Origin of the sequence: Paramesorhizobium leguminum (assembly GCF_003217235.1) — a bacterium.
GTDB classification, from domain to species: domain Bacteria; phylum Pseudomonadota; class Alphaproteobacteria; order Rhizobiales; family Rhizobiaceae; genus Paramesorhizobium; species Paramesorhizobium leguminum.
On record NZ_QJTF01000019.1, the window covers coordinates 1 to 55,072 of the forward strand.

The following is a 55,072-nucleotide window of genomic DNA, read 5'->3' on the forward strand; positions in this document are numbered from 1 at the left end:
ACCAAGGACGAAGGTGGCCGTCATACGCCGTTCTTCACCAACTACCGTCCGCAGTTCTACTTCCGCACGACCGACGTGACGGGCGTGGTGACGCTCCCGGAAGGCACGGAAATGGTCATGCCCGGCGACAACGTGGCGATGGACGTGACGCTGATCGTGCCGATCGCAATGGAAGAGAAGCTGCGCTTCGCTATCCGTGAAGGCGGCCGCACCGTCGGCGCCGGCATTGTCTCGCAGATCGTCGAATAATAAAGATTGTGCAGGGGCGCCTGCTTCGGGGAACGGTTTTTGAAAAAGATCGTGATCAAGAAGACAGCAGGCGTCCCGCGTAACAAGGAACAGATGAAATGAACGGTCAAAACATCCGCATTCGCCTCAAGGCGTTTGATCATCGGATCCTTGACGCTTCGACGCGGGAAATCGTGTCGACTGCCAAGCGTACCGGTGCCAATGTGCGCGGACCGATCCCGCTTCCGACCCGGATCGAGAAGTTCACGGTCAACCGCTCGCCGCACATCGACAAGAAGAGCCGCGAACAGTTCGAGATGCGCACGCACAAGCGTCTTCTCGATATCGTAGACCCGACCCCGCAGACTGTCGATGCGCTGATGAAGCTCGACCTCTCCGCTGGTGTCGATGTCGAGATCAAGCTGTAAAGCTTGAGGACGGAAGGAACGAACCCGATGCGTTCAGGTGTTATTGCACAGAAGCTGGGCATGACTCGCGTCTATAACGACGCCGGCGAGCATGTGCCGGTGACGGTTCTCCGCATGGAGAACTGCCACGTGGTGGCTCAGCGTACAGTTGAAAAGAACGGCTACACGGCTGTCCAGCTTGGTGTTGGACTTGCCAAGGTAAAGAACACGTCCAAGGCACTGCGCGGTCATTTCGCGAAGGCCGAGGTGGAGCCCAAGGCGAAAGTCGCCGAATTCCGCGTCTCGCCGGACAATCTTCTCGATGTCGGCGCCGAGATCACGGCGGAACATTTTGTTCCCGGCCAGAAGGTCGACGTGACCGGAACCTCGATCGGTAAAGGCTTTGCCGGTTCGATGAAGCGCCACAACTTCGGTGGTCACCGCGCCTCGCATGGTAACTCGGTTACCCACCGCGCGCACGGTTCGACCGGCCAGCGCCAGGACCCCGGCAAGGTGTTCAAGGGCAAGAAGATGGCCGGTCACATGGGCCAGACCCGCGTGACGACGCAGAACATTGAAGTCGTGTCGACCGATACCGACCGCGGCCTCATTCTGGTTCGCGGCGCCGTCCCGGGCTCGAAGGGCGCCTGGATATTGGTACGCGACGCCGTGAAGATTTCGCTGCCCGCGAATGCGCCGAAGCCGGCCGCGCTCCGTCAGGCCGCACAGTCAGCAGCAGTGTCGTCGGAGCCGGAAACGGCCGCAGCGACTGAGGGAGCCGAATAATGGATCTCACGATTACAACTCTTGAAGGCGAAGATGCCGGCAAGGTGAAGCTCTCCGACGAGATCTTCGGTCTTGATCCGCGCGACGATATCCTTCAGCGCGTCATCCGCTGGCAGCTTGCGCGCCGCCAGCAGGGCACGCACAAGGCCAAGGGCCGCTCGGAAATCGCCCGCACCGGCGCGAAGATGTACAAGCAGAAGGGTACGGGCCGCGCTCGTCACCATTCCGCTCGCGCTCCGCAGTTCCGCGGCGGCGGCAAGGCTCACGGTCCGGTTGTCCGCAGCCATGAGCATGAGCTGCCGAAGAAGGTTCGCGCTCTCGGCCTGCGTCATGCGCTTTCGGCCAAGCTGAAGTCTTCGGACCTGATCGTCATCGACGATCTGGCCTCGAAGGAAGCCAAGACCAAGCAGCTTACGGCGCAGTTCGCCAAGCTCGGCCTCTCGAATGCGCTGCTTATCGGCGGCGCCGAGATCGATGCGAACTTCCGCCTCGCAGCTTCGAACATTCCGAATATCGATGTTCTGCCGGTGCAGGGCATCAACGTCTACGACATTCTTCGTCGCGGCAAGCTCGTGCTTTCCAAGGCGGCTGTCGAGGCACTCGAGGAGCGTTTCAAATGACTGATCTTCGCCACTACGACGTGATCGTCAGCCCTGTCATCACCGAGAAGTCCACCATGGTTTCCGAACATAACCAGGTGGTGTTCAACGTGGCCCGCAAGGCGACGAAACCGGAAATCAAGGCTGCGGTCGAAGCGCTGTTCGGCGTCAAGGTAACCGCTGTCAACACGGCAGTGCGCAAGGGCAAGGTGAAGCGCTTCAAGGGCATCATCGGACGCCAGAGCGATGTCAAGAAAGCGGTCGTGACGATTGCCGAAGGCCAATCCATCGACGTTTCGACTGGTCTTTGAGAGGCCGTGGAGTAAAAGACAATGGCACTCAAGCATTTTAATCCCACCACGCCAGGCCAGCGCCAGCTGGTTCTCGTGGATCGTTCCGAGCTCTACAAGGGCAAGCCGGTCAAGTCCCTGACCGAAGGCCTGCACTCGAAGGGCGGACGTAACAACACCGGTCGTATCACCGCCCGCTATCAGGGCGGCGGTCACAAGCGCACCTATCGCTTCGTCGATTTCAAGCGCCGCAAGCACGATGTTGCCGCGACTGTCGAGCGTCTGGAATACGATCCAAACCGCACGGCTTTCATCGCGCTCATCCGTTATGCGGATGGCGAGCTGAGCTACATCCTGGCGCCGCAGCGTCTCGCCGTCGGCGATACGGTCATTGCCGGCGCGTCGGTTGACGTGAAGCCCGGCAATGCGATGCCGCTTTCCGCGATGCCGGTCGGCACCATCATCCACAATGTGGAGATGAAGCCGGGCAAGGGCGGTCAGATCGCCCGCTCCGCCGGTACCTATGCGCAGCTCGTGGGCCGCGACCAGGGCATGGCGATCCTTCGCCTGAACTCCGGCGAGCAGCGTCTGGTTCACGGCTCCTGCCTTGCAACGGTCGGCGCCGTCTCCAATCCGGATCATGGCAACATCAGCCTGGGCAAGGCCGGTCGCCGTATCTGGCTCGGCAAGCGTCCGAGCGTTCGCGGCGTCGCGATGAACCCTGTCGACCATCCGCACGGCGGCGGTGAAGGCCGTACCTCCGGTGGCCGCCATCCTGTTTCTCCGTGGGGCAAGCCCACGAAGGGCAAGAAGACGCGCTCCAACAAGGCGACGGACAAGTTCATCATGCGTTCGCGTCATCAGCGCAAGAAGTAAGAGAGGAAGTCTGAAATGGCTCGTTCAGTTTGGAAAGGCCCGTTCATCGACGGCTATCTTCTCAAGAAGGCTGAGAAGGTACGTGACGGCGGTCGCAATGAGGTCATCAAGATCTGGAGCCGTCGCTCCACGATCCTGCCGCAGTTCGTCGGCCTGACCTTCGGCGTTTATAACGGCAACAAGCATGTGCCGGTTTCCGTGTCCGAGGAAATGGTCGGACACAAGTTCGGTGAATTCTCTCCGACCCGGACCTATTACGGTCACGGCGCGGACAAGAAGGCGAAGAGGAAATAACGATGGGCAAGGCTAAGGCTCCGCGCCAGCTTAAGGATAACGAGGCGAAAGCCGTCGCCCGCACGATCCGTGTCAGCCCGCAGAAGCTCAATCTGGTGGCGAGCTTGATCCGCGGCAAGAAGGTGAGTGCGGCTCTGGCCGATCTGACGTTCTCGCGCAAGCGGATCGCCGGAACGGTGAAGAAGACGCTCGAATCGGCGATCGCCAACGCTGAAAACAATCACGATCTCGATGTCGATGCTCTGGTCGTCGCGGAAGCCTATGTCGGCAAGTCGATCGTCATGAAGCGCTTCCATGTCCGTGGTCGCGGCCGTGCGAGCCGGATCGAGAAGCCATTCTCGCATCTCACCATCGTCGTCCGCGAAGCCGCGGAAAAAGGGGAGGCCGCATAATGGGCCAGAAGATTAATCCGATCGGCTTGCGCCTCGGCATCAATCGCACCTGGGATTCGCGTTGGTACGCGAATACCGGCGAATACGGCAAGCTGCTGCATGAGGATCTGAAAATCCGTCAGTATCTGATGGAAGAACTCAAGCAGGCCGCGATCTCCAAGGTCGTCATCGAGCGCCCGCATAAGAAGTGCCGCGTCACGATCCACTCGGCTCGCCCGGGTCTGATCATCGGCAAGAAGGGCGCGGACATCGAAAAGCTGCGCAAGAAGCTTTCCGAGATGACGAATTCCGATGCGGCGCTCAACATCGTTGAAGTGCGCAAGCCGGAAATCGACGCCACGCTGATCGCCCAGTCGATCACGCAGCAGCTCGAACGCCGTGTGGCATTCCGTCGCGCCATGAAGCGCGCCGTGCAGTCCGCGATGCGCCTGGGTGCCGAAGGCATCCGCATCAACTGCTCGGGCCGTCTCGGCGGCGCTGAAATCGCCCGTATGGAATGGTACCGCGAAGGCCGCGTTCCATTGCACACGCTGCGCGCCGATATCGACTACGGCACGGCCGAGGCGAAGACCGCTTACGGCATCTGCGGCGTCAAGGTCTGGGTGTTCAAGGGCGAAATCCTCGAGCACGATCCGATGGCTTCCGAACGTCGCCAGATCGAGGGCGATGCCCAGGGACCTTCGGGCGGTCGCCGTCGCGAAAACGCCTGATCCGGTCGGTTGCGGGCAAGAATTTTGGAGTAGAGAACAATGTTGCAGCCTAAGCGCACAAAGTTCCGAAAGCAGTTCAAGGGCCGTATTCACGGCGCGTCGAAGGGCGGTACGGAGCTCAATTTCGGTGCTTTCGGATTGAAGGCCATGGAGCCGGATCGCGTTACCGCGCGTCAGATCGAAGCGGCCCGCCGCGCGATCACGCGTCAGATGAAGCGTCAGGGCCGGGTCTGGATCCGTATTTTCCCGGATCTGCCGGTTACCTCGAAGCCGACTGAAGTCCGCATGGGTAAGGGCAAGGGCGGCGTGGACTACTGGGCGGCGCGTGTTGCCCCCGGTCGTATCATGTTCGAGCTTGACGGAGTACCGGAAGACGTGGCACGGGAGGCGCTCCGACTCGGAGCCGCGAAGCTTCCGATCAAGACGCGCTTCATTCAGCGCATCGCAGAATAAGAGAGGCAGCCATGAAAGCCGCGGAAGTTCGGGGGAAAACCCCTGACCAGATGAATGATGAGTTGGCAAAGCTGAAGAAGGAGCAGTTCAACCTGCGCTTCCAGAAGGCGACCGGCCAACTCGAAAAGACCGCGCGAGTCAAAGAGATTCGCCGGGATATCGCACGTATCAAGACTATCGCCCGCCAGAAAGCGGCCGAAAGCAAGGCATAAGGAAAGAATATCATGCCTAAGCGCGTTCTGCAGGGCGTTGTCGTCAGCGACAAGAACGACAAGACCATTGTCGTGAAGGTCGAGCGGCGCTATTCGCACCCGCTCCTCCAGAAGACCGTGCGCCAGTCCAAGAAGTACAAGGCGCATGACGAGAATAACCAGTTCAAGGTCGGTGACCTCGTTTCCATTGAGGAATCGAAGCCGATTTCGAAAGACAAGTGCTGGATCGTCGTTACCGACGCTCCTGCGGCCTAATAAACAATAGAGTCTGAGGGCAGGGCGGAACGTCCGGTCCGGCTGAAAGAAAAGAAGGCGGCCAGTCATGATTCAGATGCAAACAAACCTCGACGTCGCGGATAATTCCGGCGCCCGTCGTGTCATGTGCATCAAGGTGCTGGGCGGCTCGAAGCGGAAATATGCTTCGGTCGGCGACATCATCGTCGTTTCGATCAAGGAAGCGATTCCGCGGGGCCGCGTGAAGAAAGGTGACGTGATGAAGGCGGTTGTCGTGCGCACCGCCAAGGATATCCGTCGCGCCGATGGCAGCGTTATCCGGTTTGATAAGAACGCCGCCGTTTTGATCGATAACAAGAAAGAGCCTATCGGCACCCGTATCTTCGGACCGGTTCCGCGCGAGCTTCGCGCCAAGAACCATATGAAGATCATCTCGCTGGCTCCGGAAGTTCTGTAAGGGAACGAGACGATGCAGAAGATTCGCAAAGGCGACAAAGTCGTCGTTTTGGCCGGCAAGGACAAGGGACGCACGGGCGAGGTGCTTAGCGTCGCTCCGAAGGAAGAAAAGGCCGTCGTGCGCGGCATCAACATGGTGAAGCGCCATCAGCGCCAGACCCAGACGCAGGAAGCGGGCATCATCTCCAAGGAAGCCCCCATCCAGTTGTCTAATCTGGCCGTTGCCGATCCCAAGGATGGGAAGCCTACTCGCGTCGGTTTCCGCATCGAGCAGGATGGCAAGAAGGTGCGCGTGGCAAAACGTTCTGGAGAGCTGATCGATGGCTGAGGTAAAAATCGAACCGCGCTTGAGGAAGCATTACCAGGACGTAGTCCGCAAGGCGCTTCTCGAGCAGTTCAAATATGAAAACGAGATGCAGATTCCGCGCGTCGACAAGGTCGTGCTGAATATGGGTGTCGGTGAAGCAACGGCTGACTCGAAGAAGCCTGCGGTTGCCGCCGGTGATCTCGCCCAGATCGCCGGCCAGAAGCCGGTAATCACGCATGCGCGCAATTCCATCGCGACCTTCAAGGTTCGCGAGAATATGCCGATCGGCGCCAAGGTTACGCTCCGCAAGGATCGTATGTACGAGTTCCTGGACCGTCTGATCACCATCGCGCTTCCGCGCGTTCGTGACTTTCGCGGCCTGAACCCGAAAAGCTTTGACGGTCGTGGCAATTTTGCCATGGGTGTCAAGGAGCACATCGTGTTCCCGGAGATCAACTACGACAAGGTTGATCAGATCTGGGGCATGGACATCATCGTTTGCACGACCGCCAAGACGGATGATGAGGCGCGCGCTCTGCTGCGTGCTTTCAACTTCCCTTTCCGGCAGTAACGGCAAGCGTAGCGAGGTAATTGAAATGGCCAAGACTAGCGCAGTCGAAAAGAACAAGCGCCGCGAGCAGTTGGTTAAGCGTTACGCAACAAAGCGTGCACGGTTGAAGGCAGTGGTTATGAACCAGAGCCTTCCCATGGACGAGCGGTTCCGCGCAACCATTCAGCTTGCTGAAATGCCGCGTAACTCTGCAAGGGTCCGTATCCGCAATCGTTGCGAAGTTACGGGCCGTCCGCGCGGTTTCTACCGCAAGCTCAAAATGTCGCGTATCGCGCTCCGCCAGCTGGGTTCGCTCGGCCAGGTTCCGGGCGTGGTCAAGTCGAGCTGGTAAGGGAGAAGCCCCATGTCTATGTCAGATCCTCTCGGCGATATGCTGACCCGCATCCGCAACGCGATCGGCCGCAAAAAGAGCAAGGTTTCAACGCCTGCTTCCAAGCTTCGCGCCCGCGTCCTTGATGTGCTTCAGTCCGAAGGTTATATTCGCGGCTACAGCCAGACCGAATTCGAAAACGGCAAGGCCGAGATCGAAATCGAGCTGAAGTATTATGAAGGCGCACCGGTGATCCGCGAGATCACCCGCGTTTCGAAGCCTGGCCGTCGCGTTTATGTGTCGGTCAAGTCCATTCCGCAGGTCGCAAACGGTCTTGGTATCTCGATCCTGTCGACGCCGAAGGGCGTTATGGCGGATCACGAGGCTCGCGAACAGAACGTTGGTGGTGAGCTGCTCTGCCGCATCTTCTGATGCGGTTGAGTAGCACCGCATAACCCCAGAAAGTTGCAGACTTTTTGGATAAGGCCTATGCGGAAATCAAGATAAACGGACAGGTATAAAAATGTCTCGTATCGGTAAAAAACCCGTGCCGGTCCCGGCGGGCGTAACCGCCACCGTCGATGGTAAGACCATCAAGGCCAAGGGCGCGAAGGGCGAACTGTCGTTCGTCGTTAACGATGAAGTGCTGGTGAAGCTGGAAGACGGCGCGATTCAGGTCGATCCGCGCGACCAGTCGAAGGATGCGCGCTCGAAGTGGGGCATGTCCCGCACGATGATCGCCAACATCCTCTCCGGCGTGAAGGATGGCGTCGAGAAGAAGCTCGAGATCACAGGCGTCGGTTACCGCGCGGCGATGCAGGGCAAGAACCTGCAGCTTTCGCTGGGCTTCAGCCACGAAGTCATCTACGAGGTTCCGGCTGGAATCACCGTTGCCGTTCCGAAGCCGACGGAAATCGTCGTCACCGGCATCGACAAGCAGCAGGTCGGCCAGGTCGCTGCGGAGATCCGCGAATATCGTGGTCCTGAGCCCTACAAGGGCAAGGGCGTTAGATATGCTGGCGAAAAGATCGTCCGCAAAGAAGGTAAGAAGAAGTAAGGAACCCGCGTCATGGCATCGCCGAAAGAAACTATTCAGCGTCGCGCATCGCGCGTTCGCCGTCAGCTCAAGGCGGTCTCCGGCGACCGTCTGCGGCTTAGCGTGCATCGCTCTTCGAAGAACATCTACGCTCAGATCATCGACGACAAGCGCGGCGTCACGCTCGCTGCCGCCTCGACCCTCGATGGCGAGTTGAAGGGCAAGCTCAAGACCGGCGCGGATCAGGACGCCGCCGCCGCCGTCGGCAAGCTTGTTGCCGAACGCGCTGTCAAGGCTGGGGTCAAGGAAGTCGTGTTCGACCGTGGGTCGTTCATTTTCCACGGCCGTGTCAAGGCCTTGGCCGAAGCTGCCCGTGAAGCGGGCCTGAGCTTCTAGTTTAGCCGCATAGTCCCGCCACAGGGGCTATGCTTTTTTTAATTGTGCTTCCGGAAAAGAAAAAGGAACTAGGAAATGGCACAGAGAGAACGTAACCGCGAAGGCGGTCGTGAGGAGCGCGACAGCGAATTCGTTGACAAGCTCGTCCACATCAACCGCGTCGCCAAAGTCGTCAAGGGTGGCCGGCGCTTCGGTTTCGCCGCGCTCGTCGTGGTTGGTGACCAGAAGGGCCGCGTAGGCTTCGGCCATGGCAAGGCGCGCGAAGTGCCGGAGGCGATCCGCAAGGCGACTGAATCCGCCAAGCGTGATCTGATCTTCGTTCCGCTGCGCTCGGGCCGTACCCTTCATCACGATGTCGAAGGCCGTCATGGCGCCGGCAAGGTGCTTCTTCGTGCAGCTGCTCCCGGTACCGGCATCATCGCCGGCGGCCCGATGCGCGCTGTCTTCGAGACGCTCGGCATGCAGGACGTCGTTGCCAAGTCGCTCGGTTCGTCCAACCCGTACAACATGGTTCGCGCCACCTTCGATGCGCTCAAGCACCAGATGCATCCGAAGGATGTGGCTGCGCAGCGCGGCATCAAGTACTCGACCCTCCAGGCTCGCCGCCTGCATGTGGTCGGTGGCGAAGAATAAGTCTGCCTTGCGGGATAAGGAATATAAGTGATGGCTGAGAAGAAGAAGGGCGCGACGGTTACGGTCGAACAGACTGGCAGCCCCATCCGTCGTCCGGCCGAGCAGCGTGCGACGCTGATTGGTCTGGGTCTTAACAAAATGCACCGCCGCCGTACGCTGGAGGATACTCCGGCCGTGCGCGGCATGATCGCCAAGGTTCAGCATCTCGTCCGCGTCGTGGACGAGGTCTGATAACGCGGGAGATTGGAAAAAATGAAACTCAACGATCTGCGTGATAAGCCTGGTGCAACCAAGGCTCGCAAGCGTGTCGCCCGTGGTATTGGTTCCGGCACCGGCAAGACTGGCGGCCGTGGCGTGAAGGGGCAGAAGTCCCGTTCGGGCGTCGCGATCAACGGCTTCGAGGGCGGCCAGATGCCGATCTATCGGCGCCTGCCGAAGCGCGGCTTTACCAACATCTTTGCCAAAAGCTTCAATACCGTTTCCGTCGGCCGCGTTCAGCAGGCGATTGATGCCGGTAAGCTCGACGTGAAGGAGACGGTGACCGCCGAGACTCTCAAGGCCGCCGGTATCATCCGCCGCACGAAGGATGGTGTACGCCTGCTCGCCGATGGCGAAATCACCGCCAAGGTGAACTTTGACCTTGCGGGCGCCTCGAAGGCTGCGATCGAGAAGATCGAAAAATCGGGCGGCTCGGTGAAATTGCCGGAAGTCGCTGCCGCTGCCGAATAAAACATAAAGTTGTATAGCGGTGGTTGCGTACCACCGCTTGCACCTTTGTGCTATTGCACATATCTGGGATAGGACCGCCCTCCGTTGGCGGGGGACAAACCGGAGATCTTCCATGGCATCGGCTGCAGAACAGCTTGCATCCAACTTAAATTTTTCCGCTTTTTCGAAGGCCGAAGAGCTGAAAAGGCGAATCTGGTTCACGCTGGGTGCGCTGCTTGTCTACCGGTTCGGCACGTATATTCCGCTTCCCGGAATCAACCCTGAGGCGCTGGCGCAGGCATTCCAGCAGCATAGCCAGGGCGTGCTTGGGCTTTTCAACATGTTTGCCGGCGGCGCGGTTGGCCGTATGGCCATTTTTGCGCTGGGCATCATGCCCTACATCTCCGCTTCAATTATCGTGCAGCTCATGACTTCGGTCGTGCCGGCGCTTGAGAATTTGAAGAAGGAAGGGGAGCAGGGCCGCAAGGTCATCAATCAATATACGCGCTACGGTACGGTGCTGCTCGCGACCGTTCAGGCTTACGCTATCGCCGCTGGTCTTGAATCTGGCAATGGCATCGTTCTGGATCCCGGCCTGTTCTTCCGCGTGTCCACGGTCATCACGCTCCTGGGCGGCACGATGTTCCTGATGTGGCTGGGTGAGCAGATCACCGCGCGCGGCATCGGCAACGGCATTTCGCTGATCATTTTCGCAGGCATTGTCGCGAACCTGCCGCACGCCATTTCAGGCACGCTGGAACTTGGCCGCACGGGCGCGCTTTCCACTGCATTGATCCTGGGCGTCATTGTTCTTGCCGTCGTGCTCATCGCCGTCATCGTCTTTGTCGAGCGGGCGCAGCGCCGGCTTCTGATCCAGTATCCGAAGCGCCAGGTCGGCAACCGCATGTTCCAGGGCGATACCTCGCACCTGCCGTTGAAGCTCAACACGGCCGGCGTCATCCCGCCGATCTTCGCTTCGTCGCTTCTCTTGCTGCCGGCAACCGCCGCGGGCTTTGCCAACACGCAGACCATGCCCGGCTGGGCGACATCGGTTCTTGCTGCTCTCGGCCACGGACAGCCGATCTATATGGCGCTTTACGCGGCGCTGATGGCATTCTTCTGCTTCTTTTATACCGCGATCGTCTTCAATCCGAAGGATACGGCCGATCAGCTCAAGAAGCATTCCGGCTTCATTCCGGGCATCCGCCCAGGCGAGCGGACGGCGGAGTATATCGATTACGTGCTGACGCGTATTACGGTTGTCGGCGCCATCTATATCGTACTGGTCTGCCTTCTGCCTGAGTTTCTGATTTCGGCTACTGGCGTTCCTTTCTACCTTGGCGGCACTTCATTGCTCATCGTGGTCAGCGTGACGCTCGATACGGTTGCGCAGATCCAGGGACATTTGATTGCCCATCAGTATGAAGGGCTCATCAAGAAATCAAAGCTCCGGGGAGGGAAGCGCAACAAATGAGACTGATTTTTCTTGGTCCTCCGGGAGCGGGCAAGGGGACACAGGCCAAGTATCTAGCTGAAAAATACGCCATCCCTCAGCTTTCCACCGGCGACATGCTTCGCACGGCGGTGGCTAACGAAACGGAGATTGGCAAGCGCGCCAAGGCGGTGATGGATGCCGGACAACTGGTTTCCGACGAGATCGTCAATCAGATCGTTTCGGAGCGGATCGACGCGGACGATTGCGCAAGAGGCTTCATTCTGGATGGCTATCCTCGCACCGTTCCGCAGGCCAGGGCGCTTGCCCGGATGCTGGAGGAGAAGGGTCAGCGACTCGACGCAGTGATCGAACTGAAAGTCGATGAGGACGCCCTGATCCGCCGCATGGAGAACCGGGTCGCGGAAACGACTGCCGCCGGCGGCAGCGTACGCTCCGATGATAATCCGGAAGCGTTCCGCAAGCGTCTGGTGGAATATCGCGAGAAGACCGCGCCCTTGTCAGCCTATTATGCCGGGACGGGCGAGTTGAAAGTGGTCAACGGCATGGCCGATGTTGGCGACGTGACCGCCGAGATAGAAAAAATACTGATACCCGCCTGATCTATTGACAGGGTATTTCAAAAAGAATTCCCGGGGAGTTGACTTTTCCCGGCGATTCCGCCAATGACTGCACCAATTCATCTCGTTTTGAATGGTCGGTGTGGGCGAAAATAACAAAAGCCTATACCGGGCATTTTATGCTGCCCGGTTTGGAGTAAATCCAGGAAAAGTGTGAAGCGGTTTTCCGTCCGGATTTGCGGCGAAACGAAGATACCGAGTAGTCCGGACAGGACGGCAACATTTAAGGAGAACAGGCGTGGCTCGTATTGCTGGCGTCAACATCCCGACGAACAAGCGCGTGGTTATCGCGCTTCAGTATATCCACGGGATTGGACAGAAATTTGCTCAGGAAATCGTCGAGAAAGTCGGCATTCCCGCGGAGCGTCGCGTTCATCAGCTCACCGATGCTGAAGTGCTTCAGATCCGTGAGGCCATCGACCGCGATTATCAGGTCGAGGGCGATCTGCGTCGCGAAGTTTCGATGAACATCAAGCGTTTGATGGATCTTGGCTGCTATCGCGGCCTGCGTCATCGCCGCTCGCTCCCGGTCCGCGGTCAGCGCACGCATACCAATGCGCGCACCCGCAAGGGCCCTGCCAAGGCGATTGCCGGCAAGAAGAAGTAATGGGTAGGGCAGTAGGGCAGTAGGGCAATAAGGCAGTAGGTGAGAAGTTGCACCTAACATACTGCCTTATTCCCTTACTGCCCTACTGCCCTTGCTCGGTGTAGTCGCTGGTATTACGGCGGCGTTGAGATCAACGGAAGGACTATCATGGCCAAGGAAGCCACACGCGTTCGCCGTCGCGAACGTAAAAACATTTCGTCGGGTGTTGCTCACGTCAATTCGACGTTCAACAACACGATGATCACCATCACGGATGCGCAGGGCAATGCGATTGCCTGGTCCTCCGCCGGTGCGCAGGGCTTCAAGGGTTCGCGTAAGTCGACCCCGTTCGCCGCGCAGATGGCCGCTGAGGATTGCGCCAAGAAGGCGCAGGAGCATGGTATGCGCTCGCTCGAAGTTGAGGTTTGCGGTCCGGGTTCCGGCCGCGAGTCGGCGCTTCGCGCCTTGCAGGCTGCCGGCTTCACGATCACCTCGATCCGCGATGTGACGCCGATCCCGCACAATGGCTGCCGCCCGCGCAAGAAGCGCCGCGTCTAAACCTATCTGCGATTTTAACCGTATGAGCCCTCTGGGCTCCTCTGCGGTTCCACGCTCTGTCACCACGATTGGATGGTGGTGAAGGCAAGGACAAGGAAAAGCAAATGATCCAGAAAAACTGGCAGGAACTGATCAAGCCGAACAAGGTTGAGTTCCAGACCACGGGTTCGAAGACGAAGGCGACCGTCATTGCCGAGCCGCTTGAGCGCGGCTATGGCCTGACGCTTGGCAATGCGCTGCGTCGCGTGCTGCTTTCATCGCTGCGCGGCGCTGCCGTCACCGCGGTGCAGATTGATGGCGTTTTGCATGAGTTCTCCTCCATCGCCGGCGTGCGTGAGGATGTGACCGATATCGTGCTCAACATCAAGGAAATCGCCATCAAGATGGAAGGCGATGGTCCCAAGCGCATGGTCGTCCGCAAGGAAGGTCCGGGCGTGGTGACGGCCGGCGATATCCAGACGGTCGGTGATGTCGAGATTCTCAATCCGGACCACGTGATCTGCACGCTCGATGAGGGCGCGGAAATTCGCATGGAATTCACCGTCAACACCGGCAAGGGCTACGTCCCGGCAGATCGTAACCGCGCCGAGGATGCACCGATTGGGCTCATTCCCGTCGATAGTCTTTATTCGCCGGTGCGCAAGGTGTCCTATAAGGTCGAGAACACCCGTGAGGGCCAGGTTCTCGACTATGACAAGCTTACGCTGAATATTGAGACGGACGGCTCGATATCAGGCGAGGATGCAGTCGCCTATGCCGCGCGCATCCTGCAGGACCAGCTTGCGATCTTCGTCAACTTCGACGAGCCGCAGAAGGAAATGCCGCAGGAGCAGGTGGCGGAACTCGCCTTCAACCCGGCGCTCCTAAAGAAGGTGGACGAGCTGGAACTGTCGGTACGTTCGGCCAACTGCCTGAAGAACGACAACATCGTCTATATCGGCGACCTGATCCAGAAGACGGAAGCCGAGATGCTGCGGACACCGAACTTTGGCCGCAAGTCGCTGAACGAGATCAAGGAAGTTCTGGCATCCATGGGCCTCCATCTGGGTATGGAAATCCCGTCCTGGCCGCCGGAGAATATCGAAGATCTCGCCAAGCGCTACGAAGACCAATATTGAGAATTGCCGGCAGAACGCCGCAGAGAAAATTGAAGGAGAAGGCTCATGCGCCACGGTAATTCAGGCCGCAAGCTGAACCGGACTGCCAGCCACCGCAAGGCGATGTTTGCCAATATGGCCGCTTCGCTGATCGAGCATGAGCAGATCGTAACGACGCTTCCCAAGGCCAAGGAAATTCGCCCGATCGTGGAGAAGCTGGTAACGCTCGGCAAGCGTGGCGATCTGCACGCTCGCCGTCAGGCGATTTCAGCGATCCGCGATGCCAAGCTCGTTGCCAAGCTGTTCGACACGCTGGCTACCCGCTACGCGACGCGCAACGGCGGCTACATCCGCATCATGAAGGCCGGCTTCCGCGCCGGCGACAACGCGCCTCTGGCGGTTGTCGAGTTCGTTGAGCGCGATGTCGACGCCAAGGGCGCCAAGGACCACGCCCGCACCGAGGCGGAAGCCTCCGAGGCCGAAGCGGCTTAATCGCTTTTGCATTGAGAATGAACGAGGGGCCGCGAGGCCCCTTTTTCTTTAGACTGTTTCTCATTTGGCAAAGCGAACCGCTGGAGCGATGATGGATATCGATGTCACCCGCACACTCTCCTTCGCAACAACGGCCGACTTCGCGGAGTGGCTCGCCCTCCATCATGCGCGGGAAAGTGAAATCTGGGTGAAATTATACAAGAAATCATCAGGCACCCCATCGGTGAGTTGGAGCGAGGCCGTCATCGAAGCCATAGCGTGGGGTTGGATCGATGGTATCAAGAAGTCCAATGACGAGACGTCCTGGTTTCAGCGCTTTACACCCAGAAGAGCAAAATCCGGTTGGTCGAAGATCAATCGGGACCATGCGGAAAGGCTTGTCGCGGAAGGCAGGATGCGGGAACCCGGCTTGAAAGAGGTAGCCGCCGCCAAAGCCGATGGACGGTGGGACGCGGCCTATGCCGGAAGTGCCGCGATGGAATTTCCCGAAATCTTTTTGGCTGCGCTCGCGGCAAATACCGCGGCCAAGACGACGTTTGACAGCCTCAAGCGCAGTCAACTCTATTCCATGTACCACCGGCTTCACACCGCGAAGAAGGAGGAGACGCGCCGAAATCTCATGGCAAAGATGATCGAAATGCTGTCGCGTGGCGAAGTGTTTCGTTGAGCGGGATGCCTAACGCAAAGGTCGCCAAGGGCGAAGCGGCGTAATCGTTTTTGCATTGGTTAATGAACGAGTGGCCTCACGACGCGACCGCATTGATTAAAGACGACCCATCTCGTATACGCGAACATGATCCGGCTATGGGGAGCACCTATGCAGGCCTTGCGCACCATGTATCCTGAAGTCGAGCCTTATGAGAGCGGTACGCTCGATGTCGGCGATGGCCACACGATTTATTTTGAAAGAGTAGGGCGCCCCGGCGGTAAACCCGCCGTTTTTCTGCATGGCGGTCCCGGCGGCGGGATAAATCCTGATTATCGGCGGCTTTTCGATCCGGATCGTTATGATGTGATGCTTTTCGATCAACGAGGATGCGGTCAGTCCACACCTTATGCATCTTTGGAAGCCAACACGACATGGCATCTCGTGGCCGACATGGAACGGCTGCGCGAAATGGCCGGTGTCGATAAATGGCTGGTACTGGGCGGTTCATGGGGCTCGACCCTCGCGCTGGCTTATGCCCAAACCTATCCCCATCACGTGAGTGAACTTATCCTGCGAGGCGTCTACACGCTCACCAAGGCGGAACTGAATTGGTATTATCAGTTTGGCGTCTCGGAAATGTTTCCCGAGAAATGGGAAAAATTTCAGGCTCCCATTCCGGAGGAGGAGCGCGGCGATATGATTGCCGCCTATCGCAAACGTCTCACTTCCGCCGAACCCGAAGTGCGGATCGAGGCGGCGAAGGCTTGGACCCTTTGGGAAGGAGAAACCATTACGCTCCTGCCCAACCCCTTATTCTCGCAAACCTATGCCGACGGACACTTTGCGCTCGCTTTTGCCCGGCTGGAAAATCACTATTTTACTCATGATTGCTGGATGGAAGACGGCCAGCTTCTCCGTAATGCTCATCGTCTGGCAGGCATCCCCGGCACGATCGTCCATGGCCGTTATGATATGCCTTGTCCGGTCAAGAACGCTTATCTTCTTCACAAGGCATGGCCCGGATCGGAGTTCCATCTGGTGGAAGGCGCCGGCCACGCCACCACGGAACCGGGCATTCTTGATCAACTCATCAGGGCAACGGACCGATACGCAGGGAAATCTCCGGTCTAGAGACTTCATGGCATATGGCTTGGCCCGTGCGAATCTGCTTCCTACTTATGCGCTTCCTACTTATGCGCTTGACATCGATTTAGGAGTTCGCTGATGCCTTTCCGTTCCTCCAGGATTGCCGGCCTGCTGGCGGTGGCGATGACGGTTGCCGTTCTTTCGCTCCCCATGAACCCGTCTTTCGCGCAGGAGAAGAGCACAGGCGGGGCGCTCACTGATACGATCAAGGGTTTTCTCGGTGGAGATGATCCCAATACGGATAAGGCAGCGCTGTCTGCTTCGGCGCCGGCCGTGAAGACCGTTCCAGCGAGCCGCGCGGAGATCCAGTGGTCCTTCTCGCCGCTCGTCAAGAAGACCGCGCCCGCTGTCGTGAATGTCTATGCCGCGCGCGTTTCCACCCGGTCGCCCCTGGCCGGCGATCCGTTCTTCGAGCAGTTTTTTAACCGCCAACCCGGCCGCCGCCCGCGTGTCGAGGCTTCGCTGGGCTCCGGCGTGATCGTCGATCCTAGCGGCATCGTGGTGACCAACTATCACGTGATCAAGGGTGCGAATGACATCAAGGTGGCGCTTGCCGATGGGCGTGAGTTCGCAAGCCATATTTTGCTGATGGACGAAGAGACCGATCTGGCGATCCTGAAGCTCGATTCGAAGGAGGTTTTTCCGACCATTCCGCTCGCCAATTCGGACAATGTGGAGGTCGGCGATCTGGTGTTGGCGATCGGCAATCCCTTCGGTGTCGGGCAGACGGTAACGAGTGGCATCGTCTCGGCGCAGGCGCGCACACGGGTTGGCATTTCGGATCTCGACTTCTTCATCCAGACCGATGCGGCCATCAATCCGGGCAATTCCGGCGGCGCGCTCATCGGCATGGCGGGTGAGTTGATCGGCATCAACTCCGCGATCTTTTCGCGTTCCGGTGGCTCGGTCGGTATCGGCTTCGCCATCCCGTCGAACATGGTGCGCGCCGTTGTCGAAGCGGCGAAAAAGGGCGACAAGAGCTTCGCGCGCCCTTTCATAGGCGCGACGTTTCAGGCGGTTACGCCTGACGTTGCTGAAAGCCTAGGTCTTTCGCAACCCTATGGCGCGTTGGTCACGGCGCTTGACAAGGATGGGCCGTCGGAAAAGGCGGGGCTGAAGATAGGCGATCTTATCTTGTCAGCCAACGGCGCGCGCGTCGAAGACCCGGATTCCCTGCTTTATCGCACATTGACGGCGGGTGTCGGCAGCACGCTTACGCTGAATGTGCTGAGGGGGGCTGCGCAGCGCGAAGTGCCGGTGGTACTGGAAGTGCCGCCCAAGCCCGTCGCTGTCAATGCGCAACTGCTCGAAGAAAGCCCGCTCGCCGGCGCGGAGGTGGCCGACCTGACGCCGGCCATCGCCCGGCAGTTCCGCTTGCCCCACACGGCGCATGGCGTGGTGATCACCGGCCTGTACCAGGGCTCTCCGGCAACGCGGCTTAATTTGCACCAGGGCGATATCGTACGCCGCGTTAATGGCGTGGAGATCGGCTCGTTGGGAGAACTGACAAATGTTCTCGCCGCGGGAACAAGCCTCCTGTGGCGCTTCGAATTCGAGCGCAACGGCGCCATCATTCGACAATACATCCGCTAGTTCCTAGATATAGCATGGTCCCGAAAAGTTGCAGACTTTTCGGATAAGATTATGCGGCTTAACAGAGGCTCAAAGAGCCATGACAGACCTTTTCTCAGCCAGTGCCGATCCTCAGGCCGACCGCAACAGGCCGCTTGCCGACCGTATGCGCCCCCGCCACCTCTCAGAGGTGACGGGACAGGGGCATCTGACCGGTCCGGAGGGCACGCTCACCCGCATGATCGCATCGGGCGCCCTCGGCTCGATGATCTTTTGGGGGCCTCCCGGCACCGGCAAGACGACCGTTGCGCGGCTGCTCGCCGGCGAGACCAATCTCGCCTTCGAGCAGATATCGGCCATCTTTTCCGGCGTCGCCGATTTGAAAAAGGTCTTCGAGGCCGCCCGTATGCGCCGCATGTCCGGTCGCCAGACGTTGCTTTTCGTGGATGAAATCCATCGCTTCAACCGCGCGCAGCAGGATAGTTTCCTGCCCGTCATGGAGGACGGCACGGTTATCTTGATCGGCGCCACGACGGAAAATCCCTCCTTCGAGCTCAACGCCGCGCTGCTCTCCCGCGCCCGTGTGCTGACGTTTCACCCGCATGATGCGGAGAGCATCGCGACGCTTCTTGACCGCGCCGAGGAGAGCGAAGGGCGCAAGCTGCCGCTCGACGAGGAGGGCAGGGCGAGCCTTATCCGCATGGCGGATGGCGATGGCCGCGCGGCGCTGACGCTTGCCGAGGAGGTCTGGCGCGCCGCGCGCGAGGGCGAAACCTTCAATGCCGTTGAGTTGCAGGAGGTCGTGCAGCGCCGCGCGCCCGTCTATGACAAGAGCCAGGACGGCCATTACAATCTGATTTCCGCTTTGCACAAATCGGTGCGCGGCTCGGACCCGGACGCCGCGCTCTATTATCTTTGCCGCATGTTCGATGCGGGCGAAGATCCGCTCTTTCTTGGCCGGCGGCTGGTGCGTATGGCGTCCGAGGATATCGGCCTTGCCGATCCCCAGGCCCTCGTCATCGCCAACGCCGCCAAGGACGCCTATGATTATCTGGGCTCGCCCGAGGGCGAACTGGCGCTGGCGGAGGCCTGCGTCTATCTCGCGACCGCGCCGAAATCGAACGGTGTCTACACGGCCTACAAAGCCGCGATGCGCGCGGCGAAGGAAAACGGCTCGCTCGTACCGCCCAAGCACATCCTCAACGCGCCGACCAAGCTGATGAAAGGCGAGGGCTACGGCGCGGGCTACGCCTACGACCATGACCAGCCCGACGCCTTTTCCGGCCAGGACTATTTCCCCGAAGCCATGGGCCGGCGGACCTTTTACGATCCGCCGGAGCGCGGCTTCGAGCGGGAAATCCGCAAGCGGCTGGATTACTGGACCAAGCTGCGGCGGGAGCGGCAGGAAAGAGAGTAGACCGCGCCAGCGTGGTTTCACAAAAGGAATAAATATTGACAAGCCGGCATTTCCATCCTCTCGTAGACGATCAATAGTTTGTGAAAAGGGGAAAGAGATGAGATTCGGCAAGAAAATGCGCCGGTTTTCGATTGGCGCCGTCCTTGGTTCTCTGGTGTTGGCAGCGGGGTTCGCCGTGGCCCAGACACCGGCCTTCTTCCGCATCGGAACCGGCGGCACCGCCGGAACCTACTATCCAATCGGCGGTTTGATCGCCAATGCCATTTCCGGTCAGGGTGATAAGGGAGTACCGGGTCTGGTCGCCACCGCTGTGTCCTCCAACGGGTCGGTTGCCAATATCAATGCGATCAAGAGCGGCTCACTGGAATCCGGCTTCACCCAGTCGGACGTTGCCTTTTGGGCTTATACCGGGACCGGTCTTTACGAGGGGAAGGGTAAGGTCGAGGATTTGCGTCTGATCGCGACGCTCTATCCCGAAACCATCCATATCGTTGCCCGCAAGGATGCGGGAATCAAATCGGTGGCTGATCTCAAGGGCAAGCGCGTCTCGATCGATGAGCCGGGTTCCGGCACCATCGTCGATGCCCGGATCGTGCTGGAAGCCTATGGCCTGACGGAAAAGGATATCAAGGCGGAGCATCTGAAACCCGGACCGTCAGGCGAACGCTTGCAGGACGGCGCACTGGATGCCTATTTCTTCGTTGGTGGCTACCCGACCGGCGCCATCTCGGAACTCGCCACCTCGAAAGGCATCTCCCTGGTGCCGATTTCCGGTCCCGAAGCCGACAAGCTTCTCGAAAAATACAAGTTCTTTTCCAGGGATGTCGTCCCGGCTGATACTTATAAGGGCGTAGGGGAGACGAAGACCCTCTCCGTCGCCGCCCAATGGGTGACGAGCGCCAAGCAGCCGGACGATCTCATCTACAACATCACCAAGGTGATGTGGGATAACGCGACCCGTTCCGCGCTCGATGCCGGTCACGCCAAAGGCAAGATGATCACGCTCCAGAATGCCGTCACTAGCCTTGGCATTCCGCTGCATCCGGGTGCGGAGCGTTTTTACAAGGAAGCGGGCGTTCTGAAGTAAGATCACCGGCAGCATGGTCAGGAAGGCCCGGAATGATTGCCGGGCCTTCACCTTTTCAAACAATGATAAAACAACAATGAGGGCGAACGGAGCATACCTAAATGGCGACACATCAGACACCCTTGCCATCTCCCATGGAACTGGACGAAGCCAAAGCGCGGGAGCTTGAGGAAAAGTTCGATTCCGAGATCCGTTTCCGCCCGCTGGCGCCTGCTGCCGCCCGCCTGGTCGGCACCCTTCTCGTCGCGCTGTCCATCTTCCATTATTACACCGCCGGCTTTGGTCTTCTGCCCGAAATGATCCATCGCGGCATCCATCTGTCATTCGTGCTCGGCCTCGTCTTTCTGGTTTTCCCCTTTACCCGCAAAGGCTACGACCGGCCTGCCGCCGCCAGCCTGCTGAGGCCGCTCGGCATATCCATCATCGACTGGCTGCTGGCCATCGGCGCGGTTGTGGCGGTATTGCACGTGCCGCTCATTCCGCTGGACGATCTCGCCTTCCGCGTCGGCAATCCAACCACCTCGGATGTCATTCTGGGCGGTCTGCTGATCCTTCTTCTGCTCGAGGCGACACGCCGTTCGGTCGGCTGGCCGCTGCCGATCATCGCGCTGATTTTCATGGCGTATGCGATCTATGGACCGTCCATGCCCGGCATATTGGTCCATCCCGGCGCGACCGTTCCACAGCTCATCGACCATCTTTACCTGACGACGCAAGGCATCTATGGCATCGCGCTCGGTGTCGTCGCGACTTACGTCTTCCATTTCGTGCTGTTCGGCGTTTTTGCCACGCGCATCGGATTGGGCCAGCTCTTCCTCGATTGCGCCGCCTGGGTCGCCGGCCGCTTTGCCGGCGGTCCGGCAAAGGTCTCGATCTTCGGATCGGCGCTGTTCGGCATGATTTCCGGCTCCTCCGTCGCCAATACCGTCACCGTCGGCTCGCTGACGATCCCGGCCATGAAGCGGCTCGGCTACAAACCGCATTTCGCCGCAGCGGTCGAGGCGGCATCCTCGACCGGGGGACAGATCATGCCTCCGATCATGGGAGCGGCCGCCTTCCTGATGGTCGAATTTCTCAACCTGCCTTATACGACCATCGTCCTCGCCGCGATCGTTCCGGCCTTCATGCATTTCTTCGGCGTGCTGATCCAGGTGCATTTCGAGGCCAAACGCACGGGACTGCGGGGCATGACGCCGGAGGAAATGCCCGACCTCAAGGCTGCCTTCAAGCGCGACTGGCCGACGGTCATCCCGCTGGTGGTGCTGCTCACCGTTCTCCTGTCCGGCTATACGCCCTATCTGGCGGCATTCTGGGGTATCACGCTGTGCGTTGCGGTGGGACTTCTCAATCCGCGCAGGCGCATGTCGATTGTCGAGGTTTTCGAAGGCTTGCGCGATGGCGCAAAATACGCGCTGGCGGTGGGCGCGGCTGCGGCGACCGTCGGCATCATCGTCGGCGTGGTGACGCTAACGGGCGTCGGGTTCAAGATTTCCTATATCGTCACGACGACCGCGGCGCAGCTGGCGGGCTGGTTCGATACTTTTATCCCGGCTGCCATGGCAAGCCCGCACGCACTGACATTGCTGTTCACGCTGATCATGACCGGCCTCGTCTGCATCCTGATGGGCTGCGGCATTCCCACCACGGCCAATTACATCATCATGGCGACGATCGCAGCCCCGGCGCTCGGCCTGCTTGGCGTCGAGCCGATCGTGGCGCATTTCTTCGTCTTCTATTATGGCGTGCTCGCCGACATCACACCGCCGGTGGCGCTGGCGGCTTACGCCGCGGCCGGTATGGCGGGGGCGGATCCGTTCAGGACCGGCAATACCGCCTTCCGCTTGGGGTTGGGCAAGGTATTGGTGCCCTTCGTCTTCGTGTTCTCGCCGTCGCTGCTGCTGGTGACGTCGGATTTCACATGGCCGGCATTTTTCACTGCCCTGATAGGCTGCATAATCGGCATCACCTGCCTTGGCGCCGCCCTTTCCGGCTTCCTGCTGGTGCGGACGAAAATCTGGGAACGGTTCCTGCTGATTCTGGCGTCCGTTCTGCTTATCGCTCCCGAAATCTATTCATCGCTTTTGGGGGTGGTGCTGATCGTCCCGGTGCTCATCAGGCACATCGTAAGCGCGCGGCACTCCCCGGTGCCCGCATGATGCCCGAACCTAGGGTCTGTCAGGACTCCACTGAAACGCTGATAAGGAAGGCGCATAGTCCTGCCGTCATTCTCGGGCTTGTCCCGAGAATCTGCCATAAAGAAAAAGATAAGCGATTACCGTCCTGACAGATTAGGCCACGGTAGATTCTCGGGACAAGCCCGAGAATGACGGCGAGAGGGGCGCTGTTTCAAGCTAGTTCTGACAGACTCTAGAGCATTTCACTTTTGGATGGAACGATACTTTTTTGTCGGGTGCGGCAACTTCACCGTTGAGGCATGGATTCCTGTGACAAGCACAGGAATTGTCTGTTTGTTTCATGCTTAATTGGCGCTGAGGCTGGATGTGGATCGCCTGTCGGTCGCGCGCGCAGCGACATGGCCATGAAGATCGAGATACGCCGCGTGTTCGAAGCGAACTTCCGGGTCTATGGCGTGCGCAAGGTCTGGCGGCAATTGAAGCGGGAGGGCTTCGAAATTGCCCGGTGCACCGTCTCTCGGCTCATGAGAACGATGGGGCTTCAGGGTGTCATTCGTGGCAAGTCGGTCCGCACCACCGTCAGCGACAAGGCGGCGCCATGCCCGCTCGACCATGTAAACCGCCAGTTCAAAGCTCCCGCGCCCAACAGGCTCTGGATTTCTGATTTTACGTATGTGGCCATCTGGCAGGGCTGTTACGCCGCGATCGGCGCACCAGCTAAATCGCTGGCCGCGCGGACATAAGCTTTGCGGTTATTGGGATTGCGGATATGCGCGGTAAAGAATTCAAGGAAACGCACACGCAGGTTCGCCGGCCGCCGATAAGCGCCGGCCTAACGTATTCAGATGGAAGCGGGGGAAGCTGGCTCACAGGGCAGCCCGAAGCCGCACACGCTCAGCAGTGGAAAGTCGCTGCGCGACGGCGATCAGCAGATCACCGATCGTGCGATCATCCAGTGCCGAGTCATCAGCGCTGCGACTCTGATAATAGTCGTTGGTAACGTTGATCCGAAAAGCGGAACTGGGAGGCTTGCCGTACTGGCCGAGGAAAGCCGTCAAAGCTTCACTCAGCTCTTCATAGAGTTCGTCATCTTCGGGCACTTGGGTGAACCAGGACTGAAGCTGCTTTTCGGTCCGCCGACCGTTGCGGGGCTCGTCGTTGACGTATTCTGCAGCGGTCATGTCCTTATAGCCGCAAAATTTGGACGGGCCGAAAAGCCACGATCCGGTATTATCCAGATAGGCGTACCACGCGCGCGCGAAGGCAAGACGGCGTTGAAGTTCGGTGCTTGTGTCCAACTCCGCCTTAAAGTTCTCGATGTTGCGAATAGCTTGGGTCAGAGTGGGGACGATGGTCGACATGAGAATATCCTTCTTGCAAAACGTGAACTTCATGTTGTTCGTGCATTATATGTATTTGTTTATGGAAACTATGTCAACATCTTCACGAATAAAATGTACAAGATTCCGATGCCGCGCTCCTGATCTGATAAAGGCCACTACACTACGTTGTAGTGGCCATCAAAGACATGCCGCTCTTTCGGGCCTCCGGCAAAGCCGGCGCGGTTCACCCTCCTCTTCCGTCATTCCTGTGCTTGTCACAGGAATCCATGCCTCAACCTATCCATTCACGACAACGGCGCAAAAGGACACCAAGCGATTCCATCAAAAGAGGAAGCTCTCTAAGGACCCGTCCGCAAATAACTGAGCGAACCGGATAAGTCATTACGAGCCTAAAGGGAAACCAGCCAGGCGAAAAATCAAACGCCCTATGATTCAGCTATTTGCGGACGGGCCCTAAGATCAGTTACCTGTGATAAAAACAAAAAACCCGGCGGAGGAATATTCGCCGGGTTTTTGAATTTTTAATGGGGGTGACGTTACGCCGCCGCGCCCTTCACCGGGAACGGCATCACATTGCTTGTTTCCTTCTCCGCCGTGTCCTCTGCAAGCAGACCGCCGGCGCGCAGCAGGGCGGCAAAGCGGCCGTTCTGGGCGGCGAGTTCGTCGAACTTGCCGGCTTCCACCAGACGGCCCTTGTCAAGGAACAGCACGAGGTCGGCATTGCGCACGGTCGACAGGCGGTGAGCGATGATGAACGTCGTACGGTTGCTGGAGAGATCGTCGATCGCGTTCTTCACCTGCGCCTCGGTTTCGACGTCGAGCGCGCTCGTCGCCTCATCGAGAACCAGGATTGGCGCGTTTTTCAGCACAGCGCGGGCAATCGCCAGGCGCTGCCTCTCGCCGCCCGAAAGCTGAGAACCACGCTCGCCGACAACCGTGTCGTAACCGGCACTCTTGGAGAGAATGAAATCATGCGCCGCCGCCGCTCGCGCCGCGGCGTGGACGTCCTCGTTGGAAGCGTCGGTGCGGCCAATGCGGATATTATCCTCGATCGAGCGGTTGAACATGCCCGCATCCTGGAAAACCGTGGCGATGGCATGGCGCAGCGAATGGCGGCTGATTTCGCGGGTATCCACGCCATCGATCAGGATACGCCCATGCTGCGGATCGTAAACGCGCTGCAGGAGATTGATCAGCGTCGTCTTGCCGGCACCCGTAGGCCCGACGATGGCGATGGTCTGCCCCGCCTTCGCCTCGAAGGATACGTCATAGACGCCTTGGCCGGAATTGGCGAACTCGAAGTTCACATTGTCAAAGACGATATTGCCCTCGATGTGATCGATCTGACGGGCGGACGCCGGCTCTTCGCGGTCGGCTGTCGCCTCTTCCATCTCGAAAAATTCTTCCAGCTTCGCGCGGGCCGTCACCGTCTGGTTGACGAAATTGCTGACCTGGTCGAGACGGCCGATCATCAACTGGGCAAAGCCGATGAATGCAACGACTTCACCGACGCGCAGCTCCCCCTTGGTGACGAGATAGGCGCCAAGAAGCAGCACGATAATCATCGAAATGGTGGACGCCATCCGGTTGAGGCCGCTGGCCAGCGCCCACCAGTTGAGAACCGGATTCTGCGTCTGCAACAGGCGGGTCGCATATTGCTGGAGCGAACGGGCCTCTTCGGTGATACGGTTATAGCTTTGCAGCACGGCGACATTGCTGATCGAGTCGCTGACATGCTCGAACACCTTGTGATGGTGGCGCTCCACAGCGGCCTGTCCATCCTTGGTCTTGCGCATGACCAGCTGGCCGATCATCACATAAATGACGCCGAGAACGACGAGAACAAGCGACAGGCGCAAATCCATAGTCATCGCGGTCGGCACGAGAATGCCCAGCGCCACGATGGTGCTCAGATGGTTGCGCAGGAACTCCAGCCACAGGCTGGAGAGCGAATCCGTGGCGCGGATCAGCGTATGCAGCGCATTCGAAGTGCCGCGCTGGTGATGCCAGCCGAGCGGCATGGTGATGAGGCGCTCGAAAGAATCCGAGAGAACGCTCAGGCGGCGCTTGTGCGCCAGCCTGTCAGCGCCGAGCGATACCAGCACGAAGGCAACGACATTGAACACGCCGAGACCGGCCCACATCGCCAGCGTCGGAAGGATCGCAGTCTTGTCGGAAATGGAATCGATCACCCGGCCAAACAGGATCGGCTCAGCCACCGTTATCAGCGCCAGCACCATGTTGGCGGCGCATATCAGGATGGTTGTCCGCTTTTCAGCGCCCAGATACCGCAGCGATCGCCAGTAAACGCTTAGCAAGGACAATTTGCCACTCCAACGGTTCGAGGATATTCCCGGCGCGCGAAAGCGTCGCAATACTCCATCGAAATAGGTAGTGAGGGTTTCGCTATTAGTGAAACCATAATTTGCAACGTCCTGTAACTGGCCGTGATCAAAGGATTTTTCCTGTCCGGCTGATTCATCGCATTAACTCCGTTACATCGGCAGGAGAGCTCCTGCCAAGCTTGGCGATTGCGCCTGTGGGTGATAGACGGGGCGGTGCAATAACAGGTTTGGAAAATATGGCAGGCGTAGAGCAAAAGACGGTGGATGCGGACGAGACGGGAATGCGGCTCGACCGCTGGTTCAAGGTGCATTATCCCGGCTTGGGTTTCGGACATCTGCAAAAGCTGCTGCGTTCGGGCCAGATCCGCGTCGATGGCGGCCGCGCCAAGGCCGATACAAGGGTCCAGCCCGGACAGTCCATCCGTGTTCCGCCGCTGGGTGTGGATGAAAAGGCCCCGGGCCCGCTGACAGGCCGCACCATACGCGGACAGGAAGACGGCGATGTGCTGGCGCAGATGCTGCTTTTTGAAAACGAGAAGGTCTATGTCTTCAACAAGCCCGCCGGCCTTGCCGTGCAGGGCGGATCCGGCGTTGTGCGCCATGTCGATGACATGCTGGAAGCCTGGCGCAACAAAAAAGGGGAAAAGCCCCGGCTGGTGCACCGGCTCGACCGGGATACATCGGGTGTTTTGGTGGTGGCCAAAACCCGCGGCGCCGCGCAGGCGCTCACCAAGGCCTTCCGCGAGCGCGATACCAAGAAGACCTATTGGGCCCTGGTGAGAGGGGTTCCGCGCAAACGCGAGGACAAGATTTCCACTTGGCTGGTCAGGGAAGCAACGCCCGACGGCGACCGGATGCGGATATGCGAGCATGGCGAGCCGGATGCCGACCACGCCGTTTCCTATTACCGCGTCATCGAGGCTGCTGGCCGCGCGCTGACCTGGCTTGAGATGGAGCCCTATACCGGGCGGACGCACCAGTTGCGCGTTCATGCCGCCCATATCGGCAATCCGATCATCGGCGACCCCAAATATTTCGAGGCCGACCAGAACTGGGATTTTCCCGGCGGTCTCCAGAACCGCCTGCATCTCCATGCGCGGCGCATCCGTATTCCCAACCCCGGCGGAGGCATCATAGACGTGACCGCGCCCCTGCCGCCGCATATGGTACAGAGCTGGAACCTGCTCGGATTCAGCGAAACGCTGGCGGATATGGAATAATGCGGCTCGTCCTGTTCGATTGCGACGGAACGCTGGTCGATAGCGCGGGCGTCATTCATCGCTGCATGGCGCGAACCTTTGCCGAGGCCGGCATAGCTGAGCTCGATGAGGCGGCGACGCGCTCGGTCATCGGCCTTTCGCTCGATCATGCAATTGCCCGGCTTCTGAAGTGTGATATCGATGCGTCGGTTCTGGCGTTGGCGCAGCGATACAAGGATCATTTCGTCGCCATGCGTGGCGAGCCGGACTTTGCCGAACCGGCGTTCCCCGGCGTTCCGGAGCTGATCGCCGAATTGGCGCGCCGCGATGATATCGTCATCGGCATGGTCACCGGCAAATCGCGGCGGGGCGTACGCAAGGTTCTGGAAATGCATGGGCTGACCGAGCATTTCATGGTGGTGCGGACAGCGGACGATTGCCCATCGAAGCCGCATCCGGCGATGGTGCTGGAAAGCTGCGTGGAAGCAGGCTTCAACCCATCCGCCGCTCTCGTCATAGGCGACGCCATCTACGATATGGAGATGGCGCGCGCGGCAGGGGCACTCGCGGTAGGCGTTTCGTGGGGCTATCATACGCCGGAAGCGCTGCGTGCAACCGGCGCGCACCATGTGCTCGATGTGCCGGCCGATTTGCTGGCGGTGCTTGAAAACCAACAAAGGCTGCTCGATGCGTGACATTCTGAACGATCTCGAAAACGGCGAAGGGCCCGATCCCATGCGCCGCGCGCAGGAAGCGATGCGGACGCCGCTGCCGAAGAAATTCTATACGGCCGTCACCGTGGCTGAAGCCGATGGCGGCTATGGCGTCTATCTCGACGGCAAGCCGGTCCGCACACCGGGACGCCGCGCGCTCATCCTGCCGACGTCAGCCGCGGCGCAGATCGTCGCCGACGAGTTCGCCCTCCAGCAAAAAATCATCGATCCCGCCCAAATGCCCGCAACCCGTCTCGCCAATACGGCGATCGATGGCGTGGCGGACGATCCTCAAGCGGTGGTGGAAGATCTCTTGCGCTTTGTCGCCTCCGACATGCTGTTTTACCGGGCCGATGCGCCGGAAGAGCTGGTCAAGCGGCAGGCGGAAGGCTGGGACCCGCTCATCGATTGGGCTTCGTCCGCCTTGAACGCGCATTTCATTCTTGCGGAAGGGGTGATGCATGTCGCCCAGCCGCGCGAGGCGCTGGCGGCCTTCGGAGTGCATATAAAAGCTTTTTCCGATCCGATCGCCCTTGCCGCGCTTCATACCATGACGACACTGACGGGATCGGCCATCCTGGCGCTTGCCATCGCCAGAGGCGAAATCGGGGTCAGGGAGGGCTGGAAGCTCGCGCATCTCGATGAGGACTGGACCGTCGAGCACTGGGGCGAGGACGCTGAGGCGCAAGCGCGGCGCGCCGCGCGCGAGGAGGAGATGATGGCGGCAGCCGCGATGCTTGCCGCAACCTCTTCATCTTGATGTCTATAATACGCCTCGTTTCGCTGCTGATATCCCTAGAGCGCCGCGCATCCGATTGGATGCGCAAAGGACGCTCTAGCACTTTGAAATGCTGCATAATTTTATCCTTAAATCGAATCCGATTTAAGGAATTATGCAGAGGCAAGGCTCGAACAGAGGAGTTGTCCGATGTCCCGTCCTTATATGTGCCTGGCGCTGACTTTCATCGCTGTGCTGGTTTCGTCACTCCATCCCTACGACACTCCGCAGGACACGGAGACGATGCCCGCGACACCGGAAGAGCACGCAAAGCCCTCTATCTCTCGCGGCAAAAAATAGGTTCCTCCCAAGGCTAGAACCCGCCCAAACAAAAACCCCGGCATCCATGATGCCGGGGTTTTTTGTGGCTAAACAAAAGCTTGGAGCAGAATGCCAATTGCATCCCGCTACAAAGCCGATGATCAGACCGAGTAGTACATGTCGTATTCGACCGGATGCGGCGTCGTCTCGTAACGCATCGTCTCCGCCATCTTCAGCTCGATGAAGGCGTCGATCTGGTCGTCGTCGAACACGCCGCCGGCCTTCAGGAAGCCGCGATCCTTGTCGAGGCTCTGCAGCGCTTCACGCAAGGAACCGCAGACAGTCGGGATCTTCTTGAGTTCCTTCGCCGGCAGGTCGTAGAGATCCTTGTCCATGGGCTGGCCCGGATGGATCTTGTTCTTGATGCCGTCGAGACCGGCCATCAGAAGGGCCGCAAAGCCGAGATAGGGATTCGCCGCCGGATCGGGGAAGCGGACTTCCACGCGCTTTGACTTCGGCGACGAGCCGAACGGAATGCGGCAGGAAGCGGAACGGTTGCGCGCCGAATAGGCGAGCAGCACCGGCGCCTCATAGCCCGGAACCAGACGCTTGTAGGAGTTGGTCGACGGGTTGGTAAAGGCGTTGATTGCCTTGGCGTGCTTGATGACGCCGCCGATGAAGAACAGGCAGTTCTCGGAAAGGCCCGCATATTCATTGCCGGCGAAGGTCGGCTTGCCATCCTTCCAGATCGACATGTGGACGTGCATGCCCGAACCGTTGTCGCCGAAGATCGGCTTCGGCATGAAGGTCGCCGTCTTGCCGTAGGCATTGGCTACCTGGTGCACGACATACTTGTAGATCTGCATCTTGTCGGCGTTGCGGACCAGCGTGTCGAACTTGAGGCCGAGTTCGTGCTGCGCTGCAGCCACTTCGTGGTGATGCTTCTCGACCGTCACGCCCATTTCGGTGAGAACGGTGAGCATTTCGGAGCGCATGTCCTGCGCGCTATCGACAGGCGGAACCGGGAAATAGCCGCCCTTGACGCGCGGACGGTGGCCGAGATTGCCCGTCTCGTAATCGGTGTCGTCATTCGACGGCAGTTCAGTCGAGTCGAGCTTGAAGCCGGTGTTGTACGGATCGACCTTGTACTTGACGTCGTCGAAGACGAAGAATTCGGCTTCCGGGCCGACGAAGATGGTGTCGCCGATGCCGAGCGACTTGAGGTATGCTTCCGCCTTCTTGGCGGTGGTGCGCGGGTCGCGGTTATAGGCCTCGCCGGAGACCGGATCGAGAATGTCGCAGATCACGACCATCGTGGACTGGGCGAAGAACGGATCGATATGCGCGGTCTCGACATCGGGCATCAGCACCATGTCGGACTCGTTGATGGCCTTCCAGCCGGCGATCGAGGAACCGTCGAACATCACGCCGTCGGTGAACATTTCCTCGTCGACCATGCCGACGTCCATCGTCACATGCTGCAGCTTGCCCTTCGGGTCCGTGAAGCGGAGATCAACGAACTTTACGTCGTTGTCCTTGATCTGTTTTAGAATGTCATTTGCAGTCGTCATTTCTTTTTTTCCTCATTAGAGCACGATCCAGAACCGAAGGCCGGTGCAAGATGCTGGCATGTTTTCGGATAAGATCATGCGGATAAACAAGCACTTAAGATGCAGGATGTTCTATTCACTTAAATGCATCCTGCTCCAACACGACGATGGATGATGGGCGTTAGCATGATCCCGAAAAGTTGCAGACTTCCAGGTAAGATCATGCGGCTAAACAAAAACTCAGACCGCGTCGATGCCGGACTCGCCGGTGCGGATGCGGATGACTTCCTCGATGTTGGAAACAAAGATCTTCCCGTCGCCGATCCGGCCGGTCTGCGCCGCCTTGCGGATCGCCTCGATCGCTGCTTCCACGGATTCGTCGCCCAGAACGACTTCCACCTTCACCTTCGGCAGGAAGTCCACGACATATTCAGCCCCGCGGTAGAGTTCCGTATGGCCTTTCTGGCGTCCGAAACCTTTGGCCTCGGTGACCGTGATGCCTTGAAGACCGACTTCCTGAAGGGCTTCCTTCACTTCGTCGAGCTTGAATGGTTTGATGATGGCTTCGATCTTTTTCATCAGCGGACTCCGCTTTCCCTTAGAGAGAAACGGACCTTGCGCCCGTTTCGCCCTAAAGCAAGCAGGAACCATGCCAAAATGATGACGGTTTGCCCGGTTTCGCGATTTATCTGCGGCAGCGCTGAAAAACAGGTGGAAATGTTTCAGGACTCCCGGTGAATGTGTAAGCGACGCTGTTGATAGCGCGCATATGCGGCGCCAAACTGGGCAGAAGATGGGCATTTTGCATAAGAAATAGTCACGAGAGCATGATCCCGAACCAAGGTCAGCTGCAGGTCGTCATTCTCGGGCTTGTCCCCGAGAATCTGCCATAAGAAAAAAGAAAAACAATTTCCGTTCTGACAATCAGACCTCAGTAGATTCTCGGGACAAGCCCGAGAATGACGGCCAGAGGAACGCTGTTTCAAGCTAACCCTGACAAACTCTAAAGGATGCGCCCCATGCCTGAGCCGACATGCTTCGAGAACACACCGGAACTCTGGCGGGCGAGTTGGCCCAGGCTGGCGGTCGATACGCATAAATACCGGCGCGGGCACGTCGCCGTATTTTCCGGCGGCCTTGCCTCGACGGGCGCGGCAAGGCTCGCCGCGCGGGCGTCGGCGCGCATCGGGGCAGGGGCGGTGACCGTGCTGTCACCACCGGATGCGATACTTGTCCATGCCGTGCATCTGACCAGCATCATGCTGCGCAAGACGGAGACGGTCGCCGATGCCTGCGCTTTCATCAGGGACCGTAAGGTTCGCGCCGCCGTCTTGGGACCGGGCTTTGGGGATGACCCCAAAATTTACGCTCTGGTTCCGGCGCTGCTCGACCGGCGGCGCTCGGGAGAAGAGTTCCATGGGCTGGTGCTCGACGCCGACGGGTTGACCGCGTTCGAGGATAATCCGGACGCTCTGTTTCAGGCTGCTGAGAAGAAAGGCGCGAATGCGCTGGTGTTGACGCCGCACGAGGGAGAATTCCATCGCCTGTTTCCCGCGATTGCCGAGGATACGGGGTTGTCGAAGCTCGATAAGGTAAGGGCGGCGGCAAGAAGCGCCAATGCGATCGTGGTCTACAAGGGACCGGACACGGTGATCGCCGCGCCGGATGGCCGGGTCGCGATCAACATGAACGGCACACCGCTGCTGGCAACCGCTGGATCAGGCGATGTGCTGGCAGGCATGGCGGCCGGCCTCATCGCGCAAGGCATGCCAGCCTTCGAAGGCGCCGCAGCCGCCGTATGGCTGCATGCCGATGCTGCAAGGCGGTTCGGTCAGGGGCTGATCGCGGAAGACCTGCCGGGAATGCTGCCTGAGGTGCTGCGGGCACTGGCGAAAGAATAGAAAAGCACCGCCTCATATAAAACAAGGATTTAACACCATTCTCTGAATCAATCAGAAAGAGACTTCTCGCGCCACTTCAACCCGCGGCTTCGATCCGCTCCATGAATGCCCGCGCAGCGTTGGGCGCGCGAACCTTGCCCTCGTGGATGAAATACACAAACACGTCGCGCGGCTTTTGCGATACTCCGTGCTGCGCGTCCGCATAGGTCAGATCATCAGGCGCTCCGCCCTCGGCCCAAAGCTGCGCCCGCTCGGCCCAGCCTCCAAGCGCCGCCGGCGCATAAGCCGTGGGAATATCGTCATCGCCCTTCTGCAATCGCGCATAGACGAAATCGGCGGTGATGTCGGCGATTTCAGGATAGTCGAAATGCTCCGCATAGGTGATCGCCACGCCATATTTGCGGGCGAGCGACACGAATTCCGGCACCGCGAATGAGGGATGGCGGACCTCGACCGTATGGCGCAACCTCAAGCCGCCCTGCTTTTCAGGCAGGAGCGCGAGGAAGGCACCGAAATCGACCTCATCGAATTTCTTCGTCGGCGCGAATTGCCAGAGGATTGGTCCAAGATGCGACCCCAACTCCGTGATGCCCTGCGTAAGAAACCGCTCGATCGATTCACCCGCTTCCGCCAGCACGCGCCGATTGGTGATGAACCGGTTTCCCTTCAATGAGAAGACAAACCCATCCGGCACCTCGCTCGCCCATTTGGCGAAGGTTTCCGGCTTCTGCGAGCCGTAATAAGTGCCGTTGACCTCGATGGTCGGCATCTGCCGGCTGGCATATTCGAGCTGACGCCTCTTGGGCAGATCGTCCGGATAGAACGTCCCCTCCCAAGGCGCGAAGGTCCAGCCGCCGATGCCTGCCCGTATCGTGCCCTTATTTGCCACGGCCTTTTCTCCTGTTCAGAGGGATTCTAAGAGAGGTCGGCGGGACAGTACCCCCTCTGTCCTGCCGGACATCTCCCCCTCAAGGGGGGAGATTGGCCTTCATTGATGGCGGCGCTTCATCTTGCAACGCCTACGGTTAGCGAAATCTCCCCCTTGGGGGGGGTGCCCGGTAGGGCAGAGGGGGGGCCTCGCGGCACACTCAATTACTCCGCCGCTTCCGCCTTGCCCCTCGGACGCCGCTCGAGCAGCTCCTTGAGGTACCGTCCCGTATAGGAGCGTGGCTGCTTCACGATATCCTCCGGCCGACCCACCGCGACGATCTCTCCGCCGCCATCGCCGCCCTCAGGGCCAAGGTCAATCACCCAGTCGGCGGTCTTGATGACCTCCAGATTGTGCTCGATCACCACCACCGTGTTGCCCTGGTCGACGAGCTCATGCAGCATTTCCAGGAGTTTCGCCACATCGTGGAAGTGCAGGCCGGTCGTCGGCTCGTCGAGGATATAAAGTGTGCGCCCTGTGGAGCGCTTCGAAAGCTCTTTGGCGAGCTTGACGCGCTGCGCCTCGCCGCCTGAAAGCGTCGTCGCCTGCTGGCCCACTTTGATATAGCCAAGCCCGACATCGAACAGCGCCTGCAGCTTGTCGCGCACGCCGGGCACGGCGGAGAAAAACTCCGTGCCTTCCTCCACAGTCATGTCGAGCACATCGGCGATGGATTTGCCCTTGAAGGTGACGTCCAGCGTCTCGCGATTGTAGCGCTTGCCGTGGCAGACATCGCAGGTGACATACACATCCGGCAGGAAGTGCATCTCGATCTTGATGACGCCGTCGCCCTGACAGGCCTCGCAGCGGCCGCCCTTGACGTTGAAGGAGAAGCGCCCCGGCTGGTAGCCGCGCGCCTTCGCCTCCGGCAGGCCGGCGAACCAATCGCGGATCGGCGTGAACGCGCCGGTATAGGTGGCGGGGTTGGAGCGCGGCGTCCGGCCAATCGGCGATTGGTCGATGTCGATCACCTTGTCCAGATGTTCCAGCCCGTCGATCCGGTCATGCTCCGCCGGATGCTCACGCGATCCCATGATGCGGCGCGAGGCCGCCTTGAACAGCGTCTCGATCAGGAATGTCGATTTGCCGCCGCCCGAAACGCCGGTCACGCAAGTAAACGTGCCGAGTGGAATTTCGGCGGAGACACTCTTCAAATTATTGCCGCGCGCACCCACCACCTTGATGCGCTTGGTTTTCGAAACCGGGCGGCGCTCGCCGGGAACCGCCACCTCCCTGGTACCCGATAAATATTGCCCGGTCAGCGATTTCGGGTTCGCCATGATTTCGTCCGGCGTGCCTTCGGCGATCACCTCGCCGCCATGGATTCCGGCCGCTGGCCCCATATCCACCACATAATCGGCCGTCAGGATCGCATCTTCGTCATGCTCGACCACGATGACCGTGTTGCCCAGATCGCGCAAATGCCGCAGCGTGTCGAGAAGCCGTGCATTGTCGCGCTGGTGCAGGCCGATCGACGGCTCGTCCAGCACATAGAGCACACCGGTCAGGCCCGAACCGATCTGCGAGGCAAGCCGGATGCGCTGGCTTTCGCCGCCCGAAAGCGTGCCGGAATTGCGCGAAAGCGTCAGGTAATCGAGGCCGACATCATTGAGAAAGCGCAGGCGTTCGCGAATTTCCTTGAGGATGCGCGCGGCAATCTCATGCTGCTTTTCGTTGAATGTCGCGTCGATATCGCGGAACCAGGCATCCGCCTTGCGGATCGACATTTCCGTGATCTGGCCGACATGCAGCCCGCCGATCTTGACGGCGAGCGCCTCCGGTTTCAGGCGATAGCCATTGCAGGCGGGGCAGGGCGTCGATGACATGAAGCGCTCGATCTCCTCGCGCGACCATGCCGAATCCGTCTCCTTCCACCGCCGCTCCAGATTGGGGATAACACCTTCGAAGGTCTTGGTGGTCTTGTAGGCGCGCAGGCCGTCATCATAGGAAAAGGTGATTTCCTTGGTGCCGGTGCCATAAAGGATGGCTTTTTGCGCCTCCTCGGAAAGATCGCGCCAGCGCGCGCCAGGCTTGAAGCCATAGGCCTCGCCCAGCGCTTCCAGCGTCTGGTTGTAATAGGGCGAAGAAGACTTGGCCCATGGGGCGATCGCGCCGTTTTTCAGGACGGCATTCTCATCCGGCACGATCAGGTTAGGGTCTATGGCCTGATGCGTGCCGAGCCCGTCGCAACTCGGGCAAGCGCCGAATGGATTGTTGAAGGAGAAAAGCCGCGGCTCGATTTCGGAAATAGTGAAGCCGGAAACGGGGCAGGCGAATTTTTCCGAAAACAGCAGCCGCTCATGCGTCTCGTTGGCGGATTTGTTGGCGGCGCCACCTTCCGCGGTTTCCTCCCGCGGCAGCGGCTTGTCGGCGAATTCGGCGATGGCCAACCCATCGGCCAGCTTGAGACACGTCTCAAGACTATCCGCCAGCCGCGAGGCGAGATCGGGGCGCACCACGACACGGTCCACCACCACATCGATGTCGTGCTTGTACTTTTTGTCGAGCGCGGGCACCTCGGCGATCTCATAAAAGGTGCCGTCCACCTTGACGCGCTGAAAGCCCTTCTTTTGCAGCTCCGCCAGCTCTTTTTTATATTCGCCCTTGCGCCCGCGCACGACAGGCGCGGTGATATAGAGCCGTGTGCCTTCCTCCAGCGCCAGGACGCGGTCGACCATCTGGCTCACTGTCTGACTCTCGATCGGCAGCCCGGTCGCAGGTGAATAGGGCACGCCCACGCGCGCGAAGAGCAGGCGCAGATAGTCATAGATTTCCGTGACGGTGCCCACGGTGGAGCGCGGATTGCGGCTCGTCGTCTTCTGCTCGATGGAGATGGCGGGAGAAAGCCCATCGATCTGGTCGACATCCGGCTTCTGCATCATCTCCAGAAACTGGCGCGCATAGGCCGAAAGGCTCTCGACATAGCGCCGCTGTCCCTCGGCATAGATCGTATCGAAGGCGAGCGAGGACTTGCCCGACCCTGATAGGCCCGTCATCACGGTAAGCTTGTCGCGCGGCAGGTCGAGATCGACGTTTTTCAGATTGTGCTCGCGCGCACCGCGTATGGAGATGAATTTCTGATCGTTCATTCGCGCCCCTGCCATCCTTCATCCGCGAAAATCAATAGGCGTCCGGACGTTCTATCACCAGAACAAATATCGAACAACCGCCTCATCAGATAAGCCATGCAAAAAGTGATGACAAGATCCCAGGAAGTCAGTTGACGAAGGCTCCTGACAGGTACCATATTCAAAGGGTGATCGAAGGCAATGAGATGACCATATGGACGAGCGGCCATCGTAAATGTCTTTCTCGATTACGAGGCAATTGACAGGAAGGAGAGGCTTATGAGTCCACCTGATAATGTGCCCATGATCGGTAAGAAACGGCGTTGATGCGCCATAAGCCGATTGCCCAAAATTCGATAAATGAGTTGAAGGAAACGAAAAGCGCAAGCGACAAGCGTTTCCCGAAGAGTTTGCCGGTGAATAACTACCGGCAAAAAGGGTAATCCCCAATCGGCCCCGCGCGCCAGGAACCGAAGAGCGGCGGGGCCATCCATGTCAGTGAACAGGGAAGAGTGAGATAGTGAGTAGGGGATTTTCTGCTCACTATCTCACTACTCACTATCTCACTGACCCTCACTCCTGTATGATGCCGCAAACACAAAAGTTGGAGTGGGTTTCATGGCAGGCAGCGTCAATAAGGTCATCCTCGTCGGCAATCTCGGAGCGGATCCGGAAATCCGGCGCCTCAATTCCGGTGAGCCGGTGGTCAATCTGCGCATCGCCACATCCGAGAGCTGGCGCGACAAACAGAGCGGTGAGCGCAAGGAAAAGACCGAATGGCACAGCGTCGTCATTTTCAATGAAAACCTCGCCAAGGTGGCTGAGCAATATTTGAAGAAGGGCGCGAAGGTCTATATCGAAGGTTCGCTGCAGACGCGCAAATGGCAGGATCAGACCGGTAACGAACGCTACACGACGGAAATCGTGCTGCAGAAGTTCCGTGGCGAGCTACAGATGCTCGATTCACGCGGCGAAGGCGCCGGTAGCGGCGGCGGACGCTTCGAAGGCGGCGGGCGCGGCAACCAGATGAACGATTATTCCAATCAAGGCGGCTCGGATTTCGGCCGCTCGAGCCCGTCTTCAGGTAGCGGCGGCGGCGGCGGGTTCTCGCGTGATCTGGATGATGAGATTCCGTTCTGATGATTGGCGCCTCCTTCCCCTTTGCGGGGATGAGAAGCGTTCGGCCATAGGCCGAGGAAAAGCCAACGATTTGGCTTTTCCAGCGACGAACGCTCGCGTTAGCGGGCGGATGGGTGTGGAGGCGGTTACGCTCTATTCTGCATCACCCCCACCCCCTCACTTGCGTATCGCGACCCTCCTCGCAAGGGGGGTAAAAGGCTTCACCCCGCCACCAGCGCCTTCACGCCATCCGCCACGAACTGCACCGCCAACGCCGCCAGGATCACGCCAAGAAGCCGTGTCAGGATGGAGCGGCCGGTCTCGCCGAGAAAACGGTCGATCCGTTCGCCGAGCAGAAGCACCAGATAGGTGAGCACGATGCAGGCGAGGAGGATCAGGACCAGCACCAGTCGCGATCCCGTATCGTAGAACGAGCCGCCGAGCAGGATCGTCGCCGAAATCGCGCCGGGACCGGCGATGAGCGGGATGGCCAGCGGGAAGGCCGCGATATTGCGGATGTGATCCTTGGTTATGGCCACCTCCGCGCTCTTTTCCTTTCGCTCCTGCCGCCGTTCGAAGATCATGTCGAAGGCGATCCAGAACAGCAGTAGCCCGCCCGCGACGCGGAATGCGCCGATGGTGATGCCGAACACGCCTAATATCTGAGCGCCGGCAATCGCAAACAGCGCCAGCACACAGAATGCGATGATGCTGGCGCGCAGCGCCACCTGACCACGCGCTTTCCGGTCCATTCCCGTCGTCAGCGCCAGGAACAGCGGCGCGAGCCCCGGCGGGTCGATGGTCACGAGCAGCGTGACGAAGGCGCTCAGGAGTGTGTCGTAAATCATCTGCGCGGTGCTTCCTGCAAAAAGGGAGTAGGGGAGTAAGGGAATAGGTGAGTGGGGAAGATTTTGTTAAGAAAACATACTCCTTTACTCACCTATTCCCTTACTCCCCCTCAAAACGAAGCCAATCATGGCTCCATTGTGTCGGGCGATTCCCGCCCCTTTGTAACCCTCTTTCTATCATATTGAAATATATAGCTAATTATCCTCTGACAAAAGCCTCGTAAATTGGTGTTTCCAGACAATTTCCGTTATAAGGGCAAGATCGATTCCTTGCATGAAAGACGTTTGAACAGTGTCAGATCAAACTCCGCCGCCCGGTCATGAGGGTCCAAACGGCATCGAGCCGATTTCCATCGTCGAGGAAATGCAGACCTCCTATCTCGCTTATGCGATGAGCGTGATCGTGAGCCGCGCGCTTCCCGATGCGCGCGATGGCCTGAAGCCGGTTCACCGCCGCATTCTCTATGCCATGAACGAGATGGGGCTCGACTGGAACAAGGCCTACCGCAAGTCCGCCGGTGTCGTCGGCGAGGTGATGGGTAAGTTCCATCCCCATGGCGACGCCTCGATCTACGATGCATTGGTGCGTATGGCGCAGGATTTCTCGCTGCGCGATCCGCTGGTCGATGGGCAGGGCAATTTCGGCTCCATCGATGGCGATCCGCCGGCGGCCATGCGTTATACCGAATGCCGCCTGGAGAAGCTTTCCGAGACGCTTCTTGAGGATATCGACAAGGAAACGGTCGATTTCAAGGAGAATTACGACGGGCGCGAGCTGGAGCCGACCGTTCTGCCCGCACGTTTCCCGAACCTTCTGGTCAACGGCTCCGGCGGCATTGCCGTCGGCATGGCAACCAATATTCCGCCGCATAATTTGACCGAGATCATCAATGGCTGCATTGCCCTGATCGACAATCCGGCGATCGAGCTGCCGGAGTTGATGGAGATCATTCCGGGGCCGGATTTCCCGACTGGCGGCATTATTCTGGGCCGTTCAGGCATCAATTCAGCCTACACCACCGGGCGCGGCTCGGTCATCATGCGCGGCCGCGCCGCGATCGAGCCCATGCGCGGCGATCGCGAGGCGATCATCATCACCGAGGTTCCCTATCAGGTGAACAAGGCGACGATGATCGAGAAGATGGCCGAACTGGTGCGTGACAAACGCATCGAGGGCATTTCCGATCTGCGCGACGAGTCCGACCGCGACGGCTACCGCGTCGTGATCGAGTTGAAGCGCGATGTGGTTGCCGATGTCGTCTTGAACCAGCTTTACCGCTATACCCCGCTGCAAAGCTCGTTTGGCGTCAACATGGTTGCGCTCAATGGCGGCAAGCCGGAGTTGATGAATCTTCTCGACCTGCTGCGCGCATTCGTCTCCTTCCGCGAGGAAGTTGTCAGCCGCCGCACCAAGTTCCTGCTGCGTAAAGCCCGCGACCGGGCGCATGTCTTGGTCGGCCTGGCGATCGCCGTCGCCAATATCGACGAGGTCATCGCCCTGATCCGCCGCGCGCCCGATCCGGCGACAGCGCGCGAGCAACTGATGGAGCGCCGCTGGCCGGCGCTGGACATCGCGCCGCTGATCGCGCTGATCGCCGATCCGCGCCATGTGCTGAATGAAGATAACACCTACAATCTGTCCGAAGAGCAGGCGCGCGCCATCCTCGACTTGCGGCTCCAGCGCCTCACCGCGCTCGGACGCGACGAAATCGCCGATGAACTGAACAAGATCGGCGAGGAAATCCGCGATTATCTCGATATTCTCGGATCACGAATCCGCATCATGAATATCGTCAAGGAAGAGCTCATCGCCCTTCGTGACGAATTTGGCACGCCGCGCCGCACCGAGCTGGGCGAGGGTGGCCCGGAGATGGACGACGAAGACCTGATCGCCCGCGAGGATATGGTCGTCACCGTCAGCCATGCCGGTTACATCAAGCGCGTTCCGCTTGCCACCTATCGCGCGCAGCGCCGCGGCGGCAAGGGCCGCTCCGGCATGGCCACGCGAGAAGAAGATTTTGTTACCCGCCTGTTCGTGGCGAATACGCACGCTCCGGTCCTGTTCTTCTCCTCGCGCGGCATTGTTTATAAGGAAAAGGTCTGGCGCCTGCCCATCGGCACGCCGCAATCGCGCGGCAAGGCGCTCATCAACATGCTGCCGCTCGAGCAGGGCGAGCGTATCACCACCATCATGCCGCTGCCGGAAGATGAAGCGAGCTGGGCCAATCTGGACGTCATGTTCGCCACCACGCGCGGCACGGTGCGTCGCAACAAGCTCTCCGATTTCGTCCAGGTCAACCGCAACGGTAAGATCGCGATGAAGCTCGAAGAAGAGGGCGATGAAATCCTCTCCGTCGAGACCTGCACGGAATTCGACGACGTGATGCTGACGGCGGCGGGCGGCCAGTGCATCCGCTTCCCGGTCACCGACGTGCGCGTCTTCGCCGGGCGCAATTCCATCGGCGTACGCGGCATCAATCTGGCGAAGGGTGATCATGTCATCTCGATGGCCATCCTGCACCATGTCGATGCGACGCCCGCCGAGCGCTCCGCCTATATCAAGCGTTCCATTGCCGAACGCCGGGCGCTGGGTGCGGATGATGCGGATGATATCGTGGTGGTCGGTGAGGAAGTCAGCGCCGATGCGGAAATCAACGACGAGCGCTATCAGGAGCTGAAGGCCCGTGAGCAAAGCGTTTTGACCGTCAGCGAATATGGCTATGGCAAGCGTTCTTCATCCTACGAGTTCCGCATTTCCGGCCGCGGCGGCAAGGGCATCCGCGCCACCGACACGTCCAAGACCGATGAAATCGGCAAGCTCGTGGCGCTCTTCCCGGTGGAGGCGAAGGACCAGATCCTGCTGGTGTCGAACGGCGGACAACTGATCCGCGTGCCGGTGGACGGCATCCGCATCGCCGGGCGTTCGACCAAGGGTGTGACGATCTTCAACACCGCCGATGATGAGCGGGTGGTGTCCGTCGAGCGCATCTCCGAAACCGAGACCGAGGAGGTCGAGGAGGGAGATGAGGGTGCGTCAGGCGGGGATGTTGAGTAGGGGCATCAAGCCCTGATCAAATCTGAGATAACGCTGTCCTGCCGGACATCTCTCCCCCAAGATGGGAGACTGGCTGGCAGGGCAGCTTTTTTATTTTGATACTTTAAGCCTTATCCGGAAGACTTATCCGCATCGAAAATATACGCTGATGCAGCGCCTGGGTATTCAACGGACAGAACTTCGCTTGCCAAGCCGATCTTGACGGCTTCCGTGTCTCCAAACGTCTTGGAGGTATATTCGGACTTGAGCATTTGCTGGATATCGTTTTCGCTCAGGTTGCTGCATCCGGTATAAGCTTTTAAAAAATAATTATTCGCATTTTTCAGCTTTTCGGCTTCTCTGCTAATCGCATCCGGTTTGTAATTACCTGAGCCGAGCGAAGCCGCTGCTGGATGAAGAAGAAAGGTTGCGCCGTTCATGACGTAACGCTGCGTGGCGGCGCAATAAAGCAGCGTGCCGGCTGAGTCCGTTACAGCTTCATTGATCGTTCGAATGGGAATTTTCGAGCTTTTGATAGCCGCATACCCCGTCCATGCGGCCTCCATATCGCCACCGTAGCTGTTGATATAAAGATTGATGATCTTCGCTTCTGGCTGACGAATATTGAATCTGTCAATCGCCGACTCCAGATCGACTATTTTCTGATTAGTAATATTCCCTGAGAAATGAATATTTATATCCTGGCCGGATAAATTCGCTTTTCCATCGGGGAGAACATATCTGACCTCTGAATGAGCACTGCCCGCCAATAGGGTTGCGCAAGCAATAATAGGAAGAAGCTTTCTCATAATGCTACTCCGCCATTGAGGCACATGTAGAAATAAAGAAAGGCAGCGCATGGGGGATGCGCCACCTTTCTTGTTTTGGCTGGAGGGCCAGGTAAACTCGTATATTACCGCCGGTCGCGGGGAAGGCGGCGCATGGTGTTGATGTTGAAGACCGGTGCCGCAACCTTCGAGCGCGCGGCATTTTCCTCAACCAGCAAAATGATTGCCGCGACGCTCATCGCGATGATCATGGATAGCGAGAGAAGAATTATCAGCATCGGAACTTCCTTTCGCAACACATACGCTTTTAACACGAAAAAAGTTGCATAATCGTTGTCTCTTAGTGTCAAATGTGAGCTGAATTGTTCGTGAAGACCTTGTTCATTTTAAATTCATAAAATGGCATTTCCTGAATCCGACCATTGAAACCCATCCTCAAACGCATTACGCCAAACACATGACCATCGCGCTTTATGCCGGATCGTTCGATCCCATGACTAACGGCCATATCGATGTCCTCAAGGGCGCGCTCAGCCTTGCGGATGAAATCGTCGTGGCAATAGGCATCCATCCCGGCAAGTCACCGCTTTTCTCTTTCGAGGAGCGCGTGGCCTTGATCGGCAAAGCGGCGAAGGCAATCTTTGGCGCGGACGCCCAGCGCATTCGCGTGGTTTCGTTCGACGGGCTTGTTATCGACGCGGCGAGGGCGCATGGCGCCACGCTCATGGTGCGAGGCCTGCGGGACGGGACCGATTTTGACTACGAAATGCAGATGGCAGGAATGAACGGTATCATGGCACCGGATTTGCAAACCGTATTCTTGCCCGCATCCGCAACTGTGCGCGCCGTCACCGGCACGCTGGTGCGCCAGATCGCGTCGATGGGCGGTGATATCAGTCCTTTCGTACCGGCGGTTGTCGCCGGCGCGCTGAAAACCAAATTCCAATCCTGATTTGTTTTATGGAGAAGATATCCATGTCGATATTCCGCACAGCTATGGCTGCAATCGCGCTTGTTGCGTTCACGCTGACAGCGTCCGTTTCCGCCCGCGCGGCCGACCCTGAGAATACGCTGGTCCTGACCCTGAAGGACGGCGACGTGGTGATCGCGCTGCGTCCGGACCTTGCGCCCAAGCACGTCGCGCAAATCAAAAGGCTGGTGCGGGCAAGCGCATACGATCATGTCGCCTTCCACCGCGTCATCCCCGGCTTCATGGCGCAGACGGGCGATGTCGAGTTCGGCAACTCCAAGAAGGGCTTCGATGCCGCGCGCGTAGGCACCGGCGGCTCCAAGCTGCCCGACCTGCCCGCTGAATTCTCCAAGGAGCCCTTCGTGCGCGGCACCGTCGGCATGGCCCGTTCCGCCAACCCCAATTCCGCCAATTCGCAATTCTTCATCATGTTCGGCGACGGCTCGTTCCTGAACGGCCAGTATACCGTTGTCGGCAATGTCGTCAGCGGCATGGATGTCGTCGACAAGATCAAGAAGGGCGACCAGGCCGACAATGGGGCGGTCAAGGATCCCGATGAAATCATCAAGGCCGTCATTCAGGCCGACAAGAAGTAACACCCATACATACATATAAGGAGGCCTGAAATGGCTTATAAAGACCCGGAAAACACCCTCGTTCTGGAAACCACTAAAGGCCAGGTTGTCATCGAACTTTTCCCAGACATGGCTCCCGGCCACGTCGCCCGCATCAAGGAACTGGCGCGCGAGAATGCCTATGACGGCGTGGTGTTCCACCGCGTCATCGATGGTTTCATGGCGCAGACCGGCGACGTGAAGTTCGGCAAGACCGGCGGCACCGATTTCAACCCGGCCCGCGCCGGCATGGGCGGTTCCACCAAGCCGGACTTGGCTGCGGAGTTCTCCAACACCAAGCACACCCGCGGCACCTGCTCGATGGCGCGCAGCCAGAGCCCGAATTCAGCCAACTCGCAGTTCTTCATCTGCTTCACCGACGCCCCGTGGCTCGACCGGCAATATTCGGTCTGGGGCCAGGTGATCGAAGGTATGGACAATGTCGACAAGATCAAGAAGGGCGAGCCGGTAAAGGACCCGGATACGATTGTATCGGCGCGGATTGCGGCTGATCTGTAAATTTAACGGAACCGCTGGCGGGACAATACCCCCCTCTGTCCTGCCGGACATCTCCCCCTCAAGGGGGGAGATTACGCCTTCATCGGTCTTCGGCACCAATCGCAAACGTTGAAGAATGTGAGCCGAGGAACGTGTCAGCCAATCTCCCCCCTTGAGGGGGAGATGCCCGGCAGGGTAGAGGGGGGTGTTTGGCCTCGCACCATAGTTCAACGTCAATACATGCGCGTAGACCTGTTCGATTTCGATCTTCCTGAAGAGCTGATCGCGCTGCGGCCCGCCGAGCCGCGTGATTCCGCACGGCTTCTGCTAGTAAAGCCTGGCGAACCTTTCGCCGATAAGAGCGTCAGCGAACTCCCCGACCTCCTGAACCCCGGCGATGCCCTGGTCTTCAACGACACCAAGGTCATCCCGGCCCAACTCGAAGGCATCCGCGAGCGCGATGGCGTAACTGCCCATATCAGCGCCACCCTGCACATGCGCGTCGGACCCGACCGCTGGAAAGCATTTCTGCGGCCCGGAAAGCGCGTGAAAGAGGGTGAACGCATCTGCTTCGGTCATGATGGATCGAGTTGTTTCCTCGGCACGCTCGACGCCACCGTCGCTGAGAAGGGCGACGCCGGCGAGGCGCTGCTCGTCTTCGATATGAGTGGTGCCGCGCTGGATGAGGCTATCGCCGCTGTCGGCCATATTCCGCTGCCACCCTATATCGCCTCCAAGCGGCCGGAGGACCAGCGCGACCGGACTGATTATCAGACCGTCTATGCCCGCGAGGAGGGCGCGGTCGCCGCGCCCACCGCCGGGTTGCATTTCACGCCCCGGCTTCTCGAAAAGCTGAAGCAGAAGGGCATCGAGGAGCATTTCGTCACCCTGCATGTGGGGGCAGGGACCTTCCTGCCTGTCAAGGCGGACGATACCGCCGAGCATAAGATGCATGCCGAGATCGGCCATGTCTCCGAAGCGACCGCAAACGCACTCAACCGCGTGCGGGCCAATGGCGGGCGCATCGTCTGCGTCGGCACCACCTCGCTGCGCCTTCTCGAAAGCGCGGCAGACGAGGATGGCGTGATCCAGCCCTGGTCCGGCGCCACCGATATCTTCATCACGCCCGGCTATCGCTTCCGCGCGGTCGACATGCTGATGACCAATTTCCATCTTCCGCGCTCGACACTGTTCATGCTCGTCTCCGCCTTCAGCGGCATGGATACGATGCGCGCGGCTTATGAGCACGCCATCAGGGAAAATTACCGCTTCTATTCCTATGGCGACGCAAGCCTGCTATGGCGTGGCTAAAGCGAATTTGCCCCTCACCCTTACCCTTTCTCCGTGAATTACGGGGAGAGGGGGCCTCGACGCTGATGCTTTGTCCTCCTCCGTTCCTGCCAGGCACGACCGGGGAAGAATTGAGCGCCAACGCCAAACGCCTCCCTCTCCCCGCTTGCGGGGAGAGGGTAAGGGTGAGGGGCAAAAGGGCGTATGAACAGCATTGATGTAAATGAAAAACCCCAGCACAGACTTCCAATTCAAACTTCTCGCAACCGATGGCGCGGCGCGGCGCGGTGAAATCACCATGCCGCGCGGCACCGTCCGCACCCCCGCTTTTATGCCGGTGGGCACCGGCGGCACTGTCAAGGCGATGTATATGGACCAGGTCCGCGATCTGGGCTCCGATATCATCCTCGGCAACACCTATCATTTGATGCTGCGCCCCGGCGCGGAGCGCGTCGCGCGGCTTGGCGGACTGCATGATTTCGCCCGCTGGCCGGGACCGATCCTGACCGATTCCGGCGGCTTTCAGGTCATGTCGCTGGCGCAACTGCGCAAGCTCAATGAAAACGGCGTGACGTTCCAGTCGCATATCGATGGCCGCGCCTATGAAATGACGCCCGAGCGCTCCATCGAAATCCAGGGTCTTCTCGATTCCGATATCCAGATGCAGCTCGACGAATGCGTGGCCCTGCCGGGGCAGGAACGCGATATCGAGCGGGCGATGGAGCTTTCGCTGCGCTGGGCGGAGCGCTGCAAGACGGCCTTTGGCGACCAGCCCGGCAAGGCGATGTTCGGCATCGTGCAAGGCGGCGATATCCCACGCTTGCGAGAACGTTCGGCGACCGCGCTGAAGGCGATGGACTTGAAGGGCTATTCAGTCGGCGGCCTCGCGGTGGGCGAGCCGCAGGCGGTGATGCTGGAGATGCTGGATGTGGTCTGCCCGGTCCTGCCCGCTGAAAAACCGCGCTATCTCATGGGCGTCGGCACACCGGACGATATCTTGAAATCCGTGGCGCGCGGCATCGACATGTTCGATTGCGTCATGCCCACCCGCGCCGGCCGCCACGGCCTCGCCTTCACCCGCCACGGCAAGATCAACCTGCGCAACGCCCGCCACGCGGAGGACCACCGCCCGCTGGACGAGGAATCCGACTGCCCCGCCGCCCGCGACTACAGCCGCGCCTATCTGCATCACCTGATAAAGTCAGGCGAATTCCTGGGCGCCATGCTGCTCACCTGGAACAACCTCGCCTATTACCAGAAGCTGATGCAGGGCTGCCGGGACGCGATCGAAGCGGGACGATACGCGGATTTTGTCGCGCAGACGCAGGTGGGATGGGAGAAGGGGGATATCGCTCCGCTATGATCCCTGGCCGTCATTCTCGGGCTTGTCCCGAGAATCTACGACGGAGCGTTCAATATGTGCGGTAACCGCTTTCCTTCGTATGGCAGATTCTCGGGACAAGCCCGAGAATGACGGTAGGACAAGGTATGTCATCTTGCCAGTCCTGCTACTCGCTCCCCAGCAGCCCCGCCAAACGCGCCATCACCATCTCCCTTTCGGCATCGGTCAAAATGTCGCAGTCGAGAAGCTGCATGCTGCGCATCCCCTCGATGGTCAGGAAAGTGATGAGAGCCGTTGCCGGATCGTTTGATTTGGCCTGCATCCGGTCGAGCAACTGCCTGTTGTAACGGCGGATCGGCTTGATGAAGTCCGGGTTCTCGGCAATCGCCGCGAGGACGCCCGACGGCGGCGGCTCTTTGTGGCGTGATTCGCTGCGAAAAACCTCGAGGAAAGCCTCCGCGACACCGTTTGATGCGCCATTTCGCTTTTCTTCTTCAGCATGCAGCGCCGCTTCATGTTCCTTCAGGTGCTCCTCGACAACTGCCTCGAGAAGCTTGGCCTTGGTCGGAAAACGATAGAGCAAACCGCCTTTTGAGAGACCCGCGCGGGCGGCGACGGCATCGAGGGAGAGATGAGCGGGACCAACTTCCTTGGCAAGCGCCGTTGCTGCCTGTAGAATTCTTTCACGCGACGACAAACTTTTACCGGACATACAGAACTTTCATGATAAGCGCGCGGTTGACAATACCGTCCGGACGGTACAGTTAATCGCGCTTGAAATTCAAGCCAAATCGGATGCCCTTGGCATGACGTCTTCGCCATGGCAGGCATTCGACTAAATTTTTACGCCTCTGCTGGAGCTCCGCACCGATGGCCTTCCTTCGCCGCCTTCTCCCCTATGTGCTTCTCCTGCTCGTCCTTGCTATTTGCGGCGGGCTCATCTGGTTCAACTTTTTCAAGGAACAGATGATCAAGGATTACTTCGCCACCATGAAGCAGCCGCCGCAGACGGTTTCCACGATCACGGTCAAGCCATCGAAATGGGACCCATATCTGGAGGCAATCGGCACCATGAATGCCTCCGAAGGGGTGGATCTGACCGTTCAGGTGGCGGGCATCGTCAAGAACATCAATTTCAAGGCGAACCAGCGGATCAAGCAGGGGGCGGTTCTCGTTCAGCTCGATGATAATATCGAGCAGGCGGACCTGGCTTCCGCGCAAGCCGACGCTGCCTTGAAGGAGATCAATTTCCAGCGCGCGCAGACCTTGCGCACGCAGGGCGTTGGTGCCGTGCAGGCCGTCGACACCACGCGGGCCGAGGCCGAGTCGGCGCAGGCGACCGTGGCGAAGCTGCAGGCAACGCTCGATCAGAAACGCTTGACGGCTCCATTCTCGGGCACGATCGGTATCCCCCGGATCGATCTCGGACAATATCTGACGCCCGGCAACGTCGTCGCGACCTTGCAGAACCTCGATACGATGCGCGTGGATTTCACCGTTCCCGAGCAATCGCTTGGACAGTTGCAGATCGGCCAGGCGGTCAGCGTCAACCTCTCGGAAGATAATGCCGTCTTCAACGGCAAGATCACCGGCATCGATCCGAAGATAGATCCCTCGACACGGCTCGTTTCCGTGCGCGCCGAGGTGGTTAACCCCGATCGCAAGCTTAATCCCGGCCAGTTCGTGCAGGTCCGCGTCAAGCTGCCGGAAGAAGACAACATCATCGCGCTGCCGCAGACGGCGGTCACCGCCAGCCTTTACGGCGATTACGTCTATGCCGTGCGTGAAGCCCAGTCCAAGGAAGGGCAGCCGGCGCAAAAGACTGATGATGGCAAGCCGGCGCTGACGCTTGCGCAGGTCTTCGTCAAGCTCGGTCGCCAGTCCCATGGACGGATCGAAGTCACCAGCGGTCTGAAGGATGGCGATATCATCGTGGACGCCGGCCAGAACCGCCTTAGCGCGGGAATGCCTGTTGTCATCGATAACACCGTCAATCCTTCCGACGCCTTGAAACAGCAGTAGGGCGACGCCATGAGCTTTTCGGACATTTTCATTCGTCGTCCCGTGCTTGCCACGGTGGTCGCCCTGATGATCATTCTTCTGGGCGCGCTGGGCATCGCCAATCTTTCGGTTCGCGAATATCCGAAGGTCGATGAGACGGTTATCACCATCACCACGGCCTATCCGGGCGCCAACGCGGACCTTATCCAGGGGTTCATCTCGTCCCCCATCGCGCAGGCGGTGGCGACGACCGAGAACATCGATTATGTGACCTCCTCCAGCGCTCCGTCCACCAGCACCGTCAGCGTGCATATGCGGCTTGGCGCCAATCCGGACGCGGCCTTGACCGAGGTTATCTCCAAGGTCAACCAGGTGCGCGGTGAACTGCCGGAGGAGGCCAAGGACCCGGTCATTATCAAGGGAACGGGCCAGAGCTTCGCGACCATGTATCTGGCCGCGCAGAATCCCAACATGACGAGCGAGCAGATCACCGAATATCTCGACCGGGTGATCAAGCCGCGCCTGTCGACGGTTCCTGGTGTGGCCGAGGCGCAGATTCTGGGCGGCCAGACCTATTCGATGCGTGTGTGGCTCAATCCTGTCCAGCTTGCCGCGCGCAACATCACAGCTGCGGAGGTCCTGGGTGCCATCAATGCCTCGAACTTCCTTTCGGCTCCCGGCAAGACGAAGAACCAGTTCGTCAGTACTTCGATCCTGCTGAAGTCCACGCTGCAGACGCCCGAAGCGTTCGGCAACATGGTGGTCAAGTCCGACGGCGACAACATCGTGCGCCTGCGCGATGTCGCCAAGGTCGAGCTTGCCGCCGAAAGCACCGATACCATCGTCCGGTTCAACGGCAAGGACGGCACCTTCCTCGGCATCATGCCGACGCCTGGCGCCAACCCCATCGACGTGGCGGCCGCGGTTCGCAAGGAGCTGCCGAATATTCAGTCGACGCTGCCGGAAGGCATGTCTCTCGTCGTCGTCTATGACGCGACCGAGCAGATCAGTTCCTCTATCCATGAGGTGTTCACGACCATCGGCGAAGCCGTCGCCATCGTCGTCATCGTCATCATCCTGTTCCTGGGCTCGTTCCGCTCGGTCATCATTCCGATCGTGACAATCCCGATTTCGCTCATCGGCGTCTGTTTCTTCCTTTATGCGCTGGGTTATTCGATCAATCTTCTCTCGCTGCTCGCGATGGTGCTCGCCATCGGCCTCGTGGTCGACGATGCCATCGTGGTGCTGGAGAATATTCACCGGCACATAGAGGAGGGGCTCAAGCCCATCGATGCGGCCATAAAGGGGATGCGGGAAATCACCGGCCCGATCATCGCCATGACGATCACGCTCGCCGCCGTGTTCGCGCCGCTGGGCTTCACCGGCGGACTGACGGGTTCGCTCTTCCGCGAATTCGCCTTCACGCTGGCCGGCGCTGTCATCATCTCCGGTGTCGCGGCGTTGACGATCTCGCCGATGATGTGCTCGCGCATGTTGTCCCATGGCAACGCCACGCGCTTCCAGAAGTTCATCGACCGCACCTTCGGACGGTTCGAGGGCTGGTATGCGCGCCGCGTCGAGGGTTCGCTGAACTATCGTCCCATCACGCTTTTGATGGTTTTCGCGCTCATCGGTGTAACGGGCTTCCTCTTCACGCACACATCGAGCGAACTGGCGCCGGAAGAGGATTCGGGCGCGCTCTTCGCCCAGATCCAGGGTCCGCAATACGCGACCTCGCAATATATGAAGCTCTATTCCGACCAGATGGACAATCTGACCAAGGATATTCCGGAGCTGCGTGCGCGCTTCCAGATCGTCGGCATGGATGGGGGCACCAATTCCGGCATCGCGCTCTGGGCGTTCAAGGATTGGTCGCAGCGCCAGAAGTCGCAGAAGCAGTTGCAGGCGGAAATCACCCAGCGGCTCTCGAAACTGGCGGGCGTGCAGGCATTCGCCTTTGCGCTGCCTTCGCTGCCGGGCGCCGGCGGCGGCTTGCCGATCTCGGTCGTGATCCAGTCGACCGGGCCGTCCGATCAGGTCTACGAGATGGCCGAAAAGATCAAGAACGAGGCGCAGGCTTCCGGCCAGTTCATTTTCGTGCAGAACTCGCTTTCGTACAACTCGCCGGAGACGACGATTACCATCGACCGTGACCGCGCGGCGGCGCTGGGCGTCAAGGTCAGCGATATCGGCCAGACGCTCGGGCTTCTGACCGGCGGTGCGTCGGTGGCCAAGTTCGATCGCGATTCCAACAGCTATGACATCATCACCCAGGTGCCGGATCAGTTCCGTGCCAATCCGGATCGTCTGGGCGACTTCTACGTACGTAGCGCCTCGGGCCAGATGATACCGCTGAACTCGGTCATCAAGATTTCCGAGAACGCGGCGCCCGGCGCGATCGAGCAGTTCAACCAGCTGAACTCCGCCACGATCTCCGCCCTGCCGATGCCCAACGTGACCTCGGGTACCGGATTGGCGACGATCGTCGACCTTGCCAAGAAGACCCTGCCGGAAGGCTATTTCATCGACTATTCCGGCCAGTCCCGGCTGGAGGCCACGCAGGGAAATACGATCCTCGTCGCCTTCATCCTCGCCGTCGTCGTCATCTATCTCGTGCTGGCGGCGCAGTTCGAAAGCTTCCGCGATCCGTTCATCATCATGATGTCGGTTCCGCTGTCGATCTTCGGCGCCATCGTTCCGCTCAATCTGGGTCTGGGTACGCTCAATATCTATACGCAGGTCGGGCTGATCACGCTGGTGGGGCTTATCACCAAGCACGGCATTCTCATGGTCGAGTTCGCCAACCAGCAGCGCGAGCTGCATGGCATGTCCAGGCGTGAGGCGATCGTCGAGGCGGCCAAGACCCGTCTGCGCCCGATCCTGATGACCACCGCCGCCATGGCGCTGGGCGTCGTGCCGCTGATCATCGCCACCGGCGCGGGCGCCGCGGCGCGTTACTCGATGGGCCTCGTGATCTTCACCGGCATTCTGGTCGGAACGATCTTCACGCTCTTCGTAGTGCCGATGTTCTACACCTACATCTCCAAGAAGGAGGGGCTGGCGGAAGAGATCGGCGAGGCGAGCCCCGCGCATCACTAAAACTTGCATTTACGAAAAATGAGAACGCCGGTTATCCCAGATAACCGGCGTTTTCTTTGCGCATGATTCCGAAAAGTTGCAGACTTTTCGGATCAAATCATGCGGTAGAAATTTGCGCATGATTCCGAAAAGTTGCAGACTTTTCGGACAAGATCATGCGGCGGAAATAAGTATTTGCGATTCGTGGGGTATATTCCCCACCTGAGGGGACCACATGAGCAGCATTCCGCTTTCCGTACTGGATCTTTCACCCGTTCCCGAGGGCGGCGACGTGGCGCAGTCGCTGCACAATTCGCTCGATCTGGCCCGCCATGCCGAGCGCCTGGGCTTCAAACGCATCTGGTTCGCCGAACATCACGGGATGCCCGGCATCGCCAGTGCAGCCACCTCGGTGGTGATCGGTTACGTCGCTGAGGGCACCTCGACCATTCGCGTCGGGGCAGGCGGCATCATGCTGCCCAATCACGCGCCGCTTCTGATCGCCGAGCAGTTCGGCACGCTTGCAGCGCTCTATCCGGGCCGAATCGATCTGGGCCTCGGACGCGCACCCGGCACTGATCAACTAACAGCCAGAGCTTTGCGCCGCAATTTGAGCGGCGATGCAGACTCATTCCCGCAAGATGTCGCGGAACTCCTGTATTATTTCCATCCGGCGGAGCCCGGCCAGCGTATACGCGCAGTGCCGGGGGAGGGTCTCACCGTGCCGGTCTGGATCCTGGGATCGAGCCTCTTCGGCGCGCAACTCGCCGCCATGCTGGGGCTGCCCTATGCGTTCGCCTCGCATTTCGCTCCCGCCGAGATGGAACAGGCGATAGAGCTTTATCGCGCCCGGTTCGAGCCATCGGAATATCTGGACAAGCCCCATGTGATGCTGGGCGTGAACGTCTTTGCCGCCGAAACCGACGCGCAGGCAAAGCTGCTTTTCAGCTCCCTGCAGCAGGCCTTCGTCAATCTGCGCATGGGCCGGCCGGGATTATTACCGCCGCCGGTCGAGAACTATGAAGAGGGACTGGATGACACAGCCCGCGCGCTGCTCAAGCATGCGCTTTCCTGCTCCTTCGTCGGGTCGCCGCAAACGGTGAAGGAAGGCATGGAGGCATTCATCGCCCGGACCAAGCCCGATGAACTGATGGTCACGGCGCAGATTTTCGACCACGCCGCCCGCATCCGCTCGTTCGAGATATTGGCTGGCGTTATCGGGTTATGATCGGGCGCGGCGGCATCCCATGGAAATCCTATGGATTTTCGCGTAAAACGCTACAGAATGCTGTTGACCCAAGCGGCCCTCGCCCTTATGTTCCGCCCACTTCTCGGGGATGGTTTGCCCCCATGGGAGCGCGTAGCTCAGCCGGTAGAGCAACTGACTTTTAATCAGTAGGTCCAGGGTTCGAATCCCTGCGCGCTCACCAATAAAATCAAATAGTTAGGAAATTCTAGGCTGTTTTTGCGAGGCCGCTTGCCTCGAATTCATGAATCGCCGCAAGCTCGCCCTCAATAGCCGCTGCCTTATTTTTAAGATCATAGCTTGCCTGCATGTTCATCCAGAACTCAGGCGTGGTGCGAAAAAACTTGGCAAGGCGTAGCGCTGTATCGGGGGTAACAGCGGTTTGTTCGGTTGCGAGCCGTTCGATACGCGTACGAGGGACATTCAGACATTTTGCCAGCGCACCGGCGCTCATGCCCAAAGGGGATAGATATTCTTCCCGAAGAATTTCGCCGGGATGCACGGGAGGGAGTATGCTGGTCATGACTTCTCCTTTTAGTGGTAGTCGACAATCTCGACCTGCTCGGCACCACCGTCCGTCCAGATGAAGCAGATGCGCCACTGGTCATTGATGCGAATGGAATGCTGGCCTGTGCGGTCTCCCTTGAGCGCCTCGAGCCGGTTTCCGGCAGGGGAGCGAAGGTCATCCAAAATAACTGCATTCTCAATCATGGTAAGCTTGCGAATGGTCTGTCTCAGCAAATCCGCCGGGAAGCCTTTGGGGGATTTACCCCTCGCAACAGCTTCTGTTTTGGCGTCTTTGTAAGACCTGATCACTGCTCGCTCCCCTTTAAATGTATCATAGCATGACACATTTAAAAATCAAGCGGCGCGTATCGCATCATGATACGTATGGCAAAACGTCACTTGCCCGAAGCATCTCCTGCTTGCCCTGCCGCCTGGTTCTGCAATTTCTGCAGCAGCGCTTCGGCGATTGTTTCGTAATCATTGTTGAAATGGTGGCCACCCGGCATCTTCATCTTTTCCATGGCGGAAAGTGTCGGCTCCGTGCAGACCGTATCATCCTCTTCCTCGCCATAGACGCAGACGACCCGGTCGAGCGGAAGAGCAGCGATTGATGGGGCGGTCTTGTGAGTGCCGTCCATTCCAAGCCAGCCCCCAATCGACACCTGAAACTTAGTGGTCGTCGAGGCGCCCAGCAGGGCGATCATTCGGGTCCGGTTCTGAATCGCCGGATCGAGATATTGCCAGGCGAAGGGAAATGTATCGGCGCCGAAGGAATAGCCGAAAATGGCAATGGGAAGCTTCCCGCTGGGATCGGCTTTCTTCAGTATGGCGTCAGTGTCCTCGGCGATTTCCTGCGGCGTGCGCTCCGTCCAGAAATAGCGCAGCGAATCGACGCCTACCACATGGACGCCGTGGTTGCTCAGCCATTCGCCGATGGATTC

At 59.2% G+C, this 55,072-nt stretch carries 61 protein-coding genes, 1 tRNA gene and 2 pseudogenes (1 of these 64 cut by a window edge); 51 read left to right on the forward strand and 13 right to left on the reverse strand.

Annotated features, from left to right (window positions below):
• The 35 genes and pseudogenes from C7477_RS14435 to C7477_RS14605 all read left to right on the forward strand — a co-directional run.
• Positions 1-249, forward strand: a 249-nt coding sequence (locus C7477_RS14435; RefSeq protein ID WP_483474997.1) for an EF-Tu C-terminal domain-related protein, incomplete at its 5' end; no start/stop codon positions are given.
• Positions 250-347: 98 nt separating this feature from the next.
• Positions 348-656, forward strand: coding sequence for a 30S ribosomal protein S10 (rpsJ, locus tag C7477_RS14440; protein ID WP_002964363.1), 309 nt, complete (start codon positions 348-350; stop codon positions 654-656).
• Between the two features lie 27 nt (positions 657-683).
• On the forward strand, positions 684-1,421 hold the full coding sequence (rplC, locus tag C7477_RS14445) for a 50S ribosomal protein L3 (protein WP_110753430.1): 738 nt from the start codon (positions 684-686) through the stop codon (positions 1,419-1,421).
• Complete coding sequence (gene rplD, locus C7477_RS14450) at positions 1,421-2,041, forward strand: 50S ribosomal protein L4 (RefSeq protein WP_110753433.1); 621 nt, start codon at positions 1,421-1,423, stop codon at positions 2,039-2,041. The genes rplC and rplD overlap by 1 nt, the downstream gene beginning before the upstream one ends.
• On the forward strand, positions 2,038-2,331 hold the full coding sequence (locus tag C7477_RS14455) for a 50S ribosomal protein L23 (RefSeq protein WP_110753435.1): 294 nt from the start codon (positions 2,038-2,040) through the stop codon (positions 2,329-2,331). Before rplD ends, C7477_RS14455 begins: the two co-directional genes overlap by 4 nt.
• 21 nt (positions 2,332-2,352) lie before the next feature.
• Complete coding sequence (gene rplB / locus C7477_RS14460; protein ID WP_110753437.1) at positions 2,353-3,186, forward strand: 50S ribosomal protein L2; 834 nt, start codon at positions 2,353-2,355, stop codon at positions 3,184-3,186.
• Positions 3,187-3,201: 15 nt separating this feature from the next.
• Positions 3,202-3,480 (forward strand): 30S ribosomal protein S19, encoded by a 279-nt coding sequence (gene rpsS / locus C7477_RS14465; protein WP_105744282.1) that lies wholly within the window; start codon positions 3,202-3,204, stop codon positions 3,478-3,480.
• Between the two features lie 2 nt (positions 3,481-3,482).
• Positions 3,483-3,872, forward strand: a complete 390-nt coding sequence (gene rplV, locus C7477_RS14470) for a 50S ribosomal protein L22 (RefSeq protein WP_110753439.1) — start codon at positions 3,483-3,485, stop codon at positions 3,870-3,872.
• The gene (gene rpsC, locus C7477_RS14475) at positions 3,872-4,582 is read left to right on the forward strand and encodes a 30S ribosomal protein S3 (RefSeq protein WP_110753441.1); all 711 of its coding nucleotides are present in this window, start codon (positions 3,872-3,874) and stop codon (positions 4,580-4,582) included. The genes rplV and rpsC overlap by 1 nt, the downstream gene beginning before the upstream one ends.
• Positions 4,583-4,621: 39 nt before the next feature.
• On the forward strand, positions 4,622-5,035 hold the full coding sequence (gene rplP / locus C7477_RS14480) for a 50S ribosomal protein L16 (RefSeq protein ID WP_110753443.1): 414 nt from the start codon (positions 4,622-4,624) through the stop codon (positions 5,033-5,035).
• 11 nt (positions 5,036-5,046) lie between these two features.
• Entirely contained in the window at positions 5,047-5,247 is a 201-nt protein-coding gene (gene rpmC / locus C7477_RS14485; protein ID WP_110753445.1) for a 50S ribosomal protein L29, read from the forward strand.
• 12 nt (positions 5,248-5,259) lie between these two features.
• Positions 5,260-5,502, forward strand: a complete 243-nt coding sequence (gene rpsQ, locus C7477_RS14490; protein WP_110753448.1) for a 30S ribosomal protein S17 — start codon at positions 5,260-5,262, stop codon at positions 5,500-5,502.
• Between the two features lie 67 nt (positions 5,503-5,569).
• Positions 5,570-5,938 (forward strand): 50S ribosomal protein L14, encoded by a 369-nt coding sequence (rplN, locus tag C7477_RS14495; RefSeq protein WP_068881785.1) that lies wholly within the window; start codon positions 5,570-5,572, stop codon positions 5,936-5,938.
• Positions 5,939-5,950: 12 nt separating this feature from the next.
• Positions 5,951-6,265, forward strand: coding sequence for a 50S ribosomal protein L24 (rplX, locus tag C7477_RS14500; protein WP_110753450.1), 315 nt, complete (start codon positions 5,951-5,953; stop codon positions 6,263-6,265).
• Positions 6,258-6,815 (forward strand): 50S ribosomal protein L5, encoded by a 558-nt coding sequence (rplE, locus tag C7477_RS14505; protein WP_110753452.1) that lies wholly within the window; start codon positions 6,258-6,260, stop codon positions 6,813-6,815. Before rplX ends, rplE begins: the two co-directional genes overlap by 8 nt.
• A gap of 25 nt (positions 6,816-6,840) precedes the next feature.
• Positions 6,841-7,146: a 30S ribosomal protein S14 gene (rpsN, locus tag C7477_RS14510; RefSeq protein ID WP_110753454.1), complete on the forward strand. Its 306-nt coding sequence runs from the start codon at positions 6,841-6,843 to the stop codon at positions 7,144-7,146.
• 12 nt (positions 7,147-7,158) lie between these two features.
• A complete protein-coding gene (gene rpsH / locus C7477_RS14515) occupies positions 7,159-7,557 on the forward strand; it encodes a 30S ribosomal protein S8 (protein ID WP_068881781.1) in 399 nt (132 codons plus the stop codon).
• Positions 7,558-7,648: 91 nt separating this feature from the next.
• Positions 7,649-8,182, forward strand: coding sequence for a 50S ribosomal protein L6 (gene rplF, locus C7477_RS14520; RefSeq protein ID WP_110753456.1), 534 nt, complete (start codon positions 7,649-7,651; stop codon positions 8,180-8,182).
• Positions 8,183-8,194: 12 nt separating this feature from the next.
• The gene (gene rplR / locus C7477_RS14525) at positions 8,195-8,557 is read left to right on the forward strand and encodes a 50S ribosomal protein L18 (RefSeq protein ID WP_110753458.1); all 363 of its coding nucleotides are present in this window, start codon (positions 8,195-8,197) and stop codon (positions 8,555-8,557) included.
• A gap of 75 nt (positions 8,558-8,632) precedes the next feature.
• Positions 8,633-9,190, forward strand: a complete 558-nt coding sequence (gene rpsE, locus C7477_RS14530) for a 30S ribosomal protein S5 (RefSeq protein WP_110753460.1) — start codon at positions 8,633-8,635, stop codon at positions 9,188-9,190.
• Between the two features lie 30 nt (positions 9,191-9,220).
• Complete coding sequence (rpmD, locus tag C7477_RS14535; RefSeq protein ID WP_110753462.1) at positions 9,221-9,421, forward strand: 50S ribosomal protein L30; 201 nt, start codon at positions 9,221-9,223, stop codon at positions 9,419-9,421.
• 21 nt (positions 9,422-9,442) lie between these two features.
• A complete protein-coding gene (gene rplO / locus C7477_RS14540; RefSeq protein WP_110753464.1) occupies positions 9,443-9,919 on the forward strand; it encodes a 50S ribosomal protein L15 in 477 nt (158 codons plus the stop codon).
• 112 nt (positions 9,920-10,031) lie between these two features.
• Positions 10,032-11,372: a preprotein translocase subunit SecY gene (gene secY / locus C7477_RS14545; RefSeq protein ID WP_110753466.1), complete on the forward strand. Its 1,341-nt coding sequence runs from the start codon at positions 10,032-10,034 to the stop codon at positions 11,370-11,372.
• Positions 11,369-11,953: an adenylate kinase gene (locus C7477_RS14550; RefSeq protein WP_110753469.1), complete on the forward strand. Its 585-nt coding sequence runs from the start codon at positions 11,369-11,371 to the stop codon at positions 11,951-11,953. The genes secY and C7477_RS14550 overlap by 4 nt, the downstream gene beginning before the upstream one ends.
• A 256-nt stretch (positions 11,954-12,209) precedes the next feature.
• Positions 12,210-12,578, forward strand: coding sequence for a 30S ribosomal protein S13 (gene rpsM / locus C7477_RS14555; RefSeq protein ID WP_110753471.1), 369 nt, complete (start codon positions 12,210-12,212; stop codon positions 12,576-12,578).
• A gap of 147 nt (positions 12,579-12,725) precedes the next feature.
• Positions 12,726-13,115 (forward strand): 30S ribosomal protein S11, encoded by a 390-nt coding sequence (gene rpsK, locus C7477_RS14560; RefSeq protein WP_110753473.1) that lies wholly within the window; start codon positions 12,726-12,728, stop codon positions 13,113-13,115.
• Positions 13,116-13,219: 104 nt separating this feature from the next.
• Positions 13,220-14,233 (forward strand): DNA-directed RNA polymerase subunit alpha, encoded by a 1,014-nt coding sequence (locus C7477_RS14565; protein WP_110753475.1) that lies wholly within the window; start codon positions 13,220-13,222, stop codon positions 14,231-14,233.
• Between the two features lie 45 nt (positions 14,234-14,278).
• Positions 14,279-14,704: a 50S ribosomal protein L17 gene (gene rplQ, locus C7477_RS14570; RefSeq protein ID WP_110753477.1), complete on the forward strand. Its 426-nt coding sequence runs from the start codon at positions 14,279-14,281 to the stop codon at positions 14,702-14,704.
• Between the two features lie 88 nt (positions 14,705-14,792).
• On the forward strand, positions 14,793-15,371 hold the full coding sequence (locus C7477_RS14575) for a YdeI/OmpD-associated family protein (protein WP_110753479.1): 579 nt from the start codon (positions 14,793-14,795) through the stop codon (positions 15,369-15,371).
• 150 nt (positions 15,372-15,521) lie between these two features.
• Complete coding sequence (pip, locus tag C7477_RS14580; protein WP_110753481.1) at positions 15,522-16,484, forward strand: prolyl aminopeptidase; 963 nt, start codon at positions 15,522-15,524, stop codon at positions 16,482-16,484.
• 93 nt (positions 16,485-16,577) lie between these two features.
• Positions 16,578-18,092 (forward strand): DegQ family serine endoprotease, encoded by a 1,515-nt coding sequence (locus C7477_RS14585; RefSeq protein ID WP_110753483.1) that lies wholly within the window; start codon positions 16,578-16,580, stop codon positions 18,090-18,092.
• Between the two features lie 79 nt (positions 18,093-18,171).
• Positions 18,172-19,488: a replication-associated recombination protein A gene (locus tag C7477_RS14590; protein WP_110753485.1), complete on the forward strand. Its 1,317-nt coding sequence runs from the start codon at positions 18,172-18,174 to the stop codon at positions 19,486-19,488.
• A 97-nt stretch (positions 19,489-19,585) separates the two neighbouring features.
• Positions 19,586-20,575, forward strand: coding sequence for a TAXI family TRAP transporter solute-binding subunit (locus C7477_RS14595; RefSeq protein WP_110753487.1), 990 nt, complete (start codon positions 19,586-19,588; stop codon positions 20,573-20,575).
• A gap of 101 nt (positions 20,576-20,676) precedes the next feature.
• Positions 20,677-22,731, forward strand: coding sequence for a TRAP transporter permease (locus C7477_RS14600; protein WP_110753489.1), 2,055 nt, complete (start codon positions 20,677-20,679; stop codon positions 22,729-22,731).
• 362 nt (positions 22,732-23,093) lie between these two features.
• Positions 23,094-23,402, forward strand: a pseudogene (locus C7477_RS14605) (IS3 family transposase); the annotation flags it as partial.
• Positions 23,403-23,576: 174 nt separating this feature from the next.
• Here C7477_RS14605 and C7477_RS14615 read toward each other — a convergent pair.
• Both C7477_RS14615 and C7477_RS14620 read right to left on the reverse strand, forming a co-directional pair.
• Positions 23,577-24,071, reverse strand: coding sequence for a hypothetical protein (locus C7477_RS14615; protein ID WP_146226106.1), 495 nt, complete (start codon positions 24,069-24,071; stop codon positions 23,577-23,579).
• Positions 24,072-24,589: 518 nt separating this feature from the next.
• Positions 24,590-26,377: a glucan ABC transporter ATP-binding protein/ permease gene (locus C7477_RS14620; RefSeq protein WP_110753493.1), complete on the reverse strand. Its 1,788-nt coding sequence runs from the start codon at positions 26,375-26,377 to the stop codon at positions 24,590-24,592.
• A gap of 257 nt (positions 26,378-26,634) precedes the next feature.
• On the opposite strand from C7477_RS14620, the gene C7477_RS14625 reads away from it, so the two are divergent.
• The 4 genes from C7477_RS14625 to C7477_RS19000 all read left to right on the forward strand — a co-directional run bounded on the left by C7477_RS14625 (position 26,635) and on the right by C7477_RS19000 (position 29,388).
• Positions 26,635-27,618 (forward strand): RluA family pseudouridine synthase, encoded by a 984-nt coding sequence (locus C7477_RS14625; RefSeq protein ID WP_110753495.1) that lies wholly within the window; start codon positions 26,635-26,637, stop codon positions 27,616-27,618.
• Positions 27,618-28,292, forward strand: coding sequence for an HAD-IA family hydrolase (locus tag C7477_RS14630; protein ID WP_110753498.1), 675 nt, complete (start codon positions 27,618-27,620; stop codon positions 28,290-28,292). The genes C7477_RS14625 and C7477_RS14630 overlap by 1 nt, the downstream gene beginning before the upstream one ends.
• Complete coding sequence (locus tag C7477_RS14635; protein WP_110753500.1) at positions 28,285-29,070, forward strand: ATP12 family chaperone protein; 786 nt, start codon at positions 28,285-28,287, stop codon at positions 29,068-29,070. Before C7477_RS14630 ends, C7477_RS14635 begins: the two co-directional genes overlap by 8 nt.
• 168 nt (positions 29,071-29,238) lie before the next feature.
• On the forward strand, positions 29,239-29,388 hold the full coding sequence (locus C7477_RS19000; RefSeq protein ID WP_181418434.1) for a hypothetical protein: 150 nt from the start codon (positions 29,239-29,241) through the stop codon (positions 29,386-29,388).
• A 122-nt stretch (positions 29,389-29,510) separates the two neighbouring features.
• Here the strand turns inward: C7477_RS19000 and glnA are convergent, their stop codons facing one another.
• Positions 29,511-30,920: a type I glutamate--ammonia ligase gene (gene glnA, locus C7477_RS14640; RefSeq protein WP_110753501.1), complete on the reverse strand. Its 1,410-nt coding sequence runs from the start codon at positions 30,918-30,920 to the stop codon at positions 29,511-29,513.
• 219 nt (positions 30,921-31,139) lie between these two features.
• Complete coding sequence (locus C7477_RS14645) at positions 31,140-31,478, reverse strand: P-II family nitrogen regulator (protein ID WP_110753503.1); 339 nt, start codon at positions 31,476-31,478, stop codon at positions 31,140-31,142.
• 449 nt (positions 31,479-31,927) lie between these two features.
• Here C7477_RS14645 and C7477_RS14650 point away from each other — a divergent pair.
• Positions 31,928-32,800, forward strand: a pseudogene (locus C7477_RS14650) (NAD(P)H-hydrate dehydratase); the annotation flags it as partial.
• 76 nt (positions 32,801-32,876) lie between these two features.
• Here the strand turns inward: C7477_RS14650 and C7477_RS14655 are convergent.
• On the reverse strand, positions 32,877-33,689 hold the full coding sequence (locus C7477_RS14655) for a DUF72 domain-containing protein (RefSeq protein ID WP_110753507.1): 813 nt from the start codon (positions 33,687-33,689) through the stop codon (positions 32,877-32,879).
• 203 nt (positions 33,690-33,892) lie between these two features.
• The gene (gene uvrA / locus C7477_RS14665) at positions 33,893-36,817 is read right to left on the reverse strand and encodes an excinuclease ABC subunit UvrA (RefSeq protein ID WP_110753509.1); all 2,925 of its coding nucleotides are present in this window, start codon (positions 36,815-36,817) and stop codon (positions 33,893-33,895) included.
• Positions 36,818-37,414: 597 nt separating this feature from the next.
• Between uvrA and ssb the strand changes: the two genes are divergently transcribed.
• Positions 37,415-37,936: a single-stranded DNA-binding protein gene (gene ssb, locus C7477_RS14670; RefSeq protein ID WP_110753511.1), complete on the forward strand. Its 522-nt coding sequence runs from the start codon at positions 37,415-37,417 to the stop codon at positions 37,934-37,936.
• 200 nt (positions 37,937-38,136) lie between these two features.
• On the opposite strand, the gene C7477_RS14675 is transcribed toward ssb, so the two are convergent.
• Positions 38,137-38,763, reverse strand: coding sequence for a MarC family protein (locus C7477_RS14675; RefSeq protein ID WP_110753513.1), 627 nt, complete (start codon positions 38,761-38,763; stop codon positions 38,137-38,139).
• A 364-nt stretch (positions 38,764-39,127) separates the two neighbouring features.
• Here C7477_RS14675 and gyrA point away from each other — a divergent pair, with 364 nt between their 5' ends.
• The gene (gene gyrA / locus C7477_RS14680; RefSeq protein ID WP_245411853.1) at positions 39,128-41,818 is read left to right on the forward strand and encodes a DNA gyrase subunit A; all 2,691 of its coding nucleotides are present in this window, start codon (positions 39,128-39,130) and stop codon (positions 41,816-41,818) included.
• 110 nt (positions 41,819-41,928) lie between these two features.
• Here the strand turns inward: gyrA and C7477_RS14685 are convergent, their stop codons facing one another.
• The gene (locus tag C7477_RS14685; RefSeq protein WP_181418435.1) at positions 41,929-42,606 is read right to left on the reverse strand and encodes an ATP-dependent Clp protease proteolytic subunit; all 678 of its coding nucleotides are present in this window, start codon (positions 42,604-42,606) and stop codon (positions 41,929-41,931) included.
• Positions 42,607-42,710: 104 nt separating this feature from the next.
• On the reverse strand, positions 42,711-42,863 hold the full coding sequence (locus C7477_RS19005; protein WP_181418436.1) for a hypothetical protein: 153 nt from the start codon (positions 42,861-42,863) through the stop codon (positions 42,711-42,713).
• A gap of 179 nt (positions 42,864-43,042) precedes the next feature.
• On the opposite strand from C7477_RS19005, the gene coaD reads away from it, so the two are divergent.
• The 5 genes from coaD (at position 43,043) to tgt (ending at position 47,320) form a co-directional block, all read left to right on the forward strand.
• The gene (gene coaD / locus C7477_RS14690) at positions 43,043-43,537 is read left to right on the forward strand and encodes a pantetheine-phosphate adenylyltransferase (RefSeq protein WP_110753519.1); all 495 of its coding nucleotides are present in this window, start codon (positions 43,043-43,045) and stop codon (positions 43,535-43,537) included.
• 23 nt (positions 43,538-43,560) lie between these two features.
• The gene (locus tag C7477_RS14695) at positions 43,561-44,151 is read left to right on the forward strand and encodes a peptidylprolyl isomerase (RefSeq protein WP_110753569.1); all 591 of its coding nucleotides are present in this window, start codon (positions 43,561-43,563) and stop codon (positions 44,149-44,151) included.
• Positions 44,152-44,181: 30 nt separating this feature from the next.
• Entirely contained in the window at positions 44,182-44,688 is a 507-nt protein-coding gene (locus tag C7477_RS14700) for a peptidylprolyl isomerase (RefSeq protein WP_110753521.1), read from the forward strand.
• Between the two features lie 219 nt (positions 44,689-44,907).
• The gene (queA, locus tag C7477_RS14710) at positions 44,908-45,978 is read left to right on the forward strand and encodes a tRNA preQ1(34) S-adenosylmethionine ribosyltransferase-isomerase QueA (protein ID WP_110753571.1); all 1,071 of its coding nucleotides are present in this window, start codon (positions 44,908-44,910) and stop codon (positions 45,976-45,978) included.
• 202 nt (positions 45,979-46,180) lie between these two features.
• Positions 46,181-47,320: a tRNA guanosine(34) transglycosylase Tgt gene (gene tgt / locus C7477_RS14715; protein ID WP_110753523.1), complete on the forward strand. Its 1,140-nt coding sequence runs from the start codon at positions 46,181-46,183 to the stop codon at positions 47,318-47,320.
• A 145-nt stretch (positions 47,321-47,465) separates the two neighbouring features.
• On the opposite strand, the gene C7477_RS14720 is transcribed toward tgt, so the two are convergent.
• A complete protein-coding gene (locus tag C7477_RS14720; RefSeq protein WP_110753525.1) occupies positions 47,466-48,011 on the reverse strand; it encodes a TetR/AcrR family transcriptional regulator in 546 nt (181 codons plus the stop codon).
• A gap of 158 nt (positions 48,012-48,169) precedes the next feature.
• On the opposite strand from C7477_RS14720, the gene C7477_RS14725 reads away from it, so the two are divergent.
• The 4 genes from C7477_RS14725 (at position 48,170) to C7477_RS14740 (ending at position 53,808) form a co-directional block, all read left to right on the forward strand.
• On the forward strand, positions 48,170-49,321 hold the full coding sequence (locus tag C7477_RS14725; protein ID WP_110753527.1) for an efflux RND transporter periplasmic adaptor subunit: 1,152 nt from the start codon (positions 48,170-48,172) through the stop codon (positions 49,319-49,321).
• 9 nt (positions 49,322-49,330) lie between these two features.
• The gene (locus tag C7477_RS14730; protein WP_110753529.1) at positions 49,331-52,399 is read left to right on the forward strand and encodes an efflux RND transporter permease subunit; all 3,069 of its coding nucleotides are present in this window, start codon (positions 49,331-49,333) and stop codon (positions 52,397-52,399) included.
• 214 nt (positions 52,400-52,613) lie between these two features.
• Positions 52,614-53,606: an LLM class flavin-dependent oxidoreductase gene (locus tag C7477_RS14735; RefSeq protein WP_110753531.1), complete on the forward strand. Its 993-nt coding sequence runs from the start codon at positions 52,614-52,616 to the stop codon at positions 53,604-53,606.
• Positions 53,607-53,732: 126 nt separating this feature from the next.
• Positions 53,733-53,808, forward strand: a tRNA-Lys gene (locus tag C7477_RS14740).
• Positions 53,809-53,832: 24 nt separating this feature from the next.
• Here the strand turns inward: C7477_RS14740 and C7477_RS14745 are convergent.
• The 3 genes from C7477_RS14745 to C7477_RS14755 form a co-directional block, all read right to left on the reverse strand.
• Positions 53,833-54,147 carry a HigA family addiction module antitoxin gene (locus C7477_RS14745; RefSeq protein ID WP_110753533.1) on the reverse strand — a complete coding sequence of 105 codons (315 nt, stop codon included), beginning with the start codon at positions 54,145-54,147 and terminating at the stop codon, positions 53,833-53,835.
• An 11-nt stretch (positions 54,148-54,158) separates the two neighbouring features.
• Positions 54,159-54,440 carry a type II toxin-antitoxin system RelE/ParE family toxin gene (locus C7477_RS14750; protein ID WP_110753535.1) on the reverse strand — a complete coding sequence of 94 codons (282 nt, stop codon included), beginning with the start codon at positions 54,438-54,440 and terminating at the stop codon, positions 54,159-54,161.
• Between the two features lie 86 nt (positions 54,441-54,526).
• Positions 54,527-55,072: the end of a virulence factor family protein gene (locus C7477_RS14755; protein WP_110753537.1), read on the reverse strand. 861 nt of this gene lie beyond the right edge of the window; 546 of the gene's 1,407 nt are visible here — the last part of the coding sequence; its start codon lies beyond the right edge, outside the window — the gene reads right to left on this strand; its stop codon occupies positions 54,527-54,529.

What these genes read in the sequence shown, in the direction of transcription:
- rpsJ (WP_002964363.1), top strand. Translation starts at nt 348, where the DNA reads ATGAACGGTCAAAACATCCGCATTCGCCTCAAGGCGTTTGATCATCGG.
- rplC (WP_110753430.1), top strand. Translation starts at nt 684, where the DNA reads ATGCGTTCAGGTGTTATTGCACAGAAGCTGGGCATGACTCGCGTCTAT.
- rplD (WP_110753433.1), top strand. Translation starts at nt 1,421, where the DNA reads ATGGATCTCACGATTACAACTCTTGAAGGCGAAGATGCCGGCAAGGTG.
- C7477_RS14455 (WP_110753435.1), top strand. Translation starts at nt 2,038, where the DNA reads ATGACTGATCTTCGCCACTACGACGTGATCGTCAGCCCTGTCATCACC.
- rplB (WP_110753437.1), top strand. Translation starts at nt 2,353, where the DNA reads ATGGCACTCAAGCATTTTAATCCCACCACGCCAGGCCAGCGCCAGCTG.
- rpsS (WP_105744282.1), top strand. Translation starts at nt 3,202, where the DNA reads ATGGCTCGTTCAGTTTGGAAAGGCCCGTTCATCGACGGCTATCTTCTC.
- rplV (WP_110753439.1), top strand. Translation starts at nt 3,483, where the DNA reads ATGGGCAAGGCTAAGGCTCCGCGCCAGCTTAAGGATAACGAGGCGAAA.
- rpsC (WP_110753441.1), top strand. Translation starts at nt 3,872, where the DNA reads ATGGGCCAGAAGATTAATCCGATCGGCTTGCGCCTCGGCATCAATCGC.
- rplP (WP_110753443.1), top strand. Translation starts at nt 4,622, where the DNA reads ATGTTGCAGCCTAAGCGCACAAAGTTCCGAAAGCAGTTCAAGGGCCGT.
- rpmC (WP_110753445.1), top strand. Translation starts at nt 5,047, where the DNA reads ATGAAAGCCGCGGAAGTTCGGGGGAAAACCCCTGACCAGATGAATGAT.
- rpsQ (WP_110753448.1), top strand. Translation starts at nt 5,260, where the DNA reads ATGCCTAAGCGCGTTCTGCAGGGCGTTGTCGTCAGCGACAAGAACGAC.
- rplN (WP_068881785.1), top strand. Translation starts at nt 5,570, where the DNA reads ATGATTCAGATGCAAACAAACCTCGACGTCGCGGATAATTCCGGCGCC.
- rplX (WP_110753450.1), top strand. Translation starts at nt 5,951, where the DNA reads ATGCAGAAGATTCGCAAAGGCGACAAAGTCGTCGTTTTGGCCGGCAAG.
- rplE (WP_110753452.1), top strand. Translation starts at nt 6,258, where the DNA reads ATGGCTGAGGTAAAAATCGAACCGCGCTTGAGGAAGCATTACCAGGAC.
- rpsN (WP_110753454.1), top strand. Translation starts at nt 6,841, where the DNA reads ATGGCCAAGACTAGCGCAGTCGAAAAGAACAAGCGCCGCGAGCAGTTG.
- rpsH (WP_068881781.1), top strand. Translation starts at nt 7,159, where the DNA reads ATGTCTATGTCAGATCCTCTCGGCGATATGCTGACCCGCATCCGCAAC.
- rplF (WP_110753456.1), top strand. Translation starts at nt 7,649, where the DNA reads ATGTCTCGTATCGGTAAAAAACCCGTGCCGGTCCCGGCGGGCGTAACC.
- rplR (WP_110753458.1), top strand. Translation starts at nt 8,195, where the DNA reads ATGGCATCGCCGAAAGAAACTATTCAGCGTCGCGCATCGCGCGTTCGC.
- rpsE (WP_110753460.1), top strand. Translation starts at nt 8,633, where the DNA reads ATGGCACAGAGAGAACGTAACCGCGAAGGCGGTCGTGAGGAGCGCGAC.
- rpmD (WP_110753462.1), top strand. Translation starts at nt 9,221, where the DNA reads ATGGCTGAGAAGAAGAAGGGCGCGACGGTTACGGTCGAACAGACTGGC.
- rplO (WP_110753464.1), top strand. Translation starts at nt 9,443, where the DNA reads ATGAAACTCAACGATCTGCGTGATAAGCCTGGTGCAACCAAGGCTCGC.
- secY (WP_110753466.1), top strand. Translation starts at nt 10,032, where the DNA reads ATGGCATCGGCTGCAGAACAGCTTGCATCCAACTTAAATTTTTCCGCT.
- C7477_RS14550 (WP_110753469.1), top strand. Translation starts at nt 11,369, where the DNA reads ATGAGACTGATTTTTCTTGGTCCTCCGGGAGCGGGCAAGGGGACACAG.
- rpsK (WP_110753473.1), top strand. Translation starts at nt 12,726, where the DNA reads ATGGCCAAGGAAGCCACACGCGTTCGCCGTCGCGAACGTAAAAACATT.
- C7477_RS14565 (WP_110753475.1), top strand. Translation starts at nt 13,220, where the DNA reads ATGATCCAGAAAAACTGGCAGGAACTGATCAAGCCGAACAAGGTTGAG.
- rplQ (WP_110753477.1), top strand. Translation starts at nt 14,279, where the DNA reads ATGCGCCACGGTAATTCAGGCCGCAAGCTGAACCGGACTGCCAGCCAC.
- C7477_RS14575 (WP_110753479.1), top strand. Translation starts at nt 14,793, where the DNA reads ATGATGGATATCGATGTCACCCGCACACTCTCCTTCGCAACAACGGCC.
- pip (WP_110753481.1), top strand. Translation starts at nt 15,522, where the DNA reads ATGCAGGCCTTGCGCACCATGTATCCTGAAGTCGAGCCTTATGAGAGC.
- C7477_RS14585 (WP_110753483.1), top strand. Translation starts at nt 16,578, where the DNA reads ATGCCTTTCCGTTCCTCCAGGATTGCCGGCCTGCTGGCGGTGGCGATG.
- C7477_RS14590 (WP_110753485.1), top strand. Translation starts at nt 18,172, where the DNA reads ATGACAGACCTTTTCTCAGCCAGTGCCGATCCTCAGGCCGACCGCAAC.
- C7477_RS14595 (WP_110753487.1), top strand. Translation starts at nt 19,586, where the DNA reads ATGAGATTCGGCAAGAAAATGCGCCGGTTTTCGATTGGCGCCGTCCTT.
- C7477_RS14600 (WP_110753489.1), top strand. Translation starts at nt 20,677, where the DNA reads ATGGCGACACATCAGACACCCTTGCCATCTCCCATGGAACTGGACGAA.
- C7477_RS14615 (WP_146226106.1), bottom strand. Translation starts at nt 24,071, where the DNA reads ATGTCGACCATCGTCCCCACTCTGACCCAAGCTATTCGCAACATCGAG.
- C7477_RS14625 (WP_110753495.1), top strand. Translation starts at nt 26,635, where the DNA reads ATGGCAGGCGTAGAGCAAAAGACGGTGGATGCGGACGAGACGGGAATG.
- C7477_RS14630 (WP_110753498.1), top strand. Translation starts at nt 27,618, where the DNA reads ATGCGGCTCGTCCTGTTCGATTGCGACGGAACGCTGGTCGATAGCGCG.
- C7477_RS14635 (WP_110753500.1), top strand. Translation starts at nt 28,285, where the DNA reads ATGCGTGACATTCTGAACGATCTCGAAAACGGCGAAGGGCCCGATCCC.
- C7477_RS19000 (WP_181418434.1), top strand. Translation starts at nt 29,239, where the DNA reads ATGTCCCGTCCTTATATGTGCCTGGCGCTGACTTTCATCGCTGTGCTG.
- glnA (WP_110753501.1), bottom strand. Translation starts at nt 30,920, where the DNA reads ATGACGACTGCAAATGACATTCTAAAACAGATCAAGGACAACGACGTA.
- C7477_RS14645 (WP_110753503.1), bottom strand. Translation starts at nt 31,478, where the DNA reads ATGAAAAAGATCGAAGCCATCATCAAACCATTCAAGCTCGACGAAGTG.
- uvrA (WP_110753509.1), bottom strand. Translation starts at nt 36,817, where the DNA reads ATGAACGATCAGAAATTCATCTCCATACGCGGTGCGCGCGAGCACAAT.
- ssb (WP_110753511.1), top strand. Translation starts at nt 37,415, where the DNA reads ATGGCAGGCAGCGTCAATAAGGTCATCCTCGTCGGCAATCTCGGAGCG.
- C7477_RS14675 (WP_110753513.1), bottom strand. Translation starts at nt 38,763, where the DNA reads ATGATTTACGACACACTCCTGAGCGCCTTCGTCACGCTGCTCGTGACC.
- gyrA (WP_245411853.1), top strand. Translation starts at nt 39,128, where the DNA reads ATGCAGACCTCCTATCTCGCTTATGCGATGAGCGTGATCGTGAGCCGC.
- C7477_RS14685 (WP_181418435.1), bottom strand. Translation starts at nt 42,606, where the DNA reads ATGAGAAAGCTTCTTCCTATTATTGCTTGCGCAACCCTATTGGCGGGC.
- C7477_RS19005 (WP_181418436.1), bottom strand. Translation starts at nt 42,863, where the DNA reads ATGCTGATAATTCTTCTCTCGCTATCCATGATCATCGCGATGAGCGTC.
- coaD (WP_110753519.1), top strand. Translation starts at nt 43,043, where the DNA reads ATGACCATCGCGCTTTATGCCGGATCGTTCGATCCCATGACTAACGGC.
- C7477_RS14695 (WP_110753569.1), top strand. Translation starts at nt 43,561, where the DNA reads ATGTCGATATTCCGCACAGCTATGGCTGCAATCGCGCTTGTTGCGTTC.
- C7477_RS14700 (WP_110753521.1), top strand. Translation starts at nt 44,182, where the DNA reads ATGGCTTATAAAGACCCGGAAAACACCCTCGTTCTGGAAACCACTAAA.
- queA (WP_110753571.1), top strand. Translation starts at nt 44,908, where the DNA reads ATGCGCGTAGACCTGTTCGATTTCGATCTTCCTGAAGAGCTGATCGCG.
- tgt (WP_110753523.1), top strand. Translation starts at nt 46,181, where the DNA reads ATGAAAAACCCCAGCACAGACTTCCAATTCAAACTTCTCGCAACCGAT.
- C7477_RS14720 (WP_110753525.1), bottom strand. Translation starts at nt 48,011, where the DNA reads ATGTCCGGTAAAAGTTTGTCGTCGCGTGAAAGAATTCTACAGGCAGCA.
- C7477_RS14725 (WP_110753527.1), top strand. Translation starts at nt 48,170, where the DNA reads ATGGCCTTCCTTCGCCGCCTTCTCCCCTATGTGCTTCTCCTGCTCGTC.
- C7477_RS14730 (WP_110753529.1), top strand. Translation starts at nt 49,331, where the DNA reads ATGAGCTTTTCGGACATTTTCATTCGTCGTCCCGTGCTTGCCACGGTG.
- C7477_RS14735 (WP_110753531.1), top strand. Translation starts at nt 52,614, where the DNA reads ATGAGCAGCATTCCGCTTTCCGTACTGGATCTTTCACCCGTTCCCGAG.
- C7477_RS14745 (WP_110753533.1), bottom strand. Translation starts at nt 54,147, where the DNA reads ATGACCAGCATACTCCCTCCCGTGCATCCCGGCGAAATTCTTCGGGAA.